Genomic DNA, 57,671 nt, shown 5'->3' with positions numbered 1-57,671 from the left:
GGCAGGATCAACCGCTTATAATTTATCAGCACAAGGACCTATTTTACCCCTTATGGCCCCCCTTATGGCTCTTACTCCCGTTAGTCCTTTTCGTCCTCGGCGTTGGCATGGAGCATTGCTTCCCAATACAGTAACAGTGCGCTTTGATATGCTTGAACCTGACAAACGCCCTGTTAACGCTGCTGCTGATAATGTTGAAGTTAAATCTGTCCATTCAGTTACTATTTCAATGGCAACAGAAGTAACAGCTTCAATCCTTTTTGACTCAAATCATTCATGGGATGAACGCATTTTATCAGAACAATTTCGCTATTAATGATTGTATTGTGCGTTTTATGTGTATATGGTTGTTATAGTTAGTTTTTTTGTGAAAGCATCTTAAAACTCTTTAAGAGTGGGGGATATTGGTTATACTCATCATTTAGATAGCAAAATTAAAATCACAGAGCAATTGATAAAAAAATGATACCATCTTTAAACAGTTTTGATGATTTAGGTCTTTCCGCAAAGGTTGTTAACGCTGTAAAATCAGCGGGATATACAACTCCAACACCTATTCAAAGTGAAACAATTCCTCACGTCCTTCAAAGAAAAGACGTTCTAGGAATCGCTCAAACGGGAACGGGTAAAACCGCCTCTTTCGTATTGCCTATGCTCACTCTCCTTGAAAAAGGTCGTGCAAGAGCACGAATGCCCCGTACGCTCATCTTAGAACCAACAAGAGAAATTGCAGCTCAAGTTGAAGAAAATTTCGATAAATACGGAATAAATCATCGTTTAAATGTTGCTCTTTTGATTGGTGGGGTATCTTTTGAACTCCAAGATCGCAAACTTGAACGAGGAGCTGATGTTCTTATAGCAACACCAGGGCGCCTTCTTGATCATTTCGAGCGCGGTAAATTGCTCCTGATGGGCGTTGAAATCCTTGTTATTGATGAAGCTGATCGCATGTTGGATATGGGCTTTATTCCTGATATCGAACGCATCTGTAAACTAACACCTTTTACGCGTCAAACTTTGTTCTTTTCTGCAACAATGGCACCAGAAATTACAAAACTAACGAAACAATTTTTACATTCTCCGGTATCTGTTGAAGTTACAAAAGCTTCCTCAACAGCGACCACAATTACACAACGGCTTGTTAAATCTGGAAATAAATCATGGGACAAAAGAGCAGTTTTACGAGAACTTATCCAAAATGAAGGTGCCGAGCTTCAAAATGCTATTATTTTCTGTAATCGCAAGAGGGATATCTCTGAACTTCTTAGATCACTCATTAAACATAACTTTAGTGTAGGTGCATTGCATGGGGATATGGACCAATATTCACGTATGAACACCCTAGCCGATTTTAAAAATAATAAACTTACACTTCTGGTTGCTTCTGATGTTGCTGCCCGTGGTCTCGATATTCCAGCCGTAAGCCACGTATTTAACTATGATGTTCCTACACATGCTGAAGACTATATCCATCGAATTGGTCGTACAGGGCGTGCAAATCGTAGCGGAAAAGCTTTTACAATTGTCACAAAAGCTGATCAAAAATATATCAATGCCATTGAGGAAATGAGTAATGAAAAAATTGAATGGCTCAATGGAGATCTCTCAACTTTAATAGCCGATGATCAAACAGAAGATATTGTTGTAAAGAAAAAATCATCAAAATCATCAAAGAAAACTGCTCCAAAAGAGCCTGTTGCTCACACTAAAAAATCTGTAGAAGAGAATAAAACAGAATATATCAAAAATGCAAATAATAAGGAGAAGCCATCTGAGCAACAACGCTCACGAAAAAATAAGAATTACACGCCCCTTGGATTTGGTGATGATATTCCTGCATTCATGCTCATAAAAACGCGTAGATAGACTCGCCCTTTACTCTTTGTAAGCATAAAGTAAATAAAAGATGCCTTTTAAAAGTTTTTCTTATTTCTTAGAGAGCCTTTCTATTACCTTTTCACGCCCTAAAAGCTGCAAAAGCTTTCCCATTTCAGGCCCATGATCCATGCCCGTAAGTGCTTGACGTAATGGCATAAATAAAGACTTTCCTTTCCGACCTGTTTTTTCTTTTAATGCTGTTGTCCAAATTTTCCAACTTTCCTCATTCAAAGCACCTTCAGGTAAGAAATCGAGTGATTGACGCACAAATGCACGATCCTCTAGTGCTACTGTATCAAAATTTTGTTCATCATGAATGATTTTCCACCACAAAACAGCATCTTTGACTTTATCAATATTGCGTCTTATCGCGTTCCAGAAATATTCCGCCTTATCTCCCTCAATAGAAAGTTTTTTAAGTCGTATTTGAACTTCTTCATAGGTTAGCTCATGGACAAGATGACTATTCAAAGAAAGAAGATCAGCAATATCAAATTTTGCAACGGATCTTGACGTATCTTGTAAATTAAAATGTTCTAAAAGCGTAGCTTGATTGGGATAGGGATGCACATTTTGCGATGTCCCAATCAAAACGGCAAGGCATTGAACAGCTATAGATTCAAATCCTTCTTCCCGTAGAGAACGAATAGAAAGATCATTATTACGTTTTGAAAATCCTTTTCCTAAAACTGTCGCCAATAAATTGGTATGAGCAAAAACCGGTAATTCTGCATTAAGAGCTTTAAAAAGAGCAATTTGAGCGCCTGTATTTGTAATATGATCATCCCCGCGAATAATATGCGTAATAGCCATATCTACATCATCAACAATAGACGGCAATGTATAAAGATAGCTTCCATCTTCACGAATAAGAACAGGATCTGAAAGAGAAGCCAAATCAATCGTCTGCTTCCCCTTTATCGCATCATTCCAGCAAACTTCTGTTCGCTTTGTTTGCAAAGGATCACTTTCAAAATTAGGAAGAAGAAAACGCCAATGGGGTTTACGACCTTGAGATTCAAAGCTTTTTTTCTCTTCTGCCGTCAATTTTAATGCTGCACGGTTATAAATAGGAGGCAATTTTCGTGAAAGCTGAATTTTACGACGCCGCTCTAATTCTTCTGCAGTCTCATAACAGGGATAAAGAAGCCCGCGTTGTTTGAGAATTTCCGCAACTTCATCATATCGATTAAATCGCTTAGATTGGTAATAAATTGAATCTGGTTGAATACCAAGCCATTCAAGGTCAACAGCAATAGCATCAATATATTCTTGTTTAGAACGTTCAACATCTGTATCATCATAGCGCAAAATAAATTCTCCTTTATGCGCTTGCGCATAAAGCCAATTGAAAAGTGCAATACGGATATTGCCAATATGAATATAACCTGTTGGAGAGGGAGCAAAACGAACTTTAACCATAAAATAATACTCAATTTTTATCGCGAAAATGATTGACTATGGGATAGCGACGATCGCGTCCAAAACTCTTGTAACTGATTTTTACACCGGGTGCAGATTGTCGTCTTTTATATTCGGCACCATAAAGAAGCTGTTCAACTTTCTCAACAGTTTCCCGTGAATGCCCACGTTTAATAATATCGCAAATACTCATGTCATTTTCTACAAGAGATTGCAATATATCATCTAAAATAGGATAAGGGGGAAGAGAATCTTCATCTTTTTGATTTTCTCGCAGCTCTGCAGAAGGCGCTTTTTCTATAATATTGGATGGAATGACAATTCCTTCTGGTCCTCTCAAATTGTGAAAGTGATTTTTATTGCGCCATTCAGCTAATGCGTAAACCTGCATTTTATAAATATCCTTAAGAGGATTAAATCCGCCATTCATATCCCCATATAGTGTTGCATATCCTACAGCCATTTCTGACTTATTGCCTGTCGTTACCACCATTGATCCGAATTTATTCGAAAGAGCCATCAAAAGTGTACCGCGTATGCGACTTTGAAGATTTTCTTCTGTTACATCAGAGGGTAAGCCAAAAAAAACAGGTGCCATTGTCTTTAAAAAAGCCTCAACAGGTTGTGCAATCGGTATGATTTCATAATGACATCCTAAAAGATCAGCACATTCTTTGGCATCTTTTAATGATTCTTGCGAAGTGAAATGATAAGGCATCATAATGGTGCGAACCCTCTCAGCACCAAGAGCATCCACCGCCATTGCCGCACACAGGGCTGAATCAATTCCTCCTGAAAGACCAAGAATAACATCCTTAAAGCCGTTTTTATTAACGTAATCTTTCAAGCCTAAAACACAAGCTTGATAATCGGCTGCTAATCCATTGAGAAGATTTTCATTAGGACCTGAAACACAGTTCCATCCCGTCGTTGTTCGTTGCCAATGGCTCAAAGCAATCTGCCTTTCAAAGTGTTTCATTTGAAACACTTTTTTGCCTTGCCCATTCAAGGCAAAAGACCCGCCATCAAAAACGAGCTCATCTTGACCACCAATTTGATTAGCATAAATAATTGGTACCCCAGATCGTAGAGCTTGCGTATGAACAACATCTATACGTTTTAAAGTTTTATTACGATAGTAGGGAGATCCGTTAAGAACAAGAATAATTTCCGCTCCTTTATCTTTAAGCTCTGTACTCAGAGAGAAATCATTCCATAGATCCTCACAAATGACTATTCCTAATTTGATTCCATGATAAACAATAGGCTCAGGACGTGGACCTGAAGAAAATAAACGCTTTTCATCAAATTCGGCATAATTAGGTAAATCAAACTTTAAGCTTTCAGCAATAACTCGCCCTTCATCAAGAAGCATGAGACCGTTATAAACATTGCCATTACGCCTTAATGGAAGACCAATGACAATTCCTGGTCCGCCTACTGTTATTTTTGCTAAATTTCCAACAGCCTCTTCACATGTTTTTGTAAAAGCAGATTTTAGAACAAGATCTTCTGGTGGATAAGCGCTTATAAAAAGCTCCGATAATAAAACAAGGTCAGCTCCCTCTTCTTTAGCCTTTTGATGTGCCATAACAGCTAGAGAAAAATTCCCCTCAATATCACCGACAATAGGATTTAATTGGGCAATTGCTACCCGAAAATCATTTTTCATAAGTCTTTTTATCACTTCATCAGTTTGGCAACCACAACTTTATTTTTAATCATCAGAAACATCGCTTTTTTTTAAATTCTCTTCTGTCATATGATCTAAAATATTAGGTAAACTTTTGCTATCCACCAGTGGCAATTGCTAACGGGTCAGTGGCACGATTTTTTTTAAGGAGTTCCGCAACAAGAAACGCCAATTCTAACGATTGATCTGCATTTAATCGTGGATCACATTGCGTATGATAACGATCAGACAAATCGTTCACAGAAATAGCATGTGCCCCACCGGTGCATTCAGTGACATCACGACCTGTCATCTCAATATGAATGCCTCCTGGATAAGTTCCCTCTCCATGATGCACAGCAAAAAAATTCTCTACTTCTTTTAAAACATAATCAAAGGGACGCGTTTTATAACCACTAACAGTAATTGTATTGCCATGCATTGGATCACATGACCATATAACCGCACGCTTCTCGCGTTCAACGGCGCGGATGAGTTTAGGTAGATAACTTTCAACCTTATCATAACCAAAGCGCGTAATAAGGGTAAGCCGACCTGGCTCGTTTTCAGGATTTAGAATATCAATTAATCTTAAAAGCTCATCAGGCTCAATGGAAGGGCCACACTTTAATCCTATAGGATTTTTGATACCACGACAATATTCAACGTGAGCATGGTCAACCTGACGTGTACGGTCTCCAATCCATAACATATGGCCAGATGTTGCATACCAATTTCCTGAAGTTGAATCAATTCGCGTCAAAGCCTCTTCATAACCAAGTAAAAGTGCTTCATGACTGGTATAAAAAGATGTTTCACGCAATGAAGAATGCGTTTTGGATGTAATCCCTATAGAACGCATAAAATCAATTGCTTCAGAAATACGCTCTGCCAATAATTCATAACGTTCCCCCTGCGGACTGTTAGAAACAAAACTCAACATCCATGTGTGAACATTTTCTAAATCAGCATAGCCACCTTGTGAAAAAGCACGCAAGAGATTAAGTGTTGCCGCAGATTGGCGATAAGCCATGGACATCCGTTGCGGATCCGGAATACGAGAATCGGCTCTAAATTCAATGCCATTAATAATATCCCCCCGATAAGCAGGAAGATCAATCCCTTCTTTACTTTCGATATCAGAAGAGCGTGGCTTTGCAAATTGACCAGCAATACGACCAATTTTAACAACAGGCTTAAAACTACCAAAGGTTAAAACAATCGCCATTTGCAAAAATACACGAAAAAAATCACGAATATTATCAGCTTCATGTTCTGCAAAGCTTTCGGCACAATCACCACCTTGCAATAAAAAAGCTTGGCCTTTCGCAACGGCTGCTAATTCATTTTTTAAATCACGTGCTTCACCGGCAAAAACTAAAGGAGGATAGCTTCTCAGTTTTCGTTCAACATTTTCTAACATAGACTTATCCGGATAAGTCGGAACTTGTTTAATTGGCCTTTCTCTCCAAGAGTCAGGCACCCATTCTTTTATCATTATACTCTCTCTAAAGACTAAACTTACAGCTTGGCATATCAAAAACTTTTCACCAAAATATATGCTGTTTAACTTTCTATTTTCTTCCCATTTTCATATATATAACTTGGTTTATACATCGTTACCAATTCTTCTGCCATCGTTGGATGCACTGCCATCGTTTCATCAAAGATATCCTTCGTTAGCTTACCCTTGAGAGATATCCCTATAAGCTGTGCCATTTCACCAGCATTTTCCCCTAAAATATGAGCGCCCACAACAATACGGCTTTCACCATCAACAATGAGTTTCATAAGCATTTTCTCTGAAATACCAGAAAGAATATTACGCATAGGACGAAAAACTGTACGATAAATTTCAAGACGCTTATAACGCTTTACCGCCTCCTCTTCTGAAAGACCAACCGTTCCAATCTCTGGTTGAGAAAAAACTGCCGTTGTAATTAAATCATAATCAGGTGTTGTGGGAATATTCTCAAGTGCTGTCTTAACAAAACACATTGCATCATGAATCGCAACGGGTGTTAATTGAATATGACCTGTTACATCACCAACAGCCCAAATATGGGGGATATTTGTTGTCATTTTCTCATCAACAACAACTGCACCAAATTCATTAACTTCTATACCTACTCTCTCAAGTCCTAAACCAGCAGTATTGGGCATCCGTCCCGTAGCTAACAGAACTTGGTCAGTGCTGATCGTTTGCCCATTTGATAAAACAATATCATAACAGTTTTCGGCAGCCTGTACTTTAGAAATTGTTATGCCATAGAGAATAGAAATCCCTTTTTCAATCATTGCATCGCTGAGCAATTGCCGCAAATCATGATCAAAATTACGAAGGATTAAATCACCGCGATGAAGGAGTATTGTTTTTACACCTAATTCATGAAAAATATTAGCAAATTCAACACCAATATACCCTCCACCAACAATCACTATTGATTTTGGGAGTTGATTAAGGTCAAAAATCTCATTAGAAGTAAGGCAAAATTCACCGCCTTCTATGGACGTATTTGGTGCAAGTTTTGCCCCTGTTGCAATCAAAATTTTTTCTGCACTTACCCGCTCACCCGTGGCAGAAAGCTCTAATGTGTGATCATCTATAAAAGTAGCACGACTTTCATAAATATGCACATTGTTATTTTCTAATCCCTTACGATACAGGCCTTCTAACCTTGATATTTCTTTATTTTTAGCTGCAACCAACTTTTCCCAGCTAAAAATTGGATCCGCATATTCCCACCCAAAATCAACACTTTTCTTAAATTCTCTTACATATTGTGATGCATAAACATAAAGTTTTTTGGGAACGCAACCACGAATAACACAAGTGCCCCCTATACGATATTCCTCTGCTATAGCTACCCGCTTTCCAAGACCTCCAGCAAGCCGTGCTGCACGCACTCCACCAGAACCACTTCCAATAACAAATAAATCAAAATCAAAAGAACCCACGAACTAATCCTTCTCATATATCTACAAACAATAGGCTAAGATCATTTATTATCAAATAAAAGTCTTTTTTCTTTTGAAGAAGCATTTTAAGCAATATTCTTAAAGGGTTTATTCTTATTAAAATATTTAAAACCGGCGGGAAAACCGCCGCTATTAAAAAAATCAGAAATTGCCCATTGTTGTCATAATATCAATCAAGCTATTTTTTATTTTCTGAAGATTCTGATTTTATAGGCATATTTGTAGGCATAGTAGAATTATTCAAATTAAGTGTTTCAGACATCTCTTTTTTCACATTTTCTACAAGATCTTGCATAAGAGCAGAACGCCATACATCAAATGCAGAATAGGAATCACGTGCAATATTGGGAACTTCTGTCAAAAACTTTTTACCGGTGTCAGAATTATAAAATGTTGTTATCGCATCAAGCTCTTTTTGAGTAAAATATTTTGCATATACATGAGCAATCTCTTTTTCTAGATCAGAGCGCCTTTTAATTAAAGCAAGCGCCTGCTTATCAACAATATCAGAAATAGCTGTTGCCAAATTCGGATCATCGCTGATCAGTTCATTTTTGAAATCATGGACTGCATTTGGTAAAAAGCTATCAAATTGATCCGTTGCATGAATAGCTCTGATTGCCTTTCGCGCTGAATCTAAATGTTGATCACTCACACCTTGTGCATGAACCATTCCAATATTCACAACAAAAATGGTAATTGCACCCCAATATGCGACAAAACGCGGAAAAGAAAATATTACTTTCATTTAATGATTACCCCGATCGCTAATTATAATTTTAATTCGTTATTCTACCTAAAATCTTTAAGACCCTTTTTTACTGTGCTAACATATCATCATGTAAATGCCTTTTCTAAAAATCAAACGGTTCTAAAACTTTTATTTGCCCATCAGCCATAGCGACAATTGCACGTGAAGCCAACCCCAAAAAAAGGCCATGCTCAACAACACCAGGAATAGCAAGAAGTGCATCCGATAATGGTTTTGGTTGCAAAATGCAGCCCCAAAATGCATCAAGAATAAAATGGCCACCATCTGTTTCAAAAGGATTTTTTCCATTCATTCGCAATATAATGTCTCCAGAAAGTCCGAAATCATCAGCAATTTTTTCGATGGCTTTGCGTGTTGTATGGATACCAAATGAATTAACTTCAATCGGTAGTGCAAAAGCACCAAGTCTTTTTACTATCTTTGTTTCATCAGCAATGACAAGCATTTCACGGGATGCCGATGCCACAATTTTTTCATATAACAATGCTCCACCTCCTCCTTTAATAAGCATCATCTGAGGACCAATTTCATCTGCTCCATCAATATCAAGATCCAATTCAGGTATTTCTTCTAAAGTGCTAACAGGAACTCCAAACTTACGACAGAGCTGTTCAGAATATCGTGAGGTAGCAACACCAGTCACACGTAGACCATCCGCAACACGCTCACCAAGAAGACGAATAAATTCATTGACTGTCGAACCAGATCCGATACCAAGCCGCATACCATCTTCAATAAATTCAAGCGCTCTAACAGCTGCCATTTTTTTTAACTGCTGAACATTCATGAATGACTTTACCTTTTATCCTCAAGCAGTACTCACTCCCCCTATTACCACCGATAATAAAAGGTAACTACCTGACTCAATCTTCTAAACTTACCGTTATTTTTTGCTTGAACAGATGTTACTCGTTATAGAAATATATGATAAGAATAAAATAGAATAATCAACAATTATCTTTTTTATTTCTTTGAGAAGATTTGTTAGCATTTTTCTCATTCAATAAAAATTTTTGATTTATCTTGTGCTATCAATAGGATGCACAAAGATGCACATAGCAATTTTTTTGAAAAAATTAAAATGATCAGATATAAAAATCATCTATTTCTAGAAAACTGTAGATTATTATTTCGTTTCAATGACATTGATAAATTTACCAATCTAAATACCGCAAAATATTATCAGAAAAGTCTTCTATTCTTTTCTGTTTTGTCATCGTCCAGATATGAAGAAAAATGCGATTTAATTATATATTTTGTTGTGCATACCGTCTATGCATATTCCATGGTCTATGAAACCCTAGAGAAGACCAAATAATATCCCCACTTTTGGTCATCATCACGCTTCCTCGTGATAACAATTGTTGAGGGGTAAATATTATTTTTGCCTTCTTGTGACATACTGGATTATGCATCGCAATTGTAAATGTCTGAATGAGAATATCTGCCTCTACGCATTGATCTGTTTCTCTCTGTAAAACGATCACTTTTAATCCATTATCCAATAAGGATGCACAGACATGACGATCACAAATAAATTGTCCATGCAATGAAGGCCCATATTTTGTTGGTTTAATCATTTCATTCACACGGAATGACTTTTTCCATATGGATGACGTTAATTTAGAAATATGGTAACGATCAATATATAATTTTTTATCATGGATAACACCCACCAGACGCATATTATCTGCGATCATCAGTTGTACAGGTGAATGCATCACACAAATACAAATACCAACCAAAATAAAAAAACTAAAAAAGAGCCTGATAGGTGTTTTGCAAAAAGTCAATCCAACCAAGCCTATACTCAGTAAGATCAACGCAGATAACGGCATAAAACCAGGATTCAAATCAGGAGAAATAGCCTTGATAGCATGTGCAATCTTTATCACAAGATCAACTCCAAACCCCATAATTTGAAGGGGAAGCCATTCAAATCCTCCTAACATTGCAAGAACTGCGATTAATCCAAAGGGAATGACAAAAATTGAGATGACAGGCAAAGCAAAAGCATTACTGATAATGCTCAAAGATGCCATATTAGAAAAATGATAAGCAGCATAAATTCCACTTGCACTCCCTGCAACAAAGGAAGAAGCACACGTTGAAAGAATCGATAAGAAAACAAAATTCATCACTCCTCCTCCAACATAAGAGGGAGTTGTTTTTCTTTTACGAAAAAATGATCTTCCACTCCACCAATCAAAAAAAGCGATCAAAGCAGCAGTCGCAGAAAAGGACATTTGAAAGCTAGGACCTAATATTTCATGGGGTGTCATCGCCAGAGTTATCAACCCTGCAATGGAAAAATTACGCATTGTTATAGCAGAGCGATTACACAATATAGCAACCAACATAACAGCAATCATCACAAAACTTCTTTGCGCTGATATTGCTAAGCCCGACAATAACAAATAAAAAGCTGTTATCATAAACGCAACGATAGCAGCAAACTTTTTACTGGAATAATAGGAAGAAAAAACTGGAAAAAATGCTAAAAAACTACGGATACTCAAAAGAACTATGCCGCTTAACAACGCCATATGTAAACCTGATATTGATAAAATATGGGCTAATCCAGCTGTACGTAATGCTTCATTTGTCTCATTTGAAATACCAGCACGCTGCCCTGTTATGAGGGCAGCTGCAACACTCCCCTTTTCTCCTTCAAGGGCTATACGGATTCTTTGTGTCATCTTCGTGCGTAAATTTTCAATTTTCTGTAGAATGATAGCGAATATCCCATCAGGCTGAGAAACGGATATTTTTCTTGGTTTTCCTAAATAAACGCCTTGTGCCCCAATTCTTTTAAAGTAATTATGAAAACTAAAATCGTAGCCTCCTGGACGCACCGGCCCAGAGAATGCACGCATCTTCACTTTTCCATGCAGTCCATCACCAATCGCTAAGCCAGATGGCAAATATTTTGCCGATAAACGAACACGATGAAGACTATGGCGTAATATGGGCTTTTCTGTACTCAAAATATCCAAAACTAAACGAAATCCTCCTTTGGCACCTGACTCAATAGAAACAATTCTTCCCGTCAATGTAGTGACAATGTCACTGCCTAACATGGGTGTTGCAATACGCCACGTTTCTATTTTTGCCGCTAAAGTACCCAATATAATACAAAACAGAAATCCCACGGGAATCCATATTTTTGGATAAAAACGTGCACCATAGAATATTCCCAGAAAAATACTGACCAATGCCCCCAATTGTCCCCAACTTGGTTCCCACTCTAAATGAAAATAGAAAATGATTCCTAGGGCAAAAAAGACTAAAATCAGCGAAAAAAGGATACCAAAAGCAACCTCTTTATTAATACAATCTTCTAACCATTTGCGAAAAAAAATGATTACTTCTTTTAAGAGTGTCAATAAAAAAAGTTTTTGTTGGTTATAGCTACCGTTCTTTGCATCATCATATCTAGAAAAAACACTCTGCCCTATCTGACATGGCTTTTTTCTTTCTGTAACAGATTTTTCGGATAAACCCTCTTTACTTTTATAAAACATCAGTCCCCCACTTTAACTCGCAATACGGCTATTGCACGCCCCATCACTTATGCTAACATAACCTTTCTATAAAGTTCCATAAGTAATATCTCAATTTAAAGGAAAATATTCGTGTCTGTTATTACCCGTTTTGCCCCTTCACCCACAGGTTTCCTTCATATTGGTGGCGCTCGTACTGCTCTTTTTAATTGGCTTTATGCAAAACATACCGGTGGAAAAATGCTTCTACGAATTGAAGATACAGACCGGGAACGTTCAACAGAAGCAGCTGTAAAAGCCATAATAGATGGCTTGCATTGGATGGGTCTTAACTATGATGGCGCCCCTATTTCGCAATTTGAACGTGCAGAACGTCACCGCCAAATCGCCGAGCAGTTGGTCAAGAATGGCAAAGCATATTATTGTTATGCTTCACCTGAAGAATTAGCTGAAATGCGTGAAAAAGCCCGTACAGAAAGGCGCCCGCCCCGTTATGATGGACGTTGGCGGGACCGTGATCGTTCTGAAGCTCCTAAAGGTGTTAAGCCTGTTATTCGCATTAAAGCCCCTCAAGAGGGAGAAACCATAGTACATGATCTTGTTCAAGGTGATGTTCGTTTTCCTAATAAAGATCTTGATGACTTTATTATTTTGCGTTCTGATGGTTCGCCTACCTATATGCATGCTGTTGTCGTTGATGATCATGATATGGGCATCACACATATCATACGTGGAGACGATCATCTTACCAATGCAGCCCGACAAATAATCATCTTTAAAGCAATGGGATGGGATATTCCTGTTATGGCACATATTCCTCTTATCCACGGTGAAAACGGCGCAAAATTATCAAAGCGGCATGGGGCGCTCGGTGTTGATGCTTACCGAACCATGGGATATCTTCCTGCTGCTTTGCGCAATTACCTTGTCCGTTTAGGGTGGAGTCACGGGGATGACGAACTTATATCACTTGAAGATATGATTTCTTGGTTTGATATTGAGGATATTAACAAAGGTGCTGCTCGTTTTGATCTCAAAAAGCTCGATTCCATTAACGGACACTATATGCGCATGAGCAATGATCAAGAACTTTTTGATGCCGCTCTTGATATTCTACCAGAAACCGATAAGGGAGCACAAACCATTGAAAGACTTGATGAAAAACGCCGTGTTCAATTTTTAAAAGCAATCCCACATTTGAAAGAACGTTCAAAAACACTATGCGAGCTGATTGATAATGCCGCCTTCATTTTTACGCAACGACCATTACAGCTTGATGAAAAAGCACAAATGCTCTTAGATAAAAATGGACGAACCATTTTAAACGCTCTTTATCTTGCCCTGAAAGCTTGCCCCTCTTGGGATACAAAAGCTTTAGATGAAACTCTTCGCTCTTATGCCCAAACAGAAAATCTTAAATTTGGATCTATCGCCCAACCACTTCGCGCAGCTCTTACAGGACGCGCAACATCGCCAGGAGTTTTAGATATTCTTATTTTATTAGGACGCGATGAATGCCTTCATCGTATCAAAGACCAACTTATCAAAAAAATATACTCATGATATGTACTGAATAGATCTCCTCAAATAGATCTCTATACAAATATTTCAACGCAATCTAAAAGAGTTTTTTATGTTATATCATTGAAATACAATTTGTATTGAGTAATAATGATCGCTAAGGAAATATTTTAGATTGCATGTACTCACTTTTAGAGGCAATCTGCCCTTAGTATAAGTAAGAAAAGCTTCAGTTATTGTATATCTCCTACTCTGATGAAGCAGAGTCTTAATTTTTAGAAGCGAAGGATCTGAAAGGAATACCGAATGTCTGAGAATAACGCACATCTTATTGTGAATGATAAAAAAGTAGAACTTCCCCTGCGTAAAGGCACAAGTGGACCTGAAGTCATCGAAATTGCTTCTCTCTACAAAAAAACCGATATTTTTACTTATGATCCTGGTTTTACTTCAACAGCTTCTTGTGAATCAAAAATTACTTATATTGATGGTGATAAAGGCATATTGCTTTATCGTGGTTATCCTATCGACCAATTGGCTGAAAAAGGAGACTTTCTGGAAAGTTGTTATCTTCTCCTTTATGGTGAACTCCCAACACAGAAAGAAAAAAACGACTTTGATCGATGTATTATGCAACATACCATGGTCCACGAGCAGTTTTCACGTTTCTTCCACGGCTTCCGTCGTGACTCTCATCCCATGGCCGTCATGGTTGCCTGCCTTGGCGCTATGTCTGCGTTCTATCACGACTCTATTGATATTACAGATCCTCACCAGAGAATGATTGCTTCTGTACGTCTTATCTCAAAAGTTCCAACGCTTGCTGCTATGGCCTATAAATACAGTATCGGACAAGCCTTTGTTTATCCACGCAATGATCTTAGTTATGCTGCAAATTTCCTCCATATGTGTTTTGCTGTTCCTTGTGAAGAATATAAAATAAATCCAGTGCTTGCCCGAGCGATGGATCAAATCTTTATCCTTCATGCAGATCATGAACAAAATGCTTCTACATCTACAGTGCGTCTTGCTGGATCCTCAGGTGCTAATCCGTTTGCCTGTATTGCAGCAGGTGTTGCATGCCTTTGGGGACCAGCACATGGTGGTGCCAATGAAGCATGTCTAAAAATGCTACAAGAAATAGGTTCTATTAAAAGAATTCCTGAATTTATTGCACGTGCAAAAGATAAAAATGATCCTTTCCGCCTTATGGGCTTTGGGCATCGTGTCTATAAAAATTATGATCCACGTGCAAAAATCATGCAAAAAACTTGTCATGAAGTTTTAAAAGAACTCAACATTCAAGATGACCCGCTTCTTGATATTGCAATAGAGCTTGAAAAAATTGCTTTAAGTGATGAATATTTTATTGAGAAAAAGCTTTATCCCAATGTTGATTTTTATTCCGGCATTACATTAAAAGCTTTAGGTTTTCCAACCGAAATGTTTACTGTTCTTTTTGCATTAGCACGCAGTGTTGGGTGGGTGGCACAATGGAAAGAAATGATTGAAGACCCTGCCCAAAAAATTGGTCGTCCTCGACAACTTTACACAGGTTATGCTATGCGTGACTATGTTCCTATAGATGAACGTGTAAATTAAAGAGATAAATCAATCAATAAAGCTTCAGTTTACTGAGGCTTTATTGAAAGTGATCAAAAAGCATCCTTTAAGGATTTTTATAAAACCTCATTTTAAAGCTCTTTCTCGCCAGAGAACATCATTATAAAAATTTACGAAAAAATTCTAAATTTTGGCTCTGTCAATAAATTGATAATACTCTTTTGAAAATTAGCTACACATTTAGTAAAAAAAATTGAAAATTTTACCCTATAATTCTCATTATTTTCAATGAAGCGTATTTTCTATGATTCCCTCATATTTAAAACCCTTATTACATATTAAAACTTAGCAATGTCAGAATTTTTCTTTCTATCTTCTTCAAATACAGTAGATTAGAATGAAAATGAAATGCACTCTTAAAATTTGCTATGCAAAATGACTCTTTCTATAAGAATAGCTATAAAGATCAACTTGTTATAATGATTATATCCTATACAGGCATTCATCTTAAACATCATCGGCTAAAATCAAACTTCTTAGAAGAAAATCTTCACAATTGTTAGAAAATAAATTTATTTTGACATTCTGCATTTCATATAAAAAGTGGAAATAATAATATTTTATCCTGTTAAGGACTAAAATTTTCTTTGTATTTAAATTAATAGTTTTTCTTTTAAAGATAATTTACTGATTTTTAAATAAAATTATTAAAATTCATTATATAAGCGATAAGAGGTTTACTTCTTTCCTGTATTTTCTATTCCCATGCTTGATAAAAATAAATTATTTTTTTGATAATAATATCCAGCATAATGAAAACAACTCAATTTTTTACATTGCTCCCAAAGAGCTTAAAGATTATAAAAATGCATAATGGTTTCATATTTGCCAGCTTATCTAATAGGAGAACATAATGAAATTATTAGTAGGAGCTCTTATAATAAGCGCAACACTGTTTACTCTAACGGCCAATTCTCAAACGCTGAAAATTGCAAGTGATGCTTCTTATCCGCCATTTAGTTATATTGACTCAAATAACGAACTTCAAGGGTTTGATATTGATATAGCTTATGCACTTTGTAAAAAAATGAATATTGAATGCACTATCGTCGTACAAGACTTCGAGGGAATGATTCCCGGACTTATTGCCAAAAAATACGATGCTATCATTTCTTCCCTTTCTCCTACAAAAGAGCGCTTACAAAAAATTGATTTTACAGATCCTTACTACAATACAGTACTCGCTGTTATTGTTAGCAAAAATTCGGGAATTAAAGAGATCTCAACACAAAGCTTTAAAGGTAAAAATCTTGGTGTACAATCAAATACAACACAGGCTTCATATTCAGAAGACCATTATGCCTCTGGAGAAGTGAATATCAAACTTTATCCTACAGCAATAGAAGTTACTCGTGACCTTTTAAGCCATCGGCTTGATATAATCATCTTTGATAAATTAAAAGCATTAAATTGGCTTGAAAATGAAGGAAAGGATTGCTGCGAGCTTCTAGGAACTTTAGAAGAAACAAAATTTCCTATTGCAATTGCACTCCGTCAAAATAATACTGATCTTAAAAATAAGTTCAATAAAGCAATAGAAGAAATCCGCGCCGATGGAACCTATGATGAAATTATGAGAAAGTATTTTGCATTCGATATCGATTAAATATCACTATGAATTAAACTTGAAGCTTTATATTTTAAGGAATATTTTCAAACTCTTTGTTGAACATGCAAGTATGATTGAAAACCCAGTATTTTTATAAGAAAAATTTATATTTATAAAAAGTTAATTTTTAATTGTTTCTCGATATTTAAACCTTTCATGGAATCTAATAATAATTGAGATTGTATTTTTATTTTATAAAAATCTAATTTTTTCTTCATGTTCAAATTGAATAGCCTTATTTTGCAAGAAAATTTCTCGATTTTTATTTATGAGATAATGCAAAGCACTCATTTTATGAAAATTAAGCCATCATACAAGCAATAAGATATTTATTTTCTTTAAATCAATAAAAAAGATAATTTTTTGATAATAATCTGCAACATAATGATCTAAAATAAACGCCGATAAATTTTTGCATTGCTCCCAAAAAGCTTACAGATTATAAAACGTGACGATTTCATATTTGCCCGCTTATCCAATAGGAGAATATCATGAAACTATTAGCTGGAGCTCTTATAATAAGCGCCGCGCTATTCGCCCAATTGGCTGATGCGAAAACATTAAAAATTGCGAGTGAAGGCACCTATCCTCCTTTTAGTTATATTGACTCAAATAACAAACTGCAGGGATTTGATATCGATATATCTTATGCACTTTGTAAAAAAATGAATGTTGAGTGTACTATTGTCACGCAAGATTTCGAGGGAATGATCCCCGGACTTATTGCAAAAAAATATGACGCTATTGTTGCTTCTCTCTCTCATACACAAGAGCGTTTACAAAAAATTGACTTTACAGATCCTTACTATGACACAGCACTGGCTGTCATTGTTACTAAAGATTCAGGAATTAAGGAACTCTCAACACAAAGCTTTAGAGGTAAAAATCTTGGTGTGCAATCCAATACAACACAAGCTTTGTATGCGGAAGATCATTATGCCTCTAAAGAGGTAAAAATCAAACTCTATCCTTCCACAATAGAAATGAATCGTGACCTCTTAAATCATCGACTTGATATGATTATTGTTGATAAATTAGAAGCGTTAAATTGGCTTAAAAATGAAGGAAAAGATTGCTGTTTCCTCCTAGGAACTCTGGAAGAAACAAAGTTTCCTGTTGCAATTGCAATCCGTCAAAATAATAATGATCTTAAAAATAAGTTCAATGAAGCAATAAAAGAAATCCGTTTGGATGGAACTTATGAGAAAATTATGAGAAAATATTTTACAAATGATGTTTATTAAATATCAATGTGATATTTAAATGCAACCTACTGTCTATTTCTAAAAAACATTATCTAACTCTTTCATGAGGAACACAAGAATGATTGAAAATTTAGCATTGCTATCATTTAGCAATGGTGGATGGGGAGCGGTTATACTTTCCAGTGCAGGAATGACATTGTCATTGGCGTTGTGCTGTGGCCTTCTAGGGCTTCCCTTAGGTCTTCTCAATGCAGTAATGATTCGATCCAATATTAAGATAGCTAAAGCTCTAGCACGTCTCTTTTCAACGGTATTTCGTGGATTACCAGAGCTTTTAACTCTGTTTTTAGTTTACTATGGATTACAAAACCTTATTCAAAATGCCTTTGACTATTTTAATCTTGAAATCATGTTCAGCATCAATGCTTTTGTTGCTGGTGTCCTTGCACTCAGTCTGGTTTTTGCAGCTTTCTCTTGTGAAGTTTGGCTTGGAGCATTTAATATTTTTGATAAAGGTCAATATGAAGCTGCCAAAGCTTTAGGCCTTTCACGATCAACCACATTTTTTCGTATTGTCTTCCCTCAGCTCATCCGAAATGCCTTACCAGGACTTTCTAATAATTGGCTTACTTTACTGAAAGATACATCCCTCGTTTCAACTATCGCGCTTGTTGACCTCATGCGACAAACGAATTTAGCTGTCGCGGCAACCAATAAACCCATGCTATTTTATCTTGTAGCATGCTTACTCTATTTATTATTTTCAGCGTTTTTTTCTACAATATTACGCTATGTGGAAACATACACTCAAATAGGCTATAAAAAGGTGCTAGGTTAATGATTCCGGAGTGGCTTTATTTCCTTTTTAATCCTGATCTTTTAAGCCGTTATGGCCCCAAATTTGTTGATGGCTTTATTGTTACTGTTGAGCTTGTTTCTATTTCTTGTTCTCTTGGTTTTTTCCTTGGTATGCTTATCGCTTTTGCGCGTTTATCAAAGAATACGTTTTTACAATATTTCGCAAATGCTTATGTCTATTTTTTTCGCGGCTCTCCTTTGTTAGCCCAACTCTTCCTTTTTTATTATGGGCTTGGTTCAATGAACAATTTTTGGCAACAGGTTGGTCTATGGTGGTTTTTTCAAAACGCGTGGTATTGTTGTCTTTTTATTTTTACACTCAATTCTGCTGCCTATCAATCTGAGATCTTTAAAGGAAGTTTTTTATCCGTAACAACTGGGCAACGTGAAGCATCAAAAGCTTTAGGTTTAAGCAACTCTGTCACATTTTTTAAAGTTATTCTTCCACAAGCAATGATTATAGCATTACGCCCTCTAGGCAATGAGTTGATTTTAATGATTAAATCCAGTGCCATTGCCTCACTTATTACTGTTTATGATTTAATGGGGATTGCTAAACTCACTTATTCACGTACATTCGATTTTCAAGTTTACGTTTGGGCAGCCCTTATCTATCTTTTTATTGTTGAACTCATTCATCGTTTTATTGTTTTTATCGAACATCGCCTCACTCGATATTTACGATAAATAAATGATCATAAAAGAACTTTACCAAATCAAAATGTTGAATTAATAAATTCATTCATCAATGAAAGAATAAAACAAGATGAATTTGAAAAATAATCAATCGATCTCTCCCAATAAAAACCCTGTGATCTCCATTCGAAACCTCAATAAATGGTACGGAAACTTTCAGGTTCTACATGATATCAACTTTGATGTTCAAACTGGTGAACATATCGTTATTTGTGGCCCATCCGGATCTGGAAAATCAACGTTAATTCGTTGTATTAATCAATTAGAACAAGCACAAAAAGGTTCGATCCGTATCCATAACGTTGATATCCATACCGCCCCTGTACAACAGCAAAAAAATGTTCTCCGTAAGATAGGAATGGTCTTTCAGAACTTTAATTTATTCCCCCACATGAGCGTTATACAAAATTGTATTTTAGCCCCTATGACAGTTCAAGGTCTTTCCAAACAACAAGCAAAAGAACGAGCAATTCATTACTTAACGCATGTCGGTATTGAAAAACACTGTGAAAAATATCCTTTACAACTCTCTGGTGGGCAACAACAGCGTGTTGCGATTGCCCGTGCACTTTGTATGGAACCTGAAGTAATGCTTTTTGACGAACCAACCTCTGCTCTTGATCCAGAAAGTGTAGGAGAAGTTTTGCAAGTAATGGCTCAATTAGCAGATACAGGAATCACAATGCTTTGTGTTACTCATGAAATGGACTTCGCACGGAAAGTCTCAGAAAGAATACTCTTTCTAGAAAACGGAAAAATTGTTGAAGATACAGCATCTGAAAAATTTTTTACCAATCCTAAAAGCCAACGTGCTTGTGAATTTCTTGCTAAAATTAAATATTAATCATTAAAATATTGCTTTATTTATACAATTTTATTCCTACTTTTTAAAAGAGTGATAATTGTTTGTGCGCCAACAACCCCCGATGGTACTTCAGTTTTCATTTTCTGTTCTACCATCTCAAAGGAATCAAGTTGTGCCTGTCGCAATAAAGGATTAGCCAAAAGTTGTTCTACCTGTCTTGCTAACATGCCAGGACGGATTAATTCATTCAAATATTCCGAAACAATAGGCTTATCAGCAATAATATTTGGAAGAGCAGCACTCCATAACATCATTTTAGGAAAAATAAATAATTTAGAAAAGAAATCAAGTTTATAGCAAAGAACCATAGGAACTTTTGCTAAGGCTAATTCAAGTGAAACAGTTCCATGTGCAGCAAGAGCAACATCTGCTTGTGCAAAAGCACGCCATTTTTCATCTTCACCAACTACAATTTCTATCTTGCTTTTCCAGCCCTGCACAAAGTCCCGGATTCTATCTACCAAATGAGGTAAGGTTGGTAAAATAATACGTAAATGAGGAATACGTTGTACAAGAATCTCTACTGTTTCTCGAAAAATAGGCATTAAAGAACGAATTTCTGAATTGCGCGATCCTGGCAAAATAACTAATGTAGGCGATAATGCTTGTGTATCGATAAAATTTCTTTGTTCTAATTGGCTTTTTTTTTCTGACTGAATTCTCAAAAGGGGAGGATATGTCAAAAGACGATGTCCAACATAAGTCGTGGCAGGGCCTCCCAAATCTTGCATAATCTTTTCTTCAAAAGGAAAAACCGCTAAAACATGATCAACAAATCCACACATAGCTTTTGCACGCTCTGGCCTCCATGCCCAAACGGTTGGTGCAATATATTTAATGATAGGAATAGAAGGCGCTAAAGCACGTACCTTTTTTGCAATACGATGCGTGAAATCAGGACTATCAATAATAATTAAACAATCAGGTTGTTCTTGTGCAATAAATTTGGATAAATTGCGAATGTGTAGCAACAACAACGGTAGTTTTTTCAACACCTCCTTTAAACCTATTAAAGCAATATCATGGGAATCAAAAAAGCTTTTTAAGCCTAATGCCTTTAAATGGCTCCCCCCAACACCAATCAAATGAATATTGCATCCTATCTGTTGTGATAAACAAGAAATTAGATCGGCCCCAAGTAAATCACCAGATTCCTCACCTGAAACCACTGCAATCTTTAAGAAACAATTATTCATGACCAAACTTCTCAAATGTCTCTATAAATAGAGAATATTTGTTGGCTTTTTCTATTGTTGTTTTCACTGATAATATTAGACTTCTATTTGCCTCCACCGCAACACCATATAAACCACTCTTTGCAATATTCATTATTGTCGCGGGACCAATTGATGGCAAATCAACGCGATTATCCTGTTGTGGTTTTGCACATTTTACAAGAACACCACCCTTAGAGGGAATTTGCCCTCTTTCTCGCATTTCACAAACACGCCACAACATATTATCAGTTCCCTCAGCGCCCTCCAAAGCAACCACCCTTCCCTGAACAACAACAACGGCTTGTCCAATATCCAATTGACCTAAAAGTTTTGCTGCTTCTGCTGCTAAAAAAATATCTTTTTTCTCTTTTGGCGTAGCACGCCGTATTGTTAAATTAAATGCTATGGGAGCTAAAAGATCTGGTACTATTTCATGGGCACCGATAACACAAAAACCATGCGCTTCAATAATCCGTATAAAAGCTTTTAATAACGCATCATCTCCCTTCCTCAAAGCTCCGATTAACTTAGGCAGAGCTAAAAATGTTGTCCAGTCCAGTCGCAATTGTTTAAGAAGTGGACGCTTTTTCACGCCACCTGCCAAAACAACATTATATACACCAGCCTCTTTTAAAATTTTAACGAGTCGTGCTAACTCTACAATTGATAGTTCGCAATGCTCATAGCGATAAAGAACAGAATCTGCCTCACCATGCAAAAGCACAAGAAAAGGATTTTCTCCATTCTTCTCAAGAGTCTGCGCAACAGTAATCGGTAGAACACCATTTCCTGCTATAACGGCAGTACGGCCGGAAAGAAAACTTCTGGCTCCCCAAATAGGCATTTTTAATCCTTATGTTCTTTTATTCTAACACCTTCAAATTTTGGTGTACAATAAAAACGCTTTCCTTCTTCTTTAATAAAATTAACAACTTCAGAAACAGACTGAGAAGAAGAATAGAAAGAAGCAACATCACTGACACGCTCTTTAAATGGTTTGCTATGATCAAAAAGCATAGCAACCGCATGACGGAGTGCATGAATATCTTGACGCTCAAGTCCTGCACGCTTCATGCCAATAATATTGAGCCCAGCAAGTTTTGCCTGCACACCAACAGCTGTTCCATAAGGTATCAGATCACCAACCAGTGCAGATACGCCGCCGATAAATGCATGATGTCCAACACGAACAAATTGATGAACAGCAGCACCACCACCAATAATCACATAATCACCAATAGTAACATGACCAGCAATCATTGCGTTATTGGCAAATGTTACATGATTGCCTACATAACAATCGTGAGCGATATGCGCATAACAAAAAAATTGGCAATTATCACCAACAACTGTCATTCCTACACTCGAATCGGAACCCCTATGCATTGTTACACCTTCACGAATCGTACAATTCTTACCAATAAAAAGAGTCGTAGCCCCTCCTTTATGTTTATTATTTTGCGGATCTGCCCCCAAAACAGCATGAGAAAATACTTTACTCTTGGCTCCTAACGTTGTCTTTCCCATTATTACAACATGACTTGTCAAACTACATTCATCACCAATAACAGCCTCTGAACTAATATGGCAAAATGGTCCAACGCGTACATTCTCACCAAGCTGCGCTCCCTTCTCCACAAGAGCAGTTGGATGGATTTTCGTACCGGACATTTTTAAATCCCCATCAAATATCGTTTATTCTTTTTCAACAATCATCGCAGCAATTTCTGCTTCAGCGACGCGGACATCTTCTACTTTTGCAACACATGAAAAACGTCTCATACCAGATCTTTTTTTCAAAAGCTGAACATGAATCTTGAGCTGATCACCAGGCATAACCGGCTTACGAAATTTCGCATTATCAACCGTCATAAGGTAAACTAAATTTGTTTGCTTATTGCCTAAATTTAAAAGTGCTATTGCTCCTGCCGTTTGTGCCATAGCTTCTAAAATCAAAACTCCAGGCATAACAGGCTTTGAGGGAAAATGTCCTGTAAAATGTGGCTCGTTAATCGTTATATTTTTAATACCAATCGCTTCTTGTTCACCATCAATATCAACGATACGATCAATTAATAAAAATGGATAACGGTGCGGTAATATTGATAATAGTTTTTCAATATCGACAGCCTCTAAGTTTTTAGTTTTTTCACTGCTGATCATATCAGCGTTTCTCCTTTTTAACTTTTCCCATACTGCGCAACGCCGCTACTTCACGAAACCATTGTTTAAATGGTCGCGCTGGACTACCTCCCCATTTTTCGCCATCCGGAATGTCATTCATAACACCACTACGAGCAGCAATCTGAACAGATTTACCTATTATGATGTGATCAGCTACTCCCACACTTCCGCCAAGCTGAGACATATCCCCTATAGATGTACTTCCCGCAATGCCACATTGAGCGGCAATAAGACAATAGCGGCCAATTTTTACATTGTGGGCAATTTGTACAAGATTATCAATCTTGCTTCCTTCACCAATAACGGTATCTTGAAATGTTCCACGATCAATTGTCGTGTTCGCACCAACTTCTACACCATCCTCAATAATAACGCGACCAAGCTGTGGAATTTTCTCGATTCCAGAAACGCCCCCAACATAACCAAAACCATCTTGCCCAATGCAAACACCAGGATAAAGCTGAACCTTATCACCTATTATAGAACACTGAACTGTTACCTTAGGAGCAATATAGCAGTCACATCCAATACGGCAATTTTCACCGATAACAGCTGTGGATGAGATAAGAGTTCCTGCACCAATCTCAACATTTTTACCAATAACAGCTCCCGCTTCAATACACACATCATGCGCCAACTTAGCCGTTGGATGAATATGCGCATGCGATGAAATCCCCTTCTGCCCCAACCAAGGTATTGGCTTAACAGAATCTGGAAACAAAATACGACCAATCTGAGCAAAGTCACGCTGTGGTGTGGATGTCACCAAAATTGCCATAGTTTCGGGAACTTTAAAAACAATCTCATTCGTACACAAAACAGCAACAGCAGAACTATCCAGCAAAGCATCAGAAAACTTTCGATGCTCTACAAAAACAAGCGAACCTTCCACAGCACTCTCAAGTGAAGAAAGAGTATTGATAACTTTATGAGAAAACTCTGGATTAAGAAGCTTTGCACCCGTCAACTCAGCAGCATTTGCAACTGTCAATCGTCGGGACGGCGTAAAAAAAAATGTATCCGCCATCAAAACACTTTCTCTCCCAGCTTAAGCTATTCTCTTCAAGTTTTTCCTTCTTAAAATCGCTCAAATCAGAACTTTGTAGAAATACCAAAGTTTAATTGCTGCACACGATCCCCCTCCTGCTTCATTATTGGCCAAGCATAATCAAAACGCAAAGGACCAAACGGAGAATCCCACATCAAACTCACACCTGCAGATGAGCGCCAAGCACTTTTGGTATTGGTAACAGGCGGCTCACCTTTAAAAACTGCCTTATAATTATTACCATAAAGCGTGGCAATATCCGCAAATAAAGCACCGCGCAACCCAAATCCTTCAGGCACAACAGGAATAGGAAACTGTACTTCAGCAGTCGCATTCATATATGTTGTTCCCCCTAAGAAATAAACTTCACCCTTATTGGAAACCTGACGTGGGCCTATCCCATTATATTTGAACCCTCTGATCATATCAGTATTCGCCTTAAACATATCGAAAATACGAACACCATCTCGGCCCATTCCGTGGATATAACCACCCCCAAAGGAAAGCAAACCAACGATATCCTTCTGCTCGGAAAGAGTCTTGTACATCATCGCCTTACCCGTGGTCTTCAAGAACTTTGCACTTCCACCAAGCCCTGCATATTCCTGAAGAAGATTCACATACCACCCATCATGAGGGGCTCTCATATCGTCAATTGTATTATAGGTAAAACCATAACTAATCGATGAACGCTTCCAAGGGCTTTGCTTTGCAGCTTGAACAATCGCACCAGAATATTTCCCGTATAATTCTATTATGTCACTCTCTTTATCGAAATTATACTCTCCGCCAAAATCATATTCTTCCTGCACATAAGAATAAGCTACATTAGCAGACAATTGATTATTAATAGGCAACGAAAACCGTAATGACCCGCCTGTCTGTCGTACATCATATGCTTTATCAGCACGGTAAGTACTACGAAAAACATCAACGCCAGCAGATAAACGATACCCTAAGAAATAAGGATCAACAAATGATAAATTATAATTACGGGATTTTTCTTGCCCTGCTCCTAATCCTAAACGAACATACTGCCCACGTCCGCCAAGATTACGCTCAGTAACAGAAACTTCAAGTGACATACCAGGACTTGTTCCCCCCGTTGTATACCCCCCTGAAAGAGAGAGATCTCCTGTTGAAGCTTCAACGACATCTATCACCAAAACAACTTGGTCAGATTGCTCGGTAGGAACCATTGAAATATTAACGGCTTTGAAAAAACCTAAACTTTCTAGACGACGTTTTGCCCGCTGTAATAAAGTTTGATTGTAGGCATCTCCTTCATTCAAATCAATCTCACGACGAATGACATAATCACGCGTTTTCTCATTACCACGTATATCAATACGCTGAATATAAGCACGTGTACCCTGTTCAATATTATATAAAATTGAAATTGTATGATTTGCTAAATTACGATTTCCCCGCGGTTCAACTTTAGCAAAAGCATAGCCAGAATCAGCAACCTTGTTATTAATAATTGCAACGGACTGTTCAATCTCTTCTGCACTATAAACATCACCTGGCTGGGTTTTAAGCATCCTTTTTACAGATTGAACGTCAATTCCATCGACATCACTTTCAACTTGAATATCACTAATTTTATAACGCGCCCCTTCATCAAGAACAAAAGAAATTTTATACGTATTGCTTGCTGCATCAAAAGTTGCTTTAGAAGAGACTACACGAAAATCTGCATAACCATGATTATAATAAAAGCGGCGTAAAGCTTCTTCATCAACAGCGAGGCGCTCTTCACTGTAAACATCGCCTCCTAACAACTTGGAAAAAATTCCTGAAGATTTTGTCGAAATTACATCACGCAAACGGCGACTTCCAAAGACACTATTTCCCTTAAAAGCGATATCACTAATCTTTGTTTTTTTTCCTTCAACAACATTAAAGACCACATTCACACGCCCTTTTCCAAGATTAATGGTTTGAACGTTAACCGTGATATTATTACGACCAAGAGTTTTATAAGCTTCACGAATTGTATTTATATCAGCAGAAAGCTTAGCAGAGTTAAAAGGTTCATTTGGTTTCAAAGAAATAAACCGTTTAAGATCTGGGTCTTTAAAAGATTTATTTCCTTGGAACAATATTTGATTGACAACCTCATATTCTTTTACGAATACGATCAATTTATCACCTACTTGATTTATTTTAACATCATAAAATAAACCTAATTCGAAAAGGTTCTTCACAGCATTATCAACATCACCACTGGAAAATCCTTGTCCAGCCTTAATACCCATATTGTCCCGAATTGCCTGAGAACTTACAAACTTATTCCCACGAACCTCAATAGAACGGACTACAGACGCTTGCATTTCTCCAACCACAGCAATTGACATAAAAGCCGTTACTGGAACAATCATCCCCATCTTTAACACCAACACAGATGCTGCATTTAAAAACTTTGAATTCGTAGTCATTGGCTCTTTTACCTTACTCTTATTCCTTGGACACAACGCCTTAAAAAGCTAACTGCCACAACAACCTTTTTACAGCGAGACTTTGTCATCCCTTAATTACTCATTATAATATACAACGCCACAACATTTTGCAGACATGGTAAACAACCTTCAATTTATTTTTGCTATTATTACCCAATTCATAAAGTATTTTCCATAATTTAATTAGCTAAACCAACAAAAATAATCATTTAAAAAGACAAAAATTATAAAAAGGAGAAGAATGGAAAAACCTAAACGAAAAATAATTCCCTGAATTTTAGTGGATATTGTCTTCCCAGTAATAACTTCAATGACATGAAATAAAAGATGCCCACCATCAAGTGGTAGAATCGGAAAAAGATTAATAAGCCCAACACTTATTGAAAGAAAAGCTGCCAAATTCAACAAAGAAATAAAACCTGCCTCGCTCACTTTCCAAGCAATTTTAACGGTTTTAGAAGGTCCACTTAGCCGACAACGATCCTCTTTTCCTTCTATTAAACGACTCATAAAAAGAACAGTTTGAGTAGCAATAAACGCAGTACGATTTGATGCTTCTCTTACAGCTGTTAAAAAACCATAGTGAATATGTTTTATATAAGTTGGATCTAAACGCGCAGGATTATTTGAATCAACAGGAACACCTACACCTATCATAGCACTTTGTATCCGATTACCGAATCCATCATCTCGCTCAACTACTTTCGGAGTAATGACCGTTGTAAACACGCGCCCCATGCGTTCTATCTTAAACTCTATAGGTTCTTTTCCGTGAAAAGTTACATAGTTCATCAAATCTTCAAAACTTTCAACCCGTCGACCATCCATTTCAACAAAACGGTCACCTAATTCCAAACCAGACTGAACAGCAGGGCTATCTTTTACTAAAGAACCAACAACCGGTTCAATGGCTACACGACCGTAAATAAAGAAAAAAAGTGTCAGAATAACAACAGTAAAAAGGACATTGAAAAAGGGACCAGCAAAAACAGTTGCTGCTTTTTTCCAAGCATGCACACTGGCAAATGAACCATCAACTATCGGAGATGATTGGGATGATAGCGTATCAATTTTTTCCTCATCTCCAACAAACTTTACATAACCTCCTAAGGGAATAAGTGCTAAGCGCCACTTGGTGCCATGCTTATCTGTGTAACTCGCTATTTGTGGACCAAATCCAAGTGAAAAAACTAACGCCTTAATACCACACCACCGACCAATGAGATAATGCCCAAGTTCATGCACAAAAATGATAATCATAATGATGAAAAGAATACTCAAACTTCTTAAAAGAAAATCACCCATAGTGACGATATGATTTAAAAGTCCCAAAATATCTACTCCCAATTAAATCATACTAAAAAGATTAAAAGGCGCATTCATATCAGATATAAACGCCCCAATTAAATAAAGAAGCAAAGCGGCCCCTACCAACCCATCCATACGATCCATAAAGCCACCATGTCCAGGCAATAAAGAACTAGAATCTTTAACAGAAAACCGCCTTTTGAGCCATGATTGTCCTAAATCACTCAATTGTGAAGCAATTGATAAAATAAGTGTAAGGAGTGGCACGAAAAAACTTGTTAAATTTATATCAAAAAATCCAAAAGCAACCCATATACCGCCGAAAACTCCGATAAATGTGCCACCAAACGCTCCTGACCATGTTTTATTAGGAGAAAATTGTGGTGCTAATTTAGCCCCCCCTAAGGCACGTCCGATAAAATACCCACCAATATCTGTCCCCCACACTATCGTAAATAAGAAAATAACAACCTGGAACCCCAACATCTCATGATCCCGTAAAAAGCATAAAGCAACAACAGGAAAAGAGGCATATAAAAAACCACAAAAAACCCACCCCCCCCTTTTTATAGATATAATAGCCAACACCGCAGCCAAAACGATTAAAACACAAAAATCTAATGAAGCAGATACACTCAACACTAAAAAAAAGCCGAAAAACAAATAAAAAATACTTGCTAATATCTTTTGTACAACACACCACTTCTCTTTAGTAATACTCATCCACTCATAGAGAATAAAACCGCCAACACACCATACAAACAAAAAAAAGATGGTTCCTCCCAACCACGTTAGATACAATGCAATAACGCCAAACACAAAAGCTGTCAGAACACGATAAACCAAATTAGACAAAACAACATCCACACAATAAAAATAGAAAATACAAGCTCTAAAATTGTAGTATTTTTATTTCACACTTGTACAAACTTCTCTTATAATTTACCATAAATAATTCAGTCTACCAAGATAGTGCTTATAAGACGAATAATCAATGAAAACAGCTTCAAAAATCCCCTCTTAAAATTAATCCTAAAATATGTTTTTAAATATTTTCTCAAACATAAAATGAAAAAGCGGCTATCTACTCCCTATATAAATTAACCAATAGAGGTTAAAAACACTCTTCTATCAACTGTTCGTCATCTAAAAGAAAATTATGCCACATAACATCTGCTTGATCGATTCTACTCGCATGTTTTATAATGGGAAATAAGAGAAAGGTTAGGCTTATTTTTTGTGTTATATTCTTTCCCCAACCCTCATCTTAGATATTTAAATAATTTCTAATAATGTTTTCATTATGCAGTTTAACAAAGACATGCTAACTAGGAGCCTTTACCATGCTGTTAAATAGTGTCTTCCAGCAAAGGGCATGATTTACCACGCAAACTAAAAAATTAAAACATCTTCCCTTTCAAATCAATCTCTCCCATATCAAGATGATAAAACGATAAAACACCTTCTTGTATTACACCTTGCTATCACAGAGCACACCACTCCTTACTATTATCCATAGAAACAATTTACAGGCGGGAATATAACATCCTTTTTCTAGCGACAAAACCGTCTTAAACGTGCATAATTTCAGATTCTTTTACGGCTAAAATTTTATCAATATCAGCAATAGTTTCATCTGTGAGTTTTTGAACTTTCTCAGACAAACTATGGGCTTCATCTTGCCCAATTTCACCATCTTTTTCTAACTTTTTCAAATTGTCCATACCATCCCGACGAACATGACGTGTAGCAACACGCGCTTGCTCTGCATAATGATGCGCAATTTTTACAAGTTCTTTACGGCGCTCTTCATTCAACTCAGGCAAAGGAATACGTAAATTCGTACCATCAGTTATAGGATTTAAACCAAGACCAGAATCGCGAATCGCACGCTCTACAGCTCCTACCATCGTTTTATCCCATACAGAAACAGAAAGCATCCGAGGTTCGGGAACAGAAATATTAGCAACTTGATTTATGTGCACAACAGAACCATAAGCTTCAACAGTCAACGGCTCTAATAAACTGGCCGATGCTCGTCCAGTCCGCAAACCACCCAACTCATGTTTAAAAGCCGTAATAGCACCATCCATGCGACGTTTCAGATCATCCATAATTGATGTAACATCCATATTTCTGTCTCCTTCAATTGTCCTTTGAAGCTTACCCTTATTCCGATACTATTGTAAAGCGTCCTGTTCCATTCAAGACCTTAGCCAAACCGCCTTTTTCATGAATGGAATACACAATAATCGGCACATTGTTCTCACGTGCTAAAGTGACCGCCGTTGAATCCATAACAGATAATCCCCATTGCAAAATTTCAACATGTGTTAATTGGTCAAAACGCTTAGCCGTAGGGTCTATTTTTGGATCTGCTGAATAAATACCATCAACTTGTGTTCCTTTAAGAAGGACATCCGCACCAATTTCTGCTGCACGTAAAGTGGCAGCAGAATCAGTGGTAAAAAATGGATTTCCTGTACCCCCTGCAAAAATAACAACTTTTCCCTGATTCATATAAGCTATTGCTTTACGTTGCGAGAAACTTTCACAAATTTGTGGCATAGCAATCGCAGAGAGTACAACCGTTTCAACGCCTAATTTTGTCAATGATGTTCGCAATGCTAAAGAGTTAATAGCCGTTGCAAGCATTCCCATATGATCACCTGTCACTCGATCTCCACCATGCGAAGCAACAGCAACGCCACGAAAAATATTTCCCCCACCTATTACAACCGCAACCTCTATCCCCATTGCGCGCACTTCTGCAATATCAGCGGCAATACGGTCTACAACAGAAACATCAATGCCAAAATTCTGCCCCCCCATAAGAGCTTCACCAGAAGCCTTTAAAAGAATACGTTTATACGGAAGTGCTAATGCCATTAATAATCTCCCCAAAAGCACATTTACTTTTTGCTTTTAACACCACGAAGGGCACCACTTTTTTTCACGTGACGCCCTCTCAACAATTACATTGGTCCCCTCAGAGATTCTATACTCAACGATATGATTTTAAATCTCTGATTAAGAGTTTGCAATAACTAACCTTTTGCAGCAGCAGCAACCTCTGCAGCAAAATCAGACTCCTCTTTTTCTATACCTTCACCTAGTGCAAAACGAATAAAGCCTGTGATTTTTGCCGGTGCACCAATTGATTTCTCAGCGTCCTTTAAAGCTGCCTCAACAGTCATATCAGGATTCATAACAAAAGCCTGTGAAAGCAAAACAACCTCTTCAAAAAATTTACGCATACGCCCTTCTACCATTTTTTCAATGATATTTTCAGGCTTTCCAGACTGACGTGCTTGATCTGAAAAAATTGCTTTTTCACGTTCAACAGCAGAAGCATCAACATCTTGTGCTGTAAGTGCTAATGGATTGGTTGCCGCAATATGCATCGCGACCTGCCGACCAAAAGCAAGAGCAGCCTCTTTATTTCCTGTTGTTTCAATCGCAACCAAAACACCAAGTTTTCCAAGCCCATCAGCCACACTATTGTGTATATAAGTCGCAACAACACCATTCTCAACAGACAATTTAGCGGAACGACGAAATGTCATATTTTCGCCAATTGTGCCAATTGCATCTTTAATTGTAAGCTCTACAGTCTTCTCAGAACCTGGATAAAGAGAAACAGAAACAGATTCAACATCCCCTGACGTATCTAAGGCAGCAGCTGCTACTTTACGCACGATGTCTTGGAATCCATCATTGCGTGCAACAAAATCTGTTTCAGAATTAATCTCAACCAAAACCGCATGTGAATCTTTTGATACGACTCCGATTAATCCTTCAGCCGCTGTACGACCCGCCTTTTTATCTGCTTTAGCTATCCCTTTTTTACGAAGCCAATCAACAGCAGCTTCCATATCACCATTAGTCTCTGCTAGAGCGGCTTTACAGTCCATCATACCAGCGCCAGATAATTCTCGAAGTTCTTTTACTTGTGCAGCAGTAATGCTCATATTTGCCTCTTTATTCTGTAACAGTGAAAGCGTGCAAATTTCCTCTGCACGCCAGTAACCTCTTCTTTAGAAAATAAAAGTACCTTAGTTAGGCGTTTTATATTACTCAGGAACTTCTGAAACCGCATTTTCCAACATAGGCTCCACAGGTGCATCAACTTGAGCTCCCAAATCAATACCCATGGCACCTTGCTGGCGTGCAATACCATCAAGAGCAGCACGAGCAAAAAGATCGCAATAAAGAGAAATTGCACGCGAAGCATCATCATTTCCTGGTATTGGATGCGTTACATCATCAGGATCGCAATTGGTATCAATAATAGCAATTACAGGAATACCCAAACGCTTTGCCTCTTGGAGTGCAATATTTTCTTTATTTGTATCGATAACAAATATAAGATCTGGAACAGATCCCATATCTTTAATACCACCAAGCGCACGATTAAGCTTTTCACGATCACGTTCAAGATTTAAACGTTCTTTTTTGGTAAAGCCTTGTGCTTCAGCGGCAAGAATTTTGTCAAGCTTACGCAAACGATGTATTGAATTGGAAATCGTTTTCCAATTTGTAAGCATGCCACCAAGCCAACGCGCATTAACGTAATATTGGGCAGAACGATTGGCCGCATCAGCGATAATGTCAGATGCTTGTCGTTTCGTACCAACAAAGAGAATACGACCACCGCGCGCAACAGTATCTGAGACAAGTTTAAGTGCTCGGTGCAAAAGTGGAACAGTCTGAGCAAGATCAATAATATGGATATTATTACGCTGACCATAAATATAAGGTGTCATTTTGGGATTCCAGCGATGAGTCTGATGACCAAAATGTACACCTGCTTCTAAAAGCTGGTGCATAGTAAAATCGGGTAGTGCCATAAATTTTATCCTTTCCGGTTCAACCTCCGCGGAAAAAGCAGGAAAACCTACTACCGGCGGATGCTTGCTAGACTCTTCTCACAGACTATTTGCAAACACCCAAACTCCGCGTGTGGAATAGTGCAAACATACTATTATTTGATTCTTTTTCAAGTCATTTTCTTCAATCATTTAATATTTGCATTTTCACATTGATCAAGATCTTTTCCAAGTTCGAGGAATTCGAGACTATTCAATTTGGCACGCACAGAAAAAGTTCCATAATCCATATGAAGATCACGCATAACACCATTCTCATGTAAGAGAAAACTGCTACGATAAATCGGCAAACCATCTTTATTTTCTTCATCATCAAAATAAGAGATTGTAACAGGCCAATATTTTTCTTCATCCAATTTTTTCATTTTTTCCGTTTCGCTATCAGATAAAAGCGCCTTTTTTTCCCCTATAACGACACTTTCTTTTATAACTTTATCTGCTTTATTCGTCCCATCAAATACCGTAACATTGTAAAAATGATGCCCTGCTTTTGCATGGCGAATAATATTTTTTAGTTGCATTACTGGAAATTCAGCCATTGCAAGCTTATACTCTTTTTCTTTTGGCTTTTTTAATGTAACTGTAATACCATCCAGAGTGCGCTCTGCGACCCCTTCAGCACGATGCGCAACCTCTTCTCCCTCTTGATCTGTAATATCAAAACGAAATGTACGGCTGTCCCCTGTTTCATAACTCGTCGTCTGTTGATCCGTTAAACGTACCGGCATACCTTCAATGTTCATACGACTAATGAAACGAAAACGTGTATTATAACCCTGACATACCGAACCAGTAAGCTCGTAAACCATTCGCCCTGTCATCCCAGAAATTGTCATTTCATGCGAAACGTTATCGAGATGAAAATCATAAATTGCTCGATGAGGCACAATAAAAATGGGCTCTTCAGCTCTCGCAGTACATACAAAAACAATATATAAAATTATTATAAATAATGATCTTATCATTCCCAACTTCCAAACTCTATCCCCGTTGCATAACATCATACAATAAGGCAAAAAAGGCTAATTTCTCAATTAACCACACATTTCCTTAAATCAAAAAATAGGGTATGCAATGAATGTATTATAGAACAGCTATGGAGTTTAAATTATGACCAATGGAATTGAAAGAAACCTAGAAAAGTTCGGTATCACTCTTCCTGAAGTAATCCCCCCCCTTGCCAATTACATCACCACTTCGCAAAGTGGTAATCAACTCTTTATTTCTGGACAGCTCCCTCTTATTAATGGAAAACCTATAGCCATCGGTAAAGTTGGTACAACTGTGAATGTCGAACAAGCCCAAAAAGCATCTGAAGCTTGCGCTCTCAATATTCTCGCTCAACTCAAAGCAACTCTGGGTGACTTAAATAGAATAAAACGCATGGTAAAAATTACTGTTTTTGTGGCGGTAGATTCTCATTTTACCGATATCCCTTTTGTTGCCAATGGAGCTTCTGATTTATTTGTCAATATTCTTGGTGAAATTGGAAAGCACGCTCGTTCTGCTATTGGTGTTGCCTCTCTTCCCATGGATGTTCCTGTAGAAGTTGAAGCCATCATAGAAATCTAAATCTTCATTAAAGACAGTGCATCACCCTAGCTAAATATAACTGAATCCAAAATACTTCTTTGTCTTATAACTTTGATAAAACTTGCACTTTTTTGTTTTGAAATTAAAATTCTAAACCTATAATAAAAGGAAACATTTGTATGAAACAAGCTTATGACAATAACAATATTTTTGCTAAATTGATTCGCAATGAAATCCCTTCTGTTCGCGTCTATGAAGATAATGATGTTATTGGATTCATGGATATCATGCCACAGGCACCAGGTCATACGCTGGTCATTCCTAAAAAAGGCTCTAGAAACTTGCTTGATGCAGATACTGAAACATTATTTCCTGTTATTAAAGCTGTTCAAAAAATTGCAAATGCCGTCAAAAAAGCCTTTCAAGCAGATGGGATAACTGTCATGCAATTTAATGAAGCAGCGAGCCAACAAACCGTTTATCACCTCCATTTCCATATTATACCGCGTATGGAAGGAGTAGAACTTACCCCTCATAATGATGTGATAACACCTATAGAAATACTTGAAGAAAATGCAAAAAAAATCCGCGCAGCCTTGTAACATGCTCTTAAATTGTTGTGCTTTTCTTTCCTGCACGTTTTTTTGTAAAATTTTTCATTTTACTTTTCTTTGAACCAACAGATACATCGGGAGATGAAATTTTTAACTGTAATCTTTCTTTTTCGCCATTTGATTTTTCTGTCAATACGTGAACGATTCCACCATTGCGTAACTTTCCAAATAAAATTTCATCAGCTAATGGCTTTTTAATATATTCTTGTATAACACGCCCTAGTGGGCGTGCTCCCATCTGAGAATCATATCCTTTATTGGAAAGCCATAAAGTTGCAGAAGGGCTTAATTCAAAACCAATCCCCCGATCAGCTAATTGTGCTTCAAGCTGAAAAATAAATTTTTGCACTATCTGATTAATGATTAAGTGAGATAAAGGCGCAAACGGAATAATTGCATCTAATCGATTACGAAATTCTGGTGTAAAGAGTCGATTGATTGCTTCTATATCCTCACCATCACGATGTACTTTCCCAAATCCAATAGCTGATTTTGCCATATCTGAAGCACCAGCATTGGTTGTCATAATCAAAATAATATTGCGGAAATCAATTTTCTTGCCATTATGGTCTGTTAATCTACCATAATCCATTACCTGCAATAAAATATTAAATAACTCTGGATGTGCTTTCTCAATCTCATCGAGCAAGAGAACTGCGTGAGGTTTCTGATCAACTGAATCGGTAAGGAGACCACCTTGATCAAATCCTATATAACCTGGAGGTGCTCCGATTAAGCGCGCTACCGTATGCCGTTCCATATATTCTGACATATCAAAACGCAATAATTTAATGCCTAAAGATGAGGCAAGCTGTTTTGCAACTTCAGTTTTTCCTACACCTGTTGGTCCTGAAAATAAATAACTTCCTATCGGTTTATCTGGTTCGCGTAAACCTGCTCTCGCCAATTTAATTGACGAAACTAATACGGAAATTGCCTGATCCTGCCCATAGACAACCTGCTTGAGCTCTTTTTCAAGCTTACTCAGTGTCTTTTGATCGTCCCGAGAAACTGTTTTTGGTGGAATCCTTGCAATTTTAGCAACAGTCGCTTCAATTTCTTTAACACCTATACTCTTTTTGCGCTGTTTTTGTGGCAAGAGCTTTTGTGCTGCGCCACTTTCATCAATAATATCAATTGCTTTGTCAGGTAACCTACGATCAATTATATAACGTGAAGATAATTCTACAGATGCTTTCATCGCCTGATCTGTATATTTAATCTGATGAAAATCTTCAAAATAAGGCTTCATCCCCTGCAAAATCTTAATCGCATCTGTAACAGAAGGTTCATTAATATCAATCTTCTGAAAACGACGCTCTAAAGCACGATCTTGTTCAAAGAATTTGCGATATTCTCTATAAGTCGTCGAACCAATACATCGCATAGTTCCAGAAGATAATACAGGTTTCAAAAGATTTGCTGCATCCATATTTCCCCCTAATGTCGCTCCTGCTCCAATTAAGGTATGAATTTCATCAATAAATAAAATAGCATCTGGATATAGCTCAAACTCTTTAATAACTTGCTTTAAGCGTTCTTCAAAATCACCTCGATAACGTGTACCAGCAACAAGCCCCCCCATATCAAGAGAAAATATTGTTGCATTTGATAAAACTTCAGGCACCTGCCCATCAACAATGCGCTTTGCCAATCCCTCAATTATAGCGGTTTTCCCCACTCCAGGATCACCAACCAAAAGCGGATTGTTTTTTGACCTGCGACATAAAATCTGAATCATGCGTGAAATTTCTATTTCACGGCCAATTAATAAATCAATTTTCCCATTACGTGCTTTACAATTGAGATCAACACAATAACTCGTTAAAGCACTTGTTACCCTTTCATTATTGTCCGAAATCTGCTGATCTAATTGCTCTTCAAGTCCTTCAAGTAACATAGATAATCCATCATCACGCGTGATACCATGTGAAATAAAACGTACAGCGTCATAGCGTGTCATTCCCATCTCTTGAAGAAAATATGCTGCATGGCTTTCGCGTTCAGAAAAAATTGCCACAAGAACATTTGCTCCCGATACTTCATCTTTTCCAGCAGATTGAGCATGGATCACCGCGCGTTGTATAACACGCTGGAAAAAATCTGTAGGCTTTGTATCCTCATCAGCTCTAATCTGTTCATCTAGCTCTGAGCGAAGATAATTGGTTAAGCGCTCTCGTAATTCTTCTACATCTACTTGGCATGCCTGAATAACGGAATTTGCATCAGCATCATCTAACAGGGCAAGGAGAAGATGCTCTAATGTTGCATATTCATGTCGTGTTTGAGTGGCAATTGTTAATGCACGATGCAAAACCTCTTCAAGACTAGGTGTAAAAGATGGCATAATTCCTCACTTCTGTTCCATTACACACTGTAACGGATGTTCATTTTGACGTGCACATTCCCTCACTTGTACTATTTTCATTTCAGCGACTTCATAAGTATAGGTTCCACATTCGCTTATCCCATTGTGATGAACATTTAACATAATCCGTGTTGCTTCTTCGAAACTTTTTTAAAAAAGTTCTTCAAAATGAAAACAACAAAATCCATAGGTGTGTAATCATCATTGAGTAAAAAAACGCGATATAATTTAGGTTTTTGGAGTTTTGCTCTAGCCTTAGGTATTACAACCGCACCATACCTACCTTCCTCCCAATTTTTGCCCTTTTCATAATGCATAATATGAGGTATAGAGTCCACGGTGAGCGTTTGTTCCATGATCGTTTTCCATGCAGCGTATTTTTTATCAATTTTAAGTTCTTTCATAATTATTGCAATACCTGTTTTATAAGAAAAAAACTTCCCCCCTATGGTTAGATTTAAGTCACTCATAAAATAACTTCTGTAAACAAATTAGTAATACCATTCGTCTAAACTGCATCAACAAATTACAGAAAAGGAAGCTTTATAGAGTTTTTTTAGGATAAATGGAGAAATAGGATACTGCAAGTGTATATTAACTATCAAAAAATTATGCGCTGCTATAAAAAAATAGCAATCTCTTTTGTTATGTTAGCTTTTTCTCACTGTTGGGCATCAGCTACACCTCAAGGAGCCTATCCTGATAAGTATGCTGCTATTGTTATAGATGCCACTACAGGAAAAACTCTATTTCAAGCCAATGCAACATTGAAGCGTTACCCTGCTTCTTTAACAAAAATGATGACATTATACCTCCTCTTTGAAGCTATGCAGATGCGTCGGGTAACACCAAATACACCAATTCCTGTTTCACATTATGCTGCAATGCGTCCACCGACAAAAATTGGATTTAAAGCAGGTCAAACAATTTCTGCAGAAGCAGCAGCTAAAGCACTCATTACAAGATCGGCAAATGATGTTGCTGCTGCCATTGCAGAGTATCTTGGGGGTAGTGAGAAAAAATTCGCTCAAATGATGACAGCAAAAGCTCGTAAACTTGGTATGAAACATACACGTTTCGCAAATGCTTCAGGGCTTCCAGACGTGCACAATTATTCTACCGCACGAGATATAGCCACTTTGTCATTAGCCTTAAGGAAAAATTTTCCAAAACAATATAAATTGTTTAGAATAAAAAGTTTTAATTTCCGTGGGCATACGATTAACAGCCACAATAAACTCGTAAAAATAATGAAAGGTGTCGATGGGATTAAAACAGGATACACACAAATGTCAGGTTCTAATTTAGCAACTTCGATGCGTCTTGAGGGGCGTTCTATCGTCGCTGTTGTTATGGGAGGTAAATCATCTATTGCACGTGATGAGCATATGGCTAGCTTATTAAATCAATATTTGCCAAAAGCAAGCCAAATGAAAAGTGGTGAACGTTTGACCTCTATACACTATCACTTACCCACTGGCGCAAATACCCCTATACCGACCATTAAAGCTGTGCCAAGTAATTTTGATGATGAAGTTTCGACTATGTTAACAGCATTTGCAGAACAACCTAAAAATTCCAATATAGCAATAACTGCTGTAAATAAAGTAATTATACCAATACCTAACCCTCAAAAAGCTATACCGGTTGAGGCACATAAAATTGTAACGGCTTCTTTGTCCACAAACGCCGGATGGGCTATCCAAATTGGTTCCCTGCTCAATCAAGAACAAGCAAAAATTCTGCTTTTAAAAGCAAAAAATATAGCTTTTTCTGCTTTAAAGGATGCATCTTCACATATGCAACTGTTTGAAAAAAATGGGCAGCGTTATTACCGAGCACGATTTACGGGGTTTCAATCAAAAAAATCTGCTTTTGATGCTTGTTCTACATTAAAGAAAGCAAATTTTAACTGCTATACTGTAGTCTACTAAAAGTTTTTGAATTCTGCGTTAGGATAGTATTATGACAGATAATGCTTTTGCTGCATTCCATGAAAATGAAATCTTATTGAAGCAATCATCCTTCCTTTCATTGCGTTCTCTTCACGATGCTGCTGCAAGACTTACTGGTTTAAAATATAATTCAACTGCATTAGATACACAATCTCTTGTTAATCTTCTTATTTGTCAAATAATGCGTAATCGTCGTCTCACAATGCCTCCTGTACGCATTCATTTACGCGTTGCAAGTCAAACTGGTAATGTGCCTATTAAAATCTGTCTAGGAGCAACAAATATTTAACTCTACAGGGTATCTCTCAAAAAATTATTGTATTATTATCTAGAATTTTAAAAATCCTTTGATAGTCGTGCTTTTTTCTCAAGTCGGAGGAATTGTTCTAACGGCTTTTCCAACTATCCCTAGAGACACCTTCAAGCTTCCAATCAAACCATTTTTTAGAGCACAAAAATACCAGATATTTCTTCACTTTTTGATTTAATATCAAAAATTATCCTTCATAACGCTTCAATGCACCCTATAACATAAACGCTGTACAAATTTCCTAAGCTTTTTAAACTCCAACACGCAAAGCAATTTTAAAATACAAATACTATCGATGAAAAAACGTAAAAACGCCTTTTATAAAGAGTCTTAAGTCCCAAGAGTTTTCGTTATAACATTGAGAGCTGAAAAAAGAATGATAGTGCTCGTTTTGCTCCCTTTATAAATAAAGATGCTTATGCTCTATAGACTTTATACCATTCATAGAAACTTTACATTATACTATTTATATGTACCGTTGTGAAATAGATTTCAGATTGAGAGAGGTTTCTTTTCAAGATATTTTTTCACCATACCAGATGCCCAAAAGATCTTCATTTCTAAAAAACTAAAATCTTTAAAGCTCTCTTGCATCTCATCATAATAGTTCAGGTTTAAAACAAATTTACCTTAGATACCAAGGCATAATCTTCTCTTACTTAAAAGATATTTCTATGAAAACTTTTAAAGGCCATAAAACCTAGAAAAAAAGTAATGGCAGGTTGACCACTAATTTTACTTGACGCTTTTTTATTTTTCCAAATTAGACTGCTTTTCCCTTTCAGAGACAAATTAAACAGATAGAAGCAATACTCTCCCTCCAATCTTGCACGCAAAAAGCCACGACTCATTAAAAAGCACTGAACCCATCTCAAATTTATCTCAAGCATGCTGCTGAATTTAAATTTGAATGTTGATTTATCAGTAATAAAAAATATAAGCTTTATCAGGAAAAAAAGGCCATCCCTCTCACAATAGTTCAGTTATGGATTGAAGAGTGTCCAGCTCTTAACAAGATATTGCATTGACTGCGAGGCCACCTTTACTTGTTTCTTTATAGCGTTCACTCATATCATGACCAGTCTGGCGCATTGTTTCTATACAAGCGTCAAGAGAAACAAAATGATTTCCATTACCATGTAATGCAAGAGAAGAAGCCGTTACCGCCTTAACAGCCCCCATTGCATTACGCTCAATACAAGGAACTTGTACAAGACCTGCAACAGGATCACACGTCATTCCTAAATGATGTTCAAGCGCAATTTCCGCTGCATTTTCAATTTGAGCTGGTGTTCCACCTAACGCCGCGGTTAACCCTGCTGCAGCCATTGAAGATGCCGTTCCAACTTCACCTTGACACCCAACTTCTGCACCAGAAATAGAGGCATTATGTTTGATAACACCGCCAATAGCTGCTGCCGTTAATAGAAAATTATGTATTCCCTTTCGATCTGAACCATCATTAAACTGAAGATAGTAACGCAAAACGGCTGGGACAACACCAGCAGCCCCATTTGTTGGTGCTGTAACAACACGACCACCTGCTGCATTTTCCTCATTGACTGCTATAGCATATACCGAAAGCCAATCATTTGCCCAAAGTGGATAATTGCAATTTTTCTTTTGATTTTCCAAAAGCGTATCATGCAGCTTTTTAGCACGCCTTGGAATATGTAATCCACCAGGCAACTCACCTTCTTGTGAAAGACCTCTATTAATGCAATTTGTCATCGCTGAAAAAATTTCATCAAGCCCAGCATCAAGAGAAGAACGCTCTATTTTTATTTCTTCATTTAAGCGCTTCATTTCAGCAATTGAAAGTCCTGATTTTTCTGCCATTGATAACATTGTACGAGCAGAATCAAATGGATATGGCACCTCAGACACTTCTGATTCTATATTACCATTCATGTGTCTTAATTCATCCTCAGTTACAATAAAGCCACCACCAATAGAATAATAAATCTGCCGCAAAAGAACATTCCCATCAGTATCAAGCCCTTCAAATGCTAGTCCATTCGTATGACCAGGGAGGTTTTTCTTTCGTTCAAAAATAAGATCACGTTGCAAATCAAACTGATAAACGGGATGGCCTTCTGGTTGCACTTTTTTTTCACGTATAACTTTTTCTAACAGGAATCCCATGTCATCAGGATCAACAGTAGAAGCTTTTTCTCCTAAAAGTCCTAATATGATAGCTCTATCTGTCGCATGACCAATACCTGTGAAAGCTAAAGAACCATAAAGATAAACACGTATACGAGAAACTTGAATATCAGATAACTGAGAAAAATCTCTTATCCTTTGCAAAAACATATTAGCCGCAGTCATCGGCCCCATCGTATGTGAGCTAGAAGGACCAATACCAATTTTAAAAAGTTCAAAAACAGATAAAAACACATACCACCTCAAAACTCCAACATGGTCTGAGTATACGCTTTTCTATAACGTTTGTCCCGTTTAAAATCAAATTGCGAGATAGAGTAAAAAAATGACAGCAATAAACACGAATGTTGCTCGACTTGCTACCACCCAACACCCTCTTTCTATAGTGCTTTCCATTAGCCAACCTTCAAAACGAACAATGCCCTTAGAGTCACCTCTCTATCAATGTTGCGAACGTAGTAAAATAAGTGTTAATATGCAACATCATGATTTAATAAGAATGAAAAATTTCTACCAAGCATATTTTTCATAATGCACTAAGTTCTTCAAAGTATATGCTTAATGATATAAAATATTTTATGGACATGCTTCAATGAAACGTACAAAGTTTTCTAACGGTTCTCGTTCTGTCTCAAAATTGTTTTCTGGAGCACTCATATCGCGATAACCAAGTGCCATACCACAGATAATATTCCGATCAGAAGGTACAGATAAAAGCGTACGAATCTGTTTATGATAATCAGCAAAAGCTGCTTGGGGACAGGTATCCAATCCAAATCCACGTGCTGCTAACATAATGGTCTGCATAAACATACCCAAATCAAGCCAACTCCCTATTTCCATGTCGTGATCCATTGTAAATAAGAGTCCTACAGGTGCATCAAAAAATAAAAAATTTCGTGCTTTTTGATGAAGCATTTTTTCTTCATCTCCTTTTTTTATTCCAAGACTCTGATAAAGTTCCAAACCAACTTTTCTACGCCTTGAAATATAAGGCTCACGCCACTGACGTGGATAATAATTATATTCACGCTCCCCTTTTACACCCGAAAGAACAAGTTGTGAAAGCTCTTGCCCTACTTTCTGTAATACACTTCCCGTAAGCACAATCACTTGCCATGGCTGAATATTGGTTCCAGATGGTGCACGTGCTGCAAGTGTTAAGATTTTTTTGATTGTTTCCAAACTAACTGGCTGGTTGGTAAAAGCTCGAATTGACTTTCGCGACAAAATAGATTGAAAAACACTAATAGAAGAAACTGCCATTGTCTTTTCTTTCTCTATGAAAAATATTTTTTTTCCTATCAAGGACAATATAGTGTGAAAATACCTTTTCTACTTTTTCACACCCTCTATTTCTTCAAATGATTTACACATTTCACGCAGTGTCAAAAAATCCCATTAGAAATACTGATGGCTATCTCTTTTAATAGAAAAGAAATTTCCTAAAAGCAGATGAAATAAATCTCACAATCAACGATTAACCCCCAACTCTGCTAAGCTCTCAAAAAAAGTCTCCTCAATGTGTTCTAAATCCTGTAGAAGATCATCAATATCACGTTGCATCTTCTTTAAATCAGATCGTTTTTTATTAATTCCTGCAATTAATTTCTTAAGTTTTTTCTCATCATCAGGTGGTTTTCCAACCATAGCCAACATATCAGATATTTCAGACAACGAAAATTTAACTCTTTTAGCACGCAGTATTTGTTTTAATTTATGACGATCCGTTTGTGTATAAAGCCGTGTACTTCCACGCCGGAAAGGGACAAGAAGTCCCTCTTCTTCATAATAACGCAAAGTTCGAGCTGTTATTGAAAACTCACGTGTCAACTCTCCAATTGAATAATATTCGTACATTTTATCATTCTGTCTTTATAGATCACATTATTATAAGAAATATGTCTATTTTTATAAAAATTTAGTCAGCACTCTATCCTTTCCTGCATTCTAAAATATGAAGAAATACATTCTTGTCAAATAAGTATTATACAGTAAAAAATTAATTATTTTTTTAGATGACAGGAAAGATTGCTAATCATCTATTATAAGGCCTTTTAAATCTTTATAGAAGATATCCAATCAAAAATTTTCCTAAAATTCGAAATTAGTCGTTATTTAACTTACATATAAGCTACTCTTTTTCTTGGAATACGGCTTTTTGACTTCATGTATCTTGAAAAAAATTTCTATACTGTCCTCAAAAATAAAAAAACTTTAAAATGACGCAATAAAAAAAATCAGTATCATTATCAAATAATAAACTACTCAGAATGTTTGAAACGACTACAACCTTATAATTGTTATTATTATATTTTTCAGGAAAAATATGCAATTTCTGCATCTTGAGATAAAAAACGTCTGAAATTTCTATTCAGACGCTTTTATAGTATGTGGATGTTGTATTTAAACTATTTAGCAACTGCCTCAGTTGTCATATTTGTCAACATAGCTTTAGCCACTTCGTTATTACTAGACTTACGCTGCTCATCTACTATCAGATCATCACGAACTGCAGCAATACGACGGATTTGAGAAATCGTACCACCTGTACCTGCTGGAATAAGACGACCGACAATAACGTTCTCTTTGAGTCCTTGCAAAGTATCAATTTTACCAGAAACTGCTGCTTCAGTAAGAACACGCGTTGTCTCCTGAAATGATGCCGCCGAAATGAAAGAAGGCGTTTGAAGAGAAGCTTTTGTAATTCCAAGAAGAATGGGATTACCAGATGCGGGTTTCTTCCCTTCTGCAATCAAATTATCATTGATTTCATCAAGTTCAATACGATCAACGTTATCACCTGGAATATAACCAGAATCTCCAGATTCAGTAATTTCAACTTTTTGCAACATTTGACGAACAATCACTTCAATGTGCTTGTCATTAATAAGAACCCCTTGCAAACGATAAACCTCCTGAATCTCATTAACAAGGTAAGATGCCAAAGCTTCAACACCCTTAATCGCCAAAATATCATGAGGAGCTGGATTTCCATCAAGGATATAATCCCCCTTTTCAATTTGATCGCCTTCTTGGAAGTGAAACAACTTACCTTTTGGAATCAAATATTCTACTGCCTCAAGAGTCTCATCATTTGGTTCAATAATAATACGACGTTTATTCTTATAACCACGGCCAAATCGAATTGTACCACTTACTTCAGCAATAATCGCATGATCCTTTGGACGACGTGCTTCAAACAGCTCAGCCACACGAGGCAAACCACCGGTAATATCTTTCGTCTTGGCACTTTCCATTGGTAAACGAGCAATAACATCACCCGCCTTAACATGAGCACCAAGCTCAACAGAAAGAATAGTTTCCGCTGACATCATATAACGGGCTTCACCTCCTTTATACAATTTAGCAATGGATTCACCTTCTTTATTTTCATGGATAATAATGGCTGGTTTGAGATCCGCACCACGTGGATTAGCGCGCCAATCAATCACCAAACGCTTCGTAATACCCGTAGATTCATCAGCTGTTTCAGTGACAGATAAACCATCAACCATATCTTCAAAACCCACATAGCCTTCAACTTCTGTTAAAACCGGACGCGTATAAGGATCCCATTCTGCTATACGCTGGCCACGTTTAACCATATCACCATCATCAACAAAAATATGTGCACCATAGCTAACACGATGCACAACGCGCTCTTTTCCTAACTCATCCTTGATAAGGATAGCCATATTACGCCCCATAACAACCAAATGGCCTTCAGAATTGCGAACCACATTACGATTACGAATCTCCACCGTACCTTCATAGGATGCTTCTAAATAGGATGAATCAACAACCTGCGCAGTTCCTCCTAAGTGAAAAGTACGCATAGTAAGCTGCGTTCCCGGCTCACCAATGGATTGAGCAGCAATAACACCAACAGCTTCTCCCTGATTAACAGGTGTTCCACGCGCCAAATCTCGACCATAGCATTTCGCACAAACACCAAGACGTGTTTCACACGTTAAAGCAGAACGAATTTGAACTGACTGAATTCCGGCTTCTTCAATCTTTGCGACATCAGCTTCTTCAATCATTGCCCCCCCTTCAAGAATAACCTCACCAGAGACGGGATGCAAAATATCCACAAGCGCTGTACGACCAAGAATTCTTTGCCCAAGAGAGGCAACAATTTGTCCTGCATCAACAATGGGCTGCATGGTAAGCCCTTTTGCTGTACCACAATCAACTGCTGAAATAATAGCATCCTGAGCAACATCAACAAGACGCCGCGTGAGATAACCGGAGTTGGCAGTCTTTAACGCAGTATCAGCAAGTCCTTTACGCGCACCGTGAGTTGAGTTGAAGTACTCGTTAACCGTCAGACCTTCCTTAAAATTTGAAATAATGGGGGTTTCAATAATTTCACCGGATGGTTTTGCCATTAATCCACGCATACCAGCCAATTGTCTCATCTGGTTAGCAGAACCACGTGCACCAGAGTGCGACATCATATAAATCGAATTCATTGGCCGTTGACGACCTGTTTTAGGATCAAAATCGATGGCTTGAATACGTTTCATCATTTCATCTGCGACGCGATCTGTACATTTACCCCAAGCATCTACAACCTTATTGTATTTTTCACCTTGTGTAATCAAACCATCATTATATTGCTGTTCATATTCCTTAGCCAAAGCTTCTGTTTCCGCAACTAAACGCGACTTGCTATCAGGAATAACCATATCATCTTTACCGAATGAAATTCCTGCACGACACGCATAAGAAAAGCCAAGCTGCATAATACGGTCACAAAAAATAACCGTCTCTTTTTGTCCACAGTGCCGATAAACATGATCAATCATTTTGGAAATATTCTTTTTCGTCATTTCTTGATTGACAATATCAAAAGAAATATTCGGATTTCTTGGCAAAAGCTCACCGATAATCAAACGACCAGGTGTCGTATCATAAAGTTTAGAAACTTCCTTTCCATCCTTACCGATATCCTTAACACGGCCTTTAATCTTCGTATGAAGCGTTACAACCTTATTTTCCAAAGCATAATGAAGCTCACCTATATCAGAAAAAGCCATTCCCTCACCTGGTTCTTTTTCAGAAACAATCGAAAGATAATAAAGACCAAGAACCATATCCTGTGATGGAACAATAATGGGGGCTCCATTAGCTGGATGAAGAATATTATTGGTTGACATCATTAAAACACGGGCTTCAAGCTGTGCTTCAAGAGAAAGCGGAACGTGAACCGCCATCTGATCTCCATCAAAATCTGCATTAAAAGCAGTGCACACCAGCGGATGAAGCTGGATAGCTTTTCCTTCAATCAAGATAGGTTCAAAAGCCTGAATCCCCAAGCGGTGCAATGTTGGCGCACGATTGAGCAAAACAGGATGTTCACGAATAACCTCATCCAAGATATCCCAAACTTCTGGATGCTCCTTTTCAACAAGCTTTTTTGCTTGTTTTACAGTTGAGGAATATCCCTTCGCATCAAGGCGCGCATAAATAAATGGCTTAAATAATTCAAGAGCCATTTTTTTAGGAAGACCACATTGATGTAATTTTAATTCAGGACCTGTCACGATAACAGAACGTCCCGAGTAATCAACACGCTTTCCAAGTAAGTTTTGACGAAAACGCCCTTGCTTACCCTTTAACATATCTGAAAGAGATTTTAACGGACGTTTATTGGCTCCAGTAATCACACGCCCGCGCCGTCCATTATCAAACAATGCATCAACAGCTTCTTGCACCATACGCTTTTCATTGCGCACGATAATTCCAGGAGCACGCAATTCAATAAGCCGTTTCAAGCGGTTATTACGATTAATAACACGTCGATAAAGATCATTCAGATCTGATGTCGCAAAACGCCCACCATCAAGTGGAACCAATGGACGTAAATCCGGTGGAATAACCGGAATTGTTTTCATAATCATCCACTCTGGCTTATTCCCAGATTCAAGAAAATTTTCAACGATCTTAAGTCGTTTAATCAATTTTTTCTGCTTTAACTCTGAAGTCGTTTCAGCTAATTCGAGACGCAAATCATTGGCAATTTTATCTAACTCCATACCAGCTAAAAGCTCGTAAATAGCTTCAGCGCCAATCATAGCTGTAAATTGATCTTCTCCAAACTCATCAATAGCAAGCATATATTCTTCTTCAGAAAGAAGCTGGTAGAGCTTAAGAGATGTCAACCCTGGTTCAGTTACAATATAATTCTCAAAATAAAGAACCCGCTCAATATCTTTTAAAGTCAAATCTAAAAGTGTAGAAATACGACCTGGTAATGATTTAAGAAACCATATATGCGCAACAGGCGCCGCAAGCTCAATATGCCCCATACGCTCACGACGTACGCGCGAAAGAGTAACCTCTACACCACATTTTTCACAAATAATGCCCTTATATTTCATGCGTTTATATTTGCCACATAAACATTCATAGTCCTTAATAGGGCCAAATATACGTGCACAAAAAAGACCATCACGCTCTGGTTTAAAAGTCCGATAATTAATCGTCTCAGGCTTCTTAATCTCACCATACGACCAGGACAAAATTTTCTCAGGACTTGCAATAGAAATACGAATAGAGTCAAATGTCTGCGCTGGCGCTTGAGGATTGAAAAGATTCATGACCTCGTGGTTCATGCTGTTCTCCTTCAAAGATTCTTAGAACCTGTTGTAATATCTCATTTATTTTATAACAGATCTTCTTTAAAATACATTTATTTTTAAAAATGATCTGCAGTATCTTAATAAGGTTTTGAACCTTTTAAAATTAATCAGAGCGCAGCCTTTTTCCAGCGCGCTCCTTGAATTATTGTTCTGCTGTGTCAGACAATACGCGCTGTGCAATAAGTTCACGCGCATCATCAAGCTCCACATTAAGAGCGAGTGAACGCATTTCTTTCACCAACACATTAAAGCTCTCAGGTATACCTGCCTCAAATGTATCATCACCACGTACAATCGCTTCATAGACCTTCGTCCGACCAGCTACATCATCCGATTTTACTGTTAGCATCTCCTGCAAAGTGTATGCAGCACCATAAGCTTCAAGTGCCCAAACCTCCATTTCACCAAAACGCTGACCACCAAATTGTGCCTTACCTCCTAATGGCTGCTGCGTAACAAGTGAATAAGGACCAATAGAACGTGCATGAATCTTATCATCAACAAGGTGATGCAATTTCAACATGTAAATATACCCCACCGTTACTGGACGATCAAAAGGCTCTCCCGTACGACCATCATAAAGTGTAACCTGCCCTGAACTATCTAATCCTGCGTCTTCCAGCATCATGTTAATATCTGATTCATGTGCTCCATCAAAAACAGGTGTTGCAATTGAAACCCCTTTCTTCATCTGTAAAGCCAATTTGTAAAGGCTTTCATTATCATACTGACGGACTGGCTCATTATGATTATCATCAGGCATAAGGTTTTCAATACGTTGGCGCAAAGGAAGTATATCCCCAGTTTCTTGATATAATTCTAACAAATCGCCAATCTTCTTACCCATCCCGGCACATGCCCAACCAAGGTGCGTCTCAAGAATTTGTCCAACATTCATACGACTAGGCACACCAAGTGGATTCAAGACGATATCAGCATGGGATCCATCTTCAAGAAAAGGCATATCTTCTATGGGAAGAATACGTGAGACAACACCCTTATTCCCATGACGCCCCGCCATCTTATCACCTGGTTGGATTTTGCGTTTCACAGCCACAAAAACCTTCACCATTTTCATGACACCAGGAGGCATTTCATCACCTCTTTGGACTTTTTCAACCTTATCCATAAAGCGACGCTGTAATGCTTCTTTTGATTCATCATATTGCTTACGCAAAGCTTCAATTTCATTTTGAAGCTTTTCATCCTCAACAGCAAATTGCCACCACTGGGATCGTGGATAATGCCCCATTACCGCGCTATCAAGCTTTTTGCTACCCGAAAAGCCTTTTGGACCTTCTACAGCAACTTTACCTGTCAACATATCGGTGAGGCGCGCATAAACATTGCGATCAAGAATAGATTGTTCATCATCACGATCTTTTGCTAAACGCTCAATTTCTTCACGCTCAATTGCCATAGCACGTTCATCTTTTTCCACACCATGGCGATTAAAAACCCGAACTTCAACAACAGTACCAAAAGTCCCAGGTGGCATACGCATAGAAGTATCACGAACATCGGATGCCTTTTCCCCAAAAATTGCACGCAGAAGCTTTTCTTCCGGCGTCATAGGACTTTCACCCTTTGGTGTAATCTTTCCAACTAAAATATCACCTGGTTGAACTTCAGCACCAATATAAACAATGCCAGCTTCATCAAGATTTCTTAACGCCTCTTCCGCAACATTAGGAATATCACGCGTAATTTCTTCTGGACCAAGTTTTGTATCACGTGCTGCAACTTCAAATTCCTCAATATGAATCGAAGTAAAGACATCATCAGCAACAATGCGCTCAGATAACAAAATGGAATCTTCGTAATTGTATCCATTCCAAGGCATAAAGGCTACAAGAACATTCCGCCCAAGAGCTAAATCACCAAGATCCGTGGATGGACCATCTGCAATGATATCACCCTTCTCTACCCTATCACCGACATGCACAAGAGGACGCTGATTAATACAAGTGGACTGATTAGAACGCTGAAATTTTTGTAAGCGGTAAATATCAACACCTGATTTTGAAGGATCTAAATCTTCTGTTGCACGGATAACAATACGGGTCGCATCAACCTGATCAACAATACCACTACGTTTTGCACTCACAGCAGCTCCTGAATCGCGTGCAACAACGGATTCCATTCCCGTACCAACAAAAGGTGCCTCAGCGCGTACAAGAGGAACTGCCTGACGCTGCATGTTCGATCCCATCAACGCACGATTCGCATCATCATTTTCCAAAAACGGAATAAGCGCTGCTGCAACTGAAACCAACTGTTTTGGTGAAACATCCATCAAATCAACATGATCGCGTGGCGCCATTAAAACTTCACCCGCATGACGGCAAACAACAAACTCTTCTATAAAGCGGCCTTCACTATCTAATGAAGAATTAGCTTGAGCTACATAATGCTTTGCTTCTTCCATCGCAGAAAGATAAATAACTTCTTTTGTGACTTTACCATCAATAATTTTTCGATATGGGCTTTCAATAAAGCCATATTTGTTAACCCGAGCAAAGGTTGCTAAGGAGTTAATCAGACCAATATTCGGGCCTTCTGGTGTTTCAATCGGGCAAATTCGACCATAATGCGTAGGATGGACGTCACGAACTTCAAAACCCGCACGTTCACGAGTCAAACCACCTGGACCAAGAGCAGAAAGACGGCGTTTATGGGTAATTTCCGACAATGGATTGGTTTGATCCATAAACTGCGACAATTGTGAAGACCCAAAAAACTCACGAACTGCTGCTGCTGCAGGCTTTGCATTGATCAAATCCTGCGGCATAACTGTATCAATTTCAACCGATGACATACGCTCTTTTATCGCACGTTCCATACGAAGAAGACCAACGCGATATTGATTTTCCATCAACTCCCCAACGGAACGAACGCGACGATTGCCAAGATTATCAATATCATCAATTTCACCACGACCATCACGCAATTCAACCAACATCTTAACAACAGCAAGAATATCCTCTTGACGTAAAATGCGAACTGTATCTGGACAATCAAGATCCATACGCAAATTCATCTTAACACGTCCAACAGCTGAAAGATCATAACGCTCTGGATCAAAAAACAAAGAATGGAACATTGCTTCTGCTGTATCGATTGTTGGAGGCTCTCCTGGACGCATTACTCGGTAAATATCAAACAACGCATCCTGCCGACTTTCATTTTTATCCACCTTTAAAGTGTTGCGGATATATGCTCCAATATTCATGTGATCAATATCAAGAATATTGATTTGATCAGCACTAACATCAAGCAAAATTTTCAATACTTTTTCGTCAATTTCATCACCAGCTTCAAGGTAGATTTCACCTGTTTCGTAATTGACGATATCTTCGGCCAGATAACAACCTAATAAATCATCTTCGCTAACTTTAACCGCCTTGAGACCTTTTTCTTCTAAAGACTTCGCAGTACGAACTGTTAGCTTTTTACCAGCCTCAGCAACAACTTCACCACTATCTGCATCGATAAGATCAGAAATAAGCTTCATTCCTTTAAAGCGATCAACAGAATAAGGAACACGCCATCCTTGTCCATCACGCTCATAAGTCACTTTATCATAAAACGTTGACAAAATATCCGACGCATCCATACCTAAGGCCATCAAAAGACTGGTAACAGGAATCTTGCGCCGTCGATCAATACGCGCATAAATGATATCTTTAGCATCAAACTCAATGTCAAGCCAAGAACCACGATATGGAATAACACGAGCAGCAAAAAGAAGCTTTCCCGATGAATGCGACTTCCCTTTATCATGATCAAAAAAGACACCAGGAGAACGGTGCATCTGGGAAACAATAACACGCTCTGTACCATTAACGATAAAGGTACCATTCGTCGTCATTAAAGGCATATCGCCCATATAAACGCCCTGCTCTTTAATGTCTTTGATATCTTTGGAGCCAGTATCCTCATCAACATCAAAAACAATCAAACGTAATATGACCTTTAATGGTGCAGCATAAGTTAAATCACGTTGGCGACATTCTTCAACATCAAATTTCGGTAAATCAAATTCATAACCAACAAACTCAAGCATAGCTGTACCGGAGAAATCTGAAATAGGAAATACCGATTTAAAAACAGCCTGCAAACCTTCATCTGGTCGCCCACCTTCCGGTTCCTCAACCATGAGAAACTGATCATATGACGCTTTTTGAACCTCAATAAGATTCGGCATTTCTGCCACTTCAGGAATCTTACCAAAAAATTTACGTACCCGCTTACGACCATTGAATTGAGACATCATTGCAAGAGTCTGAGCCATCATCGCTCCTTGATCTTTACTGTTCAAGGTAGACCAACCTTGAAAGCCTTATATCATTAACCTGCATATGCAGACCAGTTCACTTGACACCCAATAATGAGCATCATTAACTTTCCCCACCAACATAAGCCATTTATCTCTTTGACTCTATGATGACAGGATGAGTAATCAAAACCTATCCCATTATTATGACAAAACCGTTGGGACAAGGTTTTCTACTCACGATTTTCTTTCTTTATTAAAAGAAAGAAAATCGGCGAACATAAATGTTCGCCAATAAAATTAAATTTACTTAAGTTCAACTTTAGCACCAGCAGCTTCAAGTTGGGATTTAATTTTCTCTGCCTCTTCTTTAGAAGCACCTTCTTTAATAGGCTTGGGTGCTCCTTCAACCAGATCTTTAGCTTCTTTAAGACCAAGTCCAGTAAGAGCACGAACTTCCTTAATAACATTAATTTTTTGTGCGCCACCCTCAACAAGAATAACATCAAATTCTGTTTTTTCTTCAGCAGCTGGAGCAGCAGCACCAGCAACAGCAGCAACAGCAACAGGAGCAGCAGCAGAAACTCCCCACTTTTCTTCAAGTAACTTAGAAAGCTCAGCAGCTTCCAAAAGGGTTAGATTAGAAAGGTCTTCTACGATCTTCTCTAGATCAGCCATTTTTAAATTCCTTCAATTAAAAGATTTGAACCATTATTAAAACTTATCCAAAAAAATAGAAAAGCATTAAAGCTTTTCCATAAACATGAATACAAACAGCCTTAAGCCGCCTTATCCTCCTGAGCATATGCTCCAATGACACGTGCAACCTGACCAGCAGGAGCATTAACAACCTGTGCAATACGGGTCGCAGGGGTAGAAATCATACCCACAAGTTTTGCACGCAACTCGTTTAATGAAGGCAATGAAGCCAATGACTTCACAGCATCTACACTTAAACTTGTTGCACCCATTGAACCGCCAAGGATGACAAATTTGTCATTGCTTTTTGCAAAATCAACAGCAACTTTCGGTGCTGTGATTGGATCTTCTGAATAAGCAATAAGTGTTTGTCCAGCAAACAAATCCACTATCGATTCAGATTCCGTGCCCTGAAGAGCGATTTTAGCAAGACGGTTTTTGGCGACTTTAACGGCACCGCCAGCTTCACCCATTTTCGAACGCAAATCGTTCATTTGTGAAACTGTCAGACCGGAATAATGTGCAACAACAACAGAACCAGACTTCCGAAAAGCCTCGTTAAGCCATGTAACAAATTCGCGTTTTTCCGCTCTATTCACTGTCTCTCTCCATTTAACAGATCTGCTTAAAACAAACCTGTTGGTTACCTTTGATAACATAAAATATTTCATGTCACCGATGAGGATCCTGTCCCCTTTTTCACGCACAGCGCTCAAAGGCAACCCTGGCTCAAACCCTTTAAGTCTTTTAACTCTCAGTTTTTACCCCAGTCTCATGCAGGCTTTTTTTGATTAAGATACTTAAAAGTATCACCTACAATCTCGGACAGGATATTCCGGAATTTCTTCCGGTACAACCTAAGCTCTATAAAGCTTAGATAGCTAAATACCGACCAAAACCAGCATTTAAAATACAATTTTGATGTTCACATACCCCAAAACAAAATTATAAATCAGCTTATACTGTCTCTGAACGAACTGTTGCTGGATCAACTTTAACACCAATCCCCATAGTCGAAGAAACAGCAACGCGCTTAATATACTCACCTTTTGCACCTTGCGGTTTAGCTTTAATAACTGCACTTGCAAAGGCTTTTATATTTTCTACGATTTTTTCAACACCAAAAGAAGCCTTACCAATACCAGCATGCACAATACCGGCTTTTTCAACACGAAACTCAACAGCACCACCCTTAGACGCTTTGACAGCACCAGCAACATCAAGTGTTACAGTACCAACTTTGGGATTGGGCATCAAACTCCGTGGACCAAGAATCTTACCAAGACGACCAACAAGAGGCATCATGTCTGGTGTTGCAATACAACGATCAAAGTCAATCGCCCCCCTATTAATGCTTTCAAACAAATCTTCAGCACCCACAATATCAGCTCCTGCCACCTTAGCTTCCTCAGCCTTATCCCCACGAGCAAAAACGGCAACACGGATATTTCTTCCTGTTCCATTAGGCAAATGAGCAACACCTCGAACCATTTGATCAGCATGACGAGGATCAACACCCAAGTTCATTGAAATTTCGATTGTTTCATCAAATTTAGCAACGGCACGCTCCTTAACCATTAAAACAGCATCTTTTAAAGCATAAAGTTCACTAAAATCGATATCTTTTCGGATATTTTTTATTCTCTTTGCTACTTTTGCCATAATACTAGCCCACCACTTCCAAACCCATCGAGCGAGCAGAACCTTCAACCATACGCATCGCTGCCTCAATGTCATTTGCATTAAGATCTTTCATCTTTGATTCCGCAATCGAACGAATTTTATCGCGAGAAATGCTTCCTACAGACACTTTACCAGGCTCTTTTGAGCCAGATTTCAGGTTTGCTTCCTTCTTTAAAAAGAATGATACAGGAGGCGTCTTGAGAGAAAATGTGAAAGATTTATCTTGGTAATACGTAATAACAACTGGAATCGGTGCCCCCTTTTCCATTTCTTGTGTCGCTGCATTAAACGCCTTACAAAATTCCATGATATTAATACCACGCTGCCCAAGAGCAGGACCAATCGGTGGAGATGGAGTAGCAGCTCCTGCAGGGACCTGCAACTTGAGCTGACCTATACTTTTTTTTGCCATAACAATCTGCCTTCAATTTCACTGGTATACGGACAATTTATTTTGCCTGCTACCCGCTGCAGTTACGTGGTTCGGATCATTAAGCCGACAAAAGCTATAAATCACCTCCCACTCCTTACTTAAAGTAATTAAAATTACTCTAAGTTTAATCAGAGTTTTTCAACCTGACCAAATTCTAAATCAACAGGCGTAGGACGCCCAAAAATAAGAACTTCAACCTTAAGACGAGAGCGCTCTTCTTCAACCTCTTGAACAATTCCATTAAATGAAACAAAAGGACCATCAGCAACGCGAACTTGTTCACCAACCTCAAACAACACAGAGGACTTTGGAGAATCAACACCCTCCTGAACTTGTTTGAGAATCTTTTCAACCTCTCGATCAGAAATAGGAACAGGACGCGCATCCGACCCTAAAAAACCTGTCACTTTAGGAGTATTCTTAATAAGATGATAAACTTCATCTGTTAATTCAGCACAAACAAGAACATAACCAGGAAAAAATTTTCGCTCAGTATCAACTTTGCGTCCACGACGGACTTCTACAACACGCTCTGTTGGAACAAAAATTTTTTCAAATAGATGATCAAGTCCTTTCTGCTTTGCTTCCTTATCAATAGCTTCCGCTACTTTCTTTTCAAAATTTGAATATGCCTGAACAATATACCAACGAGCTGCCACAGTCACACTTCCTTACATTCTCAACTAAAAAGATATTTCAGAAGATCAATAACCCGCCAAACACCAAAATGCATAACCTGATCCACAATAAAAAAGAAAGCTGAAGCCAATGCAGTTACCAACAAAACCATAATAGTAGAAATAACCGTCTCACGACGTGTAGGCCATTTCACTTTAACTGTTTCTGCATAAACCTGCTTCATAAAGGTAATCGGATTGGTTCTAGATGCCATCGTCACACTACTCTCTCTCGCCCTATTGTGTTTTATACAACAAAATAAATAGAAAAAAATGCAAAAGCCAACTTCCAGACTTACGCAATTTTCTTACTTTCTATTCAATACAGTTTCATACACAAAAAAACAAGCCCCATATAAAAAAAAGCAAAAAAAGCAGAAAAATCTACTAACTCATATCTGAATCCTATTCCCCTTTGGCAGGGGCAGCAGGACTTGAACCCGCGACCTGCGGTTTTGGAGACCGCCGCTCTACCAACTGAGCTATACCCCTAATTCTTAAAACTAAAATACCTTTAACAAGCACTCAACAAGCATTATTTATTCAATGATCTTAGAGACGATACCGGCACCAACAGTACGACCACCTTCACGAAT

Annotated in this window: 45 protein-coding genes, 1 tRNA gene and 1 pseudogene (1 of these 47 running past the window's edge); 13 read left to right on the top strand and 34 right to left on the bottom strand. The window is 37.9% G+C overall.

Annotated elements, in window-relative coordinates; translation table 11 throughout:
- Positions 1-316, top strand: partial view of an NAD kinase gene (locus ACFIM1_RS06460; RefSeq protein ID WP_375608554.1) — the final stretch only. Its footprint begins 458 nt before the window's first position; 316 of the gene's 774 nt are visible here — the last part of the coding sequence; its start codon lies off the left edge, out of view; it ends in the stop codon at positions 314-316.
- A 146-nt stretch (positions 317-462) separates the two neighbouring features.
- Complete coding sequence (locus ACFIM1_RS06455) at positions 463-1,866, top strand: DEAD/DEAH box helicase (RefSeq protein ID WP_375609494.1); 1,404 nt, start codon at positions 463-465, stop codon at positions 1,864-1,866.
- 60 nt (positions 1,867-1,926) lie between these two features.
- Here ACFIM1_RS06455 and gltX (ACFIM1_RS06450) read toward each other — a convergent pair whose 3' ends face one another.
- The 7 genes from gltX (ACFIM1_RS06450) to ACFIM1_RS06420 all read right to left on the bottom strand — a co-directional run bounded on the left by gltX (ACFIM1_RS06450) (position 1,927) and on the right by ACFIM1_RS06420 (position 12,247).
- A complete protein-coding gene (gene gltX, locus ACFIM1_RS06450) occupies positions 1,927-3,300 on the bottom strand; it encodes a glutamate--tRNA ligase (protein WP_375609495.1) in 1,374 nt (457 codons plus the stop codon).
- A 10-nt stretch (positions 3,301-3,310) separates the two neighbouring features.
- Positions 3,311-4,972 carry an NAD+ synthase gene (locus ACFIM1_RS06445; protein WP_375609496.1) on the bottom strand — a complete coding sequence of 554 codons (1,662 nt, stop codon included), beginning with the start codon at positions 4,970-4,972 and terminating at the stop codon, positions 3,311-3,313.
- Positions 4,973-5,090: 118 nt separating this feature from the next.
- Complete coding sequence (locus tag ACFIM1_RS06440) at positions 5,091-6,470, bottom strand: class II 3-deoxy-7-phosphoheptulonate synthase (RefSeq protein WP_375609497.1); 1,380 nt, start codon at positions 6,468-6,470, stop codon at positions 5,091-5,093.
- Between the two features lie 68 nt (positions 6,471-6,538).
- Positions 6,539-7,930, bottom strand: coding sequence for a glutathione-disulfide reductase (gene gor, locus ACFIM1_RS06435; RefSeq protein ID WP_375609498.1), 1,392 nt, complete (start codon positions 7,928-7,930; stop codon positions 6,539-6,541).
- A gap of 199 nt (positions 7,931-8,129) precedes the next feature.
- Positions 8,130-8,699, bottom strand: coding sequence for a DUF2059 domain-containing protein (locus ACFIM1_RS06430; protein WP_375609499.1), 570 nt, complete (start codon positions 8,697-8,699; stop codon positions 8,130-8,132).
- A gap of 106 nt (positions 8,700-8,805) precedes the next feature.
- Positions 8,806-9,510: a ribose-5-phosphate isomerase RpiA gene (gene rpiA / locus ACFIM1_RS06425; RefSeq protein WP_375609500.1), complete on the bottom strand. Its 705-nt coding sequence runs from the start codon at positions 9,508-9,510 to the stop codon at positions 8,806-8,808.
- A 460-nt stretch (positions 9,511-9,970) separates the two neighbouring features.
- Complete coding sequence (locus ACFIM1_RS06420; protein WP_375609501.1) at positions 9,971-12,247, bottom strand: ComEC/Rec2 family competence protein; 2,277 nt, start codon at positions 12,245-12,247, stop codon at positions 9,971-9,973.
- Between the two features lie 111 nt (positions 12,248-12,358).
- Between ACFIM1_RS06420 and gltX (ACFIM1_RS06415) the strand changes: the two genes are divergently transcribed.
- The 7 genes from gltX (ACFIM1_RS06415) to ACFIM1_RS06385 all read left to right on the top strand — a co-directional run bounded on the left by gltX (ACFIM1_RS06415) (position 12,359) and on the right by ACFIM1_RS06385 (position 20,582).
- Positions 12,359-13,789 (top strand): glutamate--tRNA ligase, encoded by a 1,431-nt coding sequence (gltX, locus tag ACFIM1_RS06415; RefSeq protein WP_375608546.1) that lies wholly within the window; start codon positions 12,359-12,361, stop codon positions 13,787-13,789.
- A gap of 264 nt (positions 13,790-14,053) precedes the next feature.
- Positions 14,054-15,349, top strand: coding sequence for a citrate synthase (gene gltA / locus ACFIM1_RS06410; RefSeq protein ID WP_375609502.1), 1,296 nt, complete (start codon positions 14,054-14,056; stop codon positions 15,347-15,349).
- Positions 15,350-16,223: 874 nt separating this feature from the next.
- Entirely contained in the window at positions 16,224-16,976 is a 753-nt protein-coding gene (locus ACFIM1_RS06405; RefSeq protein WP_375609503.1) for a transporter substrate-binding domain-containing protein, read from the top strand.
- A gap of 494 nt (positions 16,977-17,470) precedes the next feature.
- Positions 17,471-18,223: a transporter substrate-binding domain-containing protein gene (locus tag ACFIM1_RS06400; protein WP_375608543.1), complete on the top strand. Its 753-nt coding sequence runs from the start codon at positions 17,471-17,473 to the stop codon at positions 18,221-18,223.
- Between the two features lie 79 nt (positions 18,224-18,302).
- Positions 18,303-19,022, top strand: coding sequence for an ABC transporter permease (locus tag ACFIM1_RS06395; protein ID WP_375607204.1), 720 nt, complete (start codon positions 18,303-18,305; stop codon positions 19,020-19,022).
- The gene (locus ACFIM1_RS06390; RefSeq protein ID WP_375607205.1) at positions 19,022-19,729 is read left to right on the top strand and encodes an ABC transporter permease; all 708 of its coding nucleotides are present in this window, start codon (positions 19,022-19,024) and stop codon (positions 19,727-19,729) included. The genes ACFIM1_RS06395 and ACFIM1_RS06390 overlap by 1 nt, the downstream gene beginning before the upstream one ends.
- Positions 19,730-19,808: 79 nt before the next feature.
- Positions 19,809-20,582 (top strand): amino acid ABC transporter ATP-binding protein, encoded by a 774-nt coding sequence (locus ACFIM1_RS06385; protein WP_375607206.1) that lies wholly within the window; start codon positions 19,809-19,811, stop codon positions 20,580-20,582.
- A 20-nt stretch (positions 20,583-20,602) separates the two neighbouring features.
- Here the strand turns inward: ACFIM1_RS06385 and lpxB are convergent, their stop codons facing one another.
- The 13 genes from lpxB to ACFIM1_RS06320 form a co-directional block, all read right to left on the bottom strand.
- Positions 20,603-21,799, bottom strand: a complete 1,197-nt coding sequence (gene lpxB / locus ACFIM1_RS06380; RefSeq protein ID WP_375609504.1) for a lipid-A-disaccharide synthase — start codon at positions 21,797-21,799, stop codon at positions 20,603-20,605.
- Positions 21,792-22,664 carry an LpxI family protein gene (locus ACFIM1_RS06375; RefSeq protein WP_375609505.1) on the bottom strand — a complete coding sequence of 291 codons (873 nt, stop codon included), beginning with the start codon at positions 22,662-22,664 and terminating at the stop codon, positions 21,792-21,794. Before ACFIM1_RS06375 ends, lpxB begins: the two co-directional genes overlap by 8 nt.
- A gap of 2 nt (positions 22,665-22,666) precedes the next feature.
- On the bottom strand, positions 22,667-23,491 hold the full coding sequence (gene lpxA / locus ACFIM1_RS06370; RefSeq protein WP_375609506.1) for an acyl-ACP--UDP-N-acetylglucosamine O-acyltransferase: 825 nt from the start codon (positions 23,489-23,491) through the stop codon (positions 22,667-22,669).
- Between the two features lie 24 nt (positions 23,492-23,515).
- Positions 23,516-23,983, bottom strand: coding sequence for a 3-hydroxyacyl-ACP dehydratase FabZ (gene fabZ / locus ACFIM1_RS06365; protein ID WP_375607210.1), 468 nt, complete (start codon positions 23,981-23,983; stop codon positions 23,516-23,518).
- Position 23,984: 1 nt separating this feature from the next.
- Entirely contained in the window at positions 23,985-25,031 is a 1,047-nt protein-coding gene (gene lpxD / locus ACFIM1_RS06360) for a UDP-3-O-(3-hydroxymyristoyl)glucosamine N-acyltransferase (RefSeq protein ID WP_375607211.1), read from the bottom strand.
- A gap of 65 nt (positions 25,032-25,096) precedes the next feature.
- On the bottom strand, positions 25,097-27,493 hold the full coding sequence (gene bamA / locus ACFIM1_RS06355) for an outer membrane protein assembly factor BamA (RefSeq protein WP_375609507.1): 2,397 nt from the start codon (positions 27,491-27,493) through the stop codon (positions 25,097-25,099).
- A gap of 204 nt (positions 27,494-27,697) precedes the next feature.
- Entirely contained in the window at positions 27,698-28,846 is a 1,149-nt protein-coding gene (locus ACFIM1_RS06350) for an RIP metalloprotease (RefSeq protein ID WP_375609508.1), read from the bottom strand.
- Positions 28,847-28,861: 15 nt separating this feature from the next.
- Positions 28,862-29,677, bottom strand: coding sequence for a phosphatidate cytidylyltransferase (locus tag ACFIM1_RS06345; RefSeq protein ID WP_375609509.1), 816 nt, complete (start codon positions 29,675-29,677; stop codon positions 28,862-28,864).
- Between the two features lie 716 nt (positions 29,678-30,393).
- Positions 30,394-30,954, bottom strand: a complete 561-nt coding sequence (gene frr, locus ACFIM1_RS06340; protein WP_375609510.1) for a ribosome recycling factor — start codon at positions 30,952-30,954, stop codon at positions 30,394-30,396.
- Between the two features lie 37 nt (positions 30,955-30,991).
- Positions 30,992-31,711: a UMP kinase gene (gene pyrH / locus ACFIM1_RS06335; RefSeq protein ID WP_375609511.1), complete on the bottom strand. Its 720-nt coding sequence runs from the start codon at positions 31,709-31,711 to the stop codon at positions 30,992-30,994.
- A 158-nt stretch (positions 31,712-31,869) separates the two neighbouring features.
- Positions 31,870-32,793 (bottom strand): translation elongation factor Ts, encoded by a 924-nt coding sequence (tsf, locus tag ACFIM1_RS06330; protein ID WP_375609512.1) that lies wholly within the window; start codon positions 32,791-32,793, stop codon positions 31,870-31,872.
- A 102-nt stretch (positions 32,794-32,895) separates the two neighbouring features.
- A complete protein-coding gene (rpsB, locus tag ACFIM1_RS06325) occupies positions 32,896-33,672 on the bottom strand; it encodes a 30S ribosomal protein S2 (protein ID WP_375608532.1) in 777 nt (258 codons plus the stop codon).
- 167 nt (positions 33,673-33,839) lie between these two features.
- On the bottom strand, positions 33,840-34,676 hold the full coding sequence (locus ACFIM1_RS06320; protein ID WP_375609513.1) for a cell envelope integrity EipB family protein: 837 nt from the start codon (positions 34,674-34,676) through the stop codon (positions 33,840-33,842).
- Between the two features lie 145 nt (positions 34,677-34,821).
- Here ACFIM1_RS06320 and ACFIM1_RS06315 point away from each other — a divergent pair, with 145 nt between their 5' ends.
- Complete coding sequence (locus ACFIM1_RS06315; RefSeq protein ID WP_375608530.1) at positions 34,822-35,283, top strand: RidA family protein; 462 nt, start codon at positions 34,822-34,824, stop codon at positions 35,281-35,283.
- Positions 35,284-35,423: 140 nt separating this feature from the next.
- Entirely contained in the window at positions 35,424-35,846 is a 423-nt protein-coding gene (locus ACFIM1_RS06310) for an HIT family protein (RefSeq protein WP_375608529.1), read from the top strand.
- A 7-nt stretch (positions 35,847-35,853) separates the two neighbouring features.
- Here the strand turns inward: ACFIM1_RS06310 and clpA are convergent, their stop codons facing one another.
- Both clpA and clpS read right to left on the bottom strand, forming a co-directional pair.
- Positions 35,854-38,205, bottom strand: coding sequence for an ATP-dependent Clp protease ATP-binding subunit ClpA (gene clpA, locus ACFIM1_RS06305; protein WP_375609514.1), 2,352 nt, complete (start codon positions 38,203-38,205; stop codon positions 35,854-35,856).
- A gap of 6 nt (positions 38,206-38,211) precedes the next feature.
- A pseudogene (gene clpS / locus ACFIM1_RS06300) lies at positions 38,212-38,582 on the bottom strand (ATP-dependent Clp protease adapter ClpS).
- A gap of 231 nt (positions 38,583-38,813) precedes the next feature.
- Between clpS and ACFIM1_RS06295 the strand changes: the two are divergent.
- Entirely contained in the window at positions 38,814-40,160 is a 1,347-nt protein-coding gene (locus ACFIM1_RS06295) for a serine hydrolase (protein ID WP_375609515.1), read from the top strand.
- Between the two features lie 31 nt (positions 40,161-40,191).
- Positions 40,192-40,470, top strand: a complete 279-nt coding sequence (locus ACFIM1_RS06290; protein WP_375608526.1) for a hypothetical protein — start codon at positions 40,192-40,194, stop codon at positions 40,468-40,470.
- Positions 40,471-41,499: 1,029 nt separating this feature from the next.
- On the opposite strand, the gene ACFIM1_RS06285 is transcribed toward ACFIM1_RS06290, so the two are convergent.
- From ACFIM1_RS06285 to ACFIM1_RS06230, 12 genes are all read right to left on the bottom strand, one after another.
- Entirely contained in the window at positions 41,500-42,891 is a 1,392-nt protein-coding gene (locus ACFIM1_RS06285; protein WP_375608525.1) for an L-serine ammonia-lyase, read from the bottom strand.
- 342 nt (positions 42,892-43,233) lie between these two features.
- A complete protein-coding gene (locus tag ACFIM1_RS06280; RefSeq protein ID WP_375608524.1) occupies positions 43,234-43,923 on the bottom strand; it encodes a nitroreductase in 690 nt (229 codons plus the stop codon).
- 207 nt (positions 43,924-44,130) lie between these two features.
- Complete coding sequence (locus ACFIM1_RS06275; RefSeq protein WP_375608523.1) at positions 44,131-44,517, bottom strand: MerR family DNA-binding transcriptional regulator; 387 nt, start codon at positions 44,515-44,517, stop codon at positions 44,131-44,133.
- A 551-nt stretch (positions 44,518-45,068) separates the two neighbouring features.
- Positions 45,069-49,280 (bottom strand): DNA-directed RNA polymerase subunit beta', encoded by a 4,212-nt coding sequence (gene rpoC / locus ACFIM1_RS06270; RefSeq protein ID WP_375608522.1) that lies wholly within the window; start codon positions 49,278-49,280, stop codon positions 45,069-45,071.
- A 169-nt stretch (positions 49,281-49,449) separates the two neighbouring features.
- Positions 49,450-53,601, bottom strand: a complete 4,152-nt coding sequence (rpoB, locus tag ACFIM1_RS06265) for a DNA-directed RNA polymerase subunit beta (RefSeq protein ID WP_375609517.1) — start codon at positions 53,599-53,601, stop codon at positions 49,450-49,452.
- Positions 53,602-53,889: 288 nt separating this feature from the next.
- Complete coding sequence (gene rplL / locus ACFIM1_RS06260; RefSeq protein WP_012755028.1) at positions 53,890-54,261, bottom strand: 50S ribosomal protein L7/L12; 372 nt, start codon at positions 54,259-54,261, stop codon at positions 53,890-53,892.
- Positions 54,262-54,362: 101 nt separating this feature from the next.
- Entirely contained in the window at positions 54,363-54,881 is a 519-nt protein-coding gene (gene rplJ, locus ACFIM1_RS06255; RefSeq protein ID WP_375608521.1) for a 50S ribosomal protein L10, read from the bottom strand.
- Positions 54,882-55,239: 358 nt separating this feature from the next.
- Positions 55,240-55,944: a 50S ribosomal protein L1 gene (gene rplA / locus ACFIM1_RS06250; RefSeq protein ID WP_375609516.1), complete on the bottom strand. Its 705-nt coding sequence runs from the start codon at positions 55,942-55,944 to the stop codon at positions 55,240-55,242.
- Positions 55,945-55,948: 4 nt separating this feature from the next.
- Entirely contained in the window at positions 55,949-56,377 is a 429-nt protein-coding gene (gene rplK / locus ACFIM1_RS06245; protein ID WP_273723157.1) for a 50S ribosomal protein L11, read from the bottom strand.
- A gap of 149 nt (positions 56,378-56,526) precedes the next feature.
- Positions 56,527-57,057, bottom strand: coding sequence for a transcription termination/antitermination protein NusG (gene nusG / locus ACFIM1_RS06240; RefSeq protein WP_375608519.1), 531 nt, complete (start codon positions 57,055-57,057; stop codon positions 56,527-56,529).
- A 20-nt stretch (positions 57,058-57,077) separates the two neighbouring features.
- Positions 57,078-57,290, bottom strand: coding sequence for a preprotein translocase subunit SecE (secE, locus tag ACFIM1_RS06235; protein WP_375608518.1), 213 nt, complete (start codon positions 57,288-57,290; stop codon positions 57,078-57,080).
- Between the two features lie 201 nt (positions 57,291-57,491).
- Positions 57,492-57,567, bottom strand: a tRNA-Trp gene (locus ACFIM1_RS06230).
- Positions 57,568-57,671: the final 104 nt, after the last annotated feature.

The sequence above is a fragment of the Bartonella sp. AC158YNML genome (genome assembly GCF_042196725.1).
Classification (GTDB): domain Bacteria; phylum Pseudomonadota; class Alphaproteobacteria; order Rhizobiales; family Rhizobiaceae; genus Bartonella.
The sequence above is the reverse complement of the archived record's forward strand: the minus strand, read 5'-3'. Positions and strand labels throughout refer to the sequence as shown.

Coding starts and splice junctions, on each gene's coding strand:
- rpoB (WP_375609517.1), bottom strand. CDS start 53,601: ATGGCTCAGACTCTTGCAATGATGTCTCAATTCAATGGTCGTAAGCGG.
- rpsB (WP_375608532.1), bottom strand. CDS start 33,672: ATGGCACTACCCGATTTTACTATGCACCAGCTTTTAGAAGCAGGTGTA.
- rpiA (WP_375609500.1), bottom strand. CDS start 9,510: ATGAATGTTCAGCAGTTAAAAAAAATGGCAGCTGTTAGAGCGCTTGAA.
- bamA (WP_375609507.1), bottom strand. CDS start 27,493: ATGACTACGAATTCAAAGTTTTTAAATGCAGCATCTGTGTTGGTGTTA.
- ACFIM1_RS06445 (WP_375609496.1), bottom strand. CDS start 4,972: ATGAAAAATGATTTTCGGGTAGCAATTGCCCAATTAAATCCTATTGTC.
- ACFIM1_RS06440 (WP_375609497.1), bottom strand. CDS start 6,470: ATGATAAAAGAATGGGTGCCTGACTCTTGGAGAGAAAGGCCAATTAAA.
- rplK (WP_273723157.1), bottom strand. CDS start 56,377: ATGGCAAAAAAAAGTATAGGTCAGCTCAAGTTGCAGGTCCCTGCAGGA.
- gltX (WP_375609495.1), bottom strand. CDS start 3,300: ATGGTTAAAGTTCGTTTTGCTCCCTCTCCAACAGGTTATATTCATATT.
- ACFIM1_RS06400 (WP_375608543.1), top strand. CDS start 17,471: ATGAAACTATTAGCTGGAGCTCTTATAATAAGCGCCGCGCTATTCGCC.
- tsf (WP_375609512.1), bottom strand. CDS start 32,793: ATGAGCATTACTGCTGCACAAGTAAAAGAACTTCGAGAATTATCTGGC.
- lpxD (WP_375607211.1), bottom strand. CDS start 25,031: ATGGCGGATACATTTTTTTTTACGCCGTCCCGACGATTGACAGTTGCA.
- ACFIM1_RS06315 (WP_375608530.1), top strand. CDS start 34,822: ATGACCAATGGAATTGAAAGAAACCTAGAAAAGTTCGGTATCACTCTT.
- ACFIM1_RS06280 (WP_375608524.1), bottom strand. CDS start 43,923: ATGGCAGTTTCTTCTATTAGTGTTTTTCAATCTATTTTGTCGCGAAAG.
- lpxA (WP_375609506.1), bottom strand. CDS start 23,491: ATGTCCGGTACGAAAATCCATCCAACTGCTCTTGTGGAGAAGGGAGCG.
- gltA (WP_375609502.1), top strand. CDS start 14,054: ATGTCTGAGAATAACGCACATCTTATTGTGAATGATAAAAAAGTAGAA.
- rpoC (WP_375608522.1), bottom strand. CDS start 49,280: ATGAACCACGAGGTCATGAATCTTTTCAATCCTCAAGCGCCAGCGCAG.
- ACFIM1_RS06395 (WP_375607204.1), top strand. CDS start 18,303: ATGATTGAAAATTTAGCATTGCTATCATTTAGCAATGGTGGATGGGGA.
- secE (WP_375608518.1), bottom strand. CDS start 57,290: ATGGCATCTAGAACCAATCCGATTACCTTTATGAAGCAGGTTTATGCA.
- ACFIM1_RS06455 (WP_375609494.1), top strand. CDS start 463: ATGATACCATCTTTAAACAGTTTTGATGATTTAGGTCTTTCCGCAAAG.
- ACFIM1_RS06375 (WP_375609505.1), bottom strand. CDS start 22,664: ATGCCTATTTGGGGAGCCAGAAGTTTTCTTTCCGGCCGTACTGCCGTT.
- ACFIM1_RS06430 (WP_375609499.1), bottom strand. CDS start 8,699: ATGAAAGTAATATTTTCTTTTCCGCGTTTTGTCGCATATTGGGGTGCA.
- ACFIM1_RS06290 (WP_375608526.1), top strand. CDS start 40,192: ATGACAGATAATGCTTTTGCTGCATTCCATGAAAATGAAATCTTATTG.
- ACFIM1_RS06390 (WP_375607205.1), top strand. CDS start 19,022: ATGATTCCGGAGTGGCTTTATTTCCTTTTTAATCCTGATCTTTTAAGC.
- ACFIM1_RS06310 (WP_375608529.1), top strand. CDS start 35,424: ATGAAACAAGCTTATGACAATAACAATATTTTTGCTAAATTGATTCGC.
- clpA (WP_375609514.1), bottom strand. CDS start 38,205: ATGCCATCTTTTACACCTAGTCTTGAAGAGGTTTTGCATCGTGCATTA.
- rplL (WP_012755028.1), bottom strand. CDS start 54,261: ATGGCTGATCTAGAGAAGATCGTAGAAGACCTTTCTAATCTAACCCTT.
- rplA (WP_375609516.1), bottom strand. CDS start 55,944: ATGGCAAAAGTAGCAAAGAGAATAAAAAATATCCGAAAAGATATCGAT.
- frr (WP_375609510.1), bottom strand. CDS start 30,954: ATGGATGTTACATCAATTATGGATGATCTGAAACGTCGCATGGATGGT.
- pyrH (WP_375609511.1), bottom strand. CDS start 31,711: ATGGCATTAGCACTTCCGTATAAACGTATTCTTTTAAAGGCTTCTGGT.
- ACFIM1_RS06320 (WP_375609513.1), bottom strand. CDS start 34,676: ATGATAAGATCATTATTTATAATAATTTTATATATTGTTTTTGTATGT.
- ACFIM1_RS06405 (WP_375609503.1), top strand. CDS start 16,224: ATGAAATTATTAGTAGGAGCTCTTATAATAAGCGCAACACTGTTTACT.
- ACFIM1_RS06420 (WP_375609501.1), bottom strand. CDS start 12,247: ATGTTTTATAAAAGTAAAGAGGGTTTATCCGAAAAATCTGTTACAGAA.
- ACFIM1_RS06275 (WP_375608523.1), bottom strand. CDS start 44,517: ATGTACGAATATTATTCAATTGGAGAGTTGACACGTGAGTTTTCAATA.
- ACFIM1_RS06385 (WP_375607206.1), top strand. CDS start 19,809: ATGAATTTGAAAAATAATCAATCGATCTCTCCCAATAAAAACCCTGTG.
- lpxB (WP_375609504.1), bottom strand. CDS start 21,799: ATGAATAATTGTTTCTTAAAGATTGCAGTGGTTTCAGGTGAGGAATCT.
- fabZ (WP_375607210.1), bottom strand. CDS start 23,983: ATGATCAGCAGTGAAAAAACTAAAAACTTAGAGGCTGTCGATATTGAA.